This window comes from Mesobacillus zeae, assembly GCF_003570705.1.
Classification (GTDB): domain Bacteria; phylum Bacillota; class Bacilli; order Bacillales; family Cytobacillaceae; genus Mesobacillus_C; species Mesobacillus_C zeae.
Genome location: NZ_QWVT01000021.1, coordinates 57672 through 111881, shown reverse-complemented (window position 1 = coordinate 111881; position 54210 = coordinate 57672). Strand labels below are relative to the sequence as shown.

The following is a 54210-nucleotide window of genomic DNA, read 5'->3' as shown; positions in this document are numbered from 1 at the left end:
GCGCTTTAAAGCGCTGGGGGTCAGGCACCCTTCATATGTTTACTGCGTTAAAGAACATATAGGTAGACGCTAAGGAAGTGAGACAGGCTGCCGAGGAGAATGAAAATATGGAAGATTTCATGGTAGCCCATATACTTTGATTTCATAAACCGCGGTTTAATTCCATAAATGATCCCACCGATTGTATAGAGTATTCCTCCAGTAACAAGCAGCGCCATCCCGGTTGTAGACAGGCTTCCCGCTAGCGGTGAGGCGGCAAAAACGATCATCCAGCCCATTCCTATATAAAGAGCGGTCGATAGCCATCTTGGCGATTTGAACCAGACCATTTTGAAAATAACACCAGCAGCAGCAACCCCAAGAATGATGGAGAACATAATCCAGCCTGCTTTACCCTCAAGACTGACAAGGCAATATGGAGCGTATGTGCCTGCTATCAGAATAAAAATCATCGAATGGTCAAGCCTCCGCAAAAATCCGATGACCCTATCCCTTGCTACAGCCATATGGTAGGTAGCCGAAGCGCTGTAAAGCAGCATCAGACTCAAGCCGAAAATCACAACAGCTGCCATTGTCATTGGTGAAGCAGAAGACGAAGCTGCTTTGGCGACCATCATCAGAAGGCCGGCAAATGATAATACCGCTCCAGCCAAATGTGTGAAGCCATTGATGGGTTCCCGGATAAATTGATTCATATAAAACACTCCCTCAACGTCATGTGGTTTTGATAACTACTTAATAGTATATACGTAACTTATCATGTGGTCAATGTTTACCTTGGATAAAATTCAAGGTATAATAATGACTACCAAGTATGAAATGAGGCCAGAAATGATTGAGATTGAAAAATTGATTGATGCGCTTGATCCTAAAAGCCAAATCAAGCTCGGCGACATTCCAGAAATCGACCTTTATATGGATCAGGTCATCCAGCTGTTTGAAAATAATTTTAAAGACACAAGGCGAAATGAAAAGGACAAGCTTCTGACTAAAACAATGATCAATAACTATGCAAAAGGAAAGCTGTTTTTCCCAATTAAAAACAAAAAGTATTCCAAAGAGCATGTTATTTTGATTAGTTTAATCTACCAGCTAAAAGGTGCCCTATCAATCAATGATATAAAGGCTGCGCTGGAGACTTTAAATGAGAAACTGATCCAGGGAAACTTTGATCTTGGCAGTTATTACGAAGATGTCCTTAGCCTCCAGGAAGCCGGATCTCAAGCATTTAAAAAAGGCTTACAAGAACGCGCCGAGGAAGCCAGCAGCAAAGCTGCCTCCGAAGAAGATCCTTACCTGGAAAAGTTGCTGCTTATTCTAAGCCTGGCCAATATGAGCAGTCTGTACAGACGGGCAGCTGAAAAACTAGTTGATGAAATATCAGGAAGCACGAACGAATAAACAGACTGTAAGTACCTGCTGAACAAAGCGTAAAGAGCATCCCGAAAGTCCATCCTTGAAAAAATATGCATTCGGGAGGGGGCTGAAGCTAACATTCTGCAGCAGAAAGGCCAAGCCCTCCAGCCTGGCCTTTTTTCGTTCAGGTAAATAGGCAGGGAGTCTTCTTTTTCATATTTAAAGATAACAATTTGTGAAAATTTTCTTATTTTGAAATACCGATAAAAGTGGTACAATGTTATTTGTGTTCATTTTTCAGCATGAAAAATATGGCTAGGAATCTACTGTTCAGCAGAATATTACATTCGACTGAGCGCGCAGCAAGAAGCTGTTCGCATAATTTCAAGAAAATTTAATTAATATTTTGTTCTAAAATGGTTCGACAGGAGGAGATATACCATGAAAACAGACAACGGTGAAAACCAGCTTCAGCGCGGGCTGGAAGAAAGGCATATTACCTTAATGTCCCTTGGGGCAGCAATCGGTGTCGGCCTTTTCCTTGGGGCAGGGGAAGCAATCAAGATGGCAGGACCGGGCATTATGCTTGCGTATGCATTCAGCGGCCTCATTATCTTCTTTATCATGAGAGCGCTTGGAGAAATGGCGATTCATAAGCCGGTAGCAGGCTCGTTCAGTAAATACGCCCGTGATTACCTTGGACCTCTTGCTGGATATATTACCGGATGGAACTACTGGTTTTTATGGGTTGTTACCTGCATGGCTGAAATTACCGCTGTCGGTATATACATGGAATTCTGGTTTCCGGATATTCCGCGGTGGATATGGGCCCTGGCTGCGCTTATCATCATGACGACTGTCAATTTCCTTGCTGTCAAAGCATATGGAGAGCTCGAATTTTGGTTTGCAATGATTAAAATTGTCGTAATTGTCGCAATGATTATCTGCGGATTTGGCATGATCCTGTTTGGTATAGGCAACGGCGGAGTTGCTACAGGAATTGAAAATCTTTGGAACAATGGCGGTTTTTTCCCGAATGGCATAAAGGGTGTCCTGTTATCCTTGCAAATGGTTATGTTTGCCTACCTTGGTGTAGAAATGATTGGTGTAACAGCGGGAGAAGTAAAGAATCCTGAAAAAAACCTCGCAAAAGCGATAGATACTGTTTTCTGGAGAATTATGATCTTTTACATCGGCTCTTTGTTTGTCATCATGGCGATCTATCCATGGGAGGAGATTGGGACAAAAGGAAGCCCGTTTGTTCTTACCTTCAAGCAGCTTGGTGTGCCAGCTGCAGCTGGAATCATCAACTTTGTTGTCTTAACAGCTGCACTGTCAGCCTGCAACAGTGGGATTTTCAGCACAGGAAGAATGCTGTTCAACCTGGCTCAGCATGGTGAAGCTCCTAAGCCTTTTGGAAAAGTTACAAAAGGAGGCGTCCCAGGCATGGCAGTACTTGCTTCGGCAGGAGCCTTGCTTGCAGGGGTTGTCCTTAATTATGTTGTTCCGGCTAAGGCGTTTGCATGGGTAACAAGCATCGCGACTTTTGGCGCCATCTGGACATGGGGTATCATTCTGCTCTCCCAGCTCCGGTTCCGTAAAAGCCTTGATAAGGAAAAAGTGAGGCAGTTAAAATACAAAATGCCCCTTTATCCTCTTTCTTCATACGTATCGCTTGCGTTTTTAGCGCTGGTTATCGTACTAATGGCAATTAGCGAGAATACAAGAATTGCAGTCATCGTAGGTCCACTCTGGATTGGCATCCTGACAGCTGTCTATTATGCCAAAGGATTCCACAAGCGTTATCCAGACCAGGCTGACGATGAAAAAGCAGTATAGTTTTAAAGGCTCCCTTTTACAAAAAGGGGGCCTTATTTTATTTCCAGTTTCGATGGCCAGCGCCTAGTGGACGTCTCCCATTTCCCTACGACGAAGCACAGGATGTGCGAGTAAGGCGTTGCGCACAGGACGTGCGCGCTTTTAGCGTTATAAGTCAACATCGAATCGCTACGTTTTTCGTGTTTCCTTTATCGCGCATCAACGGGCAGTAGGTTCCCAACTGCCCGTAAAAGCCCGATCGGCTCATCTAACAATCAGCGGCAAAACCCATCCGCTGATTGAAGATTCGCCTTATCTCAGTCGGATGACTCCAGTCCATACGGCGCTTAACGGGCGATTTCGCATTTCTTCATTAGAGCATCAAAATTGAAATTTCCGGAAATTGACTTTAAGCTGTTAATAGGAGACCGGGTGAACGAGTGTTCAGTTTGTTTATGCGGACTTTAAAGAGGAGGAAGGCCATAATGGTAATCATTCATGCACACATTGATGTGAAAGAGGAATTCCGAAGCGACTTTCTGCAGCTGGCACGTATGGTGATGCAGGGATCTAAAGCTGAGGAGGGAAACATCAGCTATCAGCTGTATGAGGATACTGACAATCCTGCACAATTTGTCATTCTTGAAGAGTGGAAGGATTTGCGTTCGATCAAACACCATGAGGAAGCTCCACATTTCAAAGCATTTATCGAGGAATCGTGTGAAATGCTCTCCAGGAAACCTGTTATTAAAAGATATGAAGTGAGCCAAAAGCTATAGAGTAATAGAAAAAAGCAGGGAGGTCAACAGCAATGAATCCAAAATACAGCGACCTATTTCAGCCATTTCAATTTTCAAATGGGATAGAATTAAAAAACCGGATTGTTATGGCGCCAATGACCAACTTTTTGTCACATGACGACGGGACTGTTTCAGATAAAGAAATCAGCTATTATATCCGCCGATTGAGCGGCGTTAAAATCCCGGAATTACGATGGCTGATACGTTAAAGTTTGTCGATGTACTTGCGGATAAGAATCTGGATTACCTGCACGTGTCCCTTATGGACTTTTGGTCGAAGCCAAAAAAGGGGTATCGAGGATAGGCATGCGCGGATACAGATTATCCAGGAGCTTACAAGAGACCGTGTTCCTCTTATTTGGAGTGGGTTCGATTTACAGTGCAGACGATGCCGCTAAGGCTATTTCGACAGGCATCCCGCTTATTGCATTGGCGCGTGATTGATCATCGACCCTGACTTTGTCGAGAAAATTGAGACTGGGCGGGAGAATGAGATTGAAACGACTCTTGATAAAAATGGGCAGCATCGCCTCGTTATTCCTGATCCGCTCTGGCAGACCATACTAAATATCAAAGGCTGGTTCCCGGGAGTATAAGTCCTCTGTCCAAAGTTGGTTCAATCGGGTAAAATAAAGAAAAACCCAGTTATGAGGATGATCAATAGTGTATTTAACAATAAAAGAAACAGCTGAATTTCTGTCCGCAACCGAGACTTATATTGAGAACCTGATTCTGCAGGGCCGCATCCGCGCCATTCATGACGGGGAACAGTATCTCATCTATAAGGAACAATTCAACACCCATCTAAAGCAAATGGAAAAATACAGGACAATGGTAGAGGAAATTCTGAGTGAACCGATTCCGGAAGACATTGATATAAAAGATGAAGATTGACAGAATAGCAAGCATGCTCCCGTTTTTAGGAGCATGCTTTTTGATTTTAAAACCTTTGCAAACAGTTGCTAATAAGAGAATGTTATGCCCATTGAATAATGAAGCGTAGGGGCGTAAACTATAATTAGAAGGAAAATCAGCAAGATTTTCAGCCGGCTCCGGATAGAAAAAAGGGGAGGGAATGAAAATGGCAACGCTGATTGCTTATGCCAGCAAGTATGGATGCACAAAAAAATGTGCAGGGATTTTATGGGGAAAGATGGAAGACAGGACGGATCTCCTCAATGTCAAAAAGGAAAAGAAGGTTGATTTGTCTCAATATGACAAGGTCATTATCAGCGGCTCGATCTATGCGGGGAAAATCCAGAAAGAAGTTACGAGATTTTGCGAGAAGCACCTTGATGAACTTCTGCAGAAAAAAGTTGGCCTGTTTATTTGCTGTATGGAAAATGGGGATGAAGCCGAAAATGAATTGAAGCACTCTTTTCCTGAACTATTGCTCGAGCATGCCATCATCAGCGAGTTTTTTGGCGGAGAATTAACTGTTAGCGAGATGAACCTATTTGACAAATTCGTTATTAAGATGATTGCAAGAGATGGAGATAAGATTCCAGCAGAGGATACGAGCACGGTATCCAATGAAAAGATCAGCACGTTCGCAAACAGGATGAATACCGCTTGAACCCCCAGAAGGGTTATAAATATAAAGACTGAACTAAGCCGCATGGACATCTTTGTCTGGCGGTTTTTCCTATTATATAAAGTATTTTGCGACTATTGAACCATGTGTTTCGTTTGTGCTTTATGGTAGTATTTTCATATATTAGGATTCGCTAACAGTATAAATCCTAAAGAATATATAATGAAGCTGACAAATTATTTTAGGGGTGGAATTGTTGGACATGGTTAAATTAAGCATTGAAGAGCTGATGTTTTGTTTTTATAGCGAGGGGTTATTTGAGCAGGGGCTTGGACTGAAACAGAATTATTTCCCTGAAATGACTGATGAACAGCAGGACTTTGCATTTCAGGTTTCATGCCGCTCTCTATTGGCAAAAGAGATGTTGGAATATAGCGAGCATAGCTACAAATTGAAGAAGGACTATGCCCCATTTATTAAGGCTTTGGCAAATTCACGCTATTCACTGAATGCATCCAAATTTGAAAGTGACGAAAATTTGCAGCGTACCCATTCTTTTCTTGTTACTGAACATGATATTTACAGTTACTGCACAATCCATGATGAGCAAGTACACCAAATTACAAAATTAAATTCAGTTGAGCAGATTTCGGAAGAGCTAAGTGCTTTTTTCGGTCTGGAAAGCATTCCTTCTGCGTGCGAGGAGCTATTTGTTTTGGAAAACGAGGATTTTGAAGAGCTGTTAAAAGGAGTTAGCGAGAATTCAGCCTTGCTTGAAGGAGCAATGGCAAAATTGGATTTGGAGAATGGGCTGGTTAACGAGTTTATGAAAGATTTGTTATCACGAAGGGGAATGATGGACAGCATCGTCCAATTTCAATATGATAAATCCAATCAGCCGAATGTAAGTGATTTAATTTTTGTCATCCCAGGAAAGCTCCGCCACTGGTTTATCACCGGCAGTGTAAAAAATAAGTTTACGCTTCGGGCCGCAAACAAGGAAGTGCTACAGAGAATTGTTTCTGGCAGTGGAATACTTACCTCTATATAAAACCAGGTACATTATACCGTAAATAAAATAGATGCGCTCCCTCGAAAAAGAGGGGGCGCATTATTATGCTTCCTGCAGTATGTTTCCTTGTTTGGCCATAGCCTCGCTGTGCTTAGGAAGTTCCACTACTACCTCGGTGCCGTCACCGGCATTGCTTGAGAAACGAATGGTTCCGTTGTGGGATTGAACAATTTTGAAGCTGACGGTGAGCCCCAGACCCGTTCCCTTTTCCTTTGAAGAATAGAAAGGCTCTCCAATTCGTTCAAGCATTTCCTTTGAGATGCCGCAGCCATTATCTTTAACGGTGATCATAATTTTCCCGCTTCCTGAATCACAAATGTAAACCTTGACGGTACCGCCCTTTGGCGAGGCTTCAATAGCATTTTTAATTAGATTGATAAAAAGCTGTTTCAATTGGTTTGGCTCGCACTGGATAAGCAGTTTTTTCTGGAGAAAAGTAAAGTTGAGCTGTACGTCATGCAGGGTTGCCTCCGTGTTCAGCAGGGAAGTGACATCCGAGAGAATGGTCTGGATATCAGCTTCTTTATGCTGGATTTTCTGTGGCTTTGCCAGCATGAGCAGTTCGCCGACAATATGATTGATCCGGTCAAGTTCGTCAAGCATGATGCTGTAGTATTTTTGGTGCCTTTTATCCTCCATTCTGAGCAGCTGGACAAAGCCTTTCAGAGAGGTGAGTGGATTTCTGATTTCATGGGCAACGCTTGCTGATAATTCTCCAACGACCGATAGCTTTTCAGTACGGCGGAGCCTTTCTTCAGTCTGTCTTATGTCGGTTATGTTCTTCCCGTAGCCGATAATTCCCTCAATCTCACCGTTGACGATGATTGGAACTGAAGTGCAGTATAGCAACAGGGGATTTCTATTTTTACCGAAGACATGAATTTCAGAAATATTGGGCTTGCATTCATTCACAACAGAAGATAGGGCTTTTAGTATGTCTTTCTGGCTCTGTCCATTGACAAGCTGGGTTACATGCTTTCCGATTGTTTTTTCGGCTGTAAAACCGGTCACTGACTCAAATTGGGGGTTCAGTTTGGTAATATAGCCTTTAAGGTCAATCATGTATACAAGCTCAGGATTGTAGTCAAATAAGGACTTGTACCGTTGCTGGTTTGCCTTGAGCAGCTTGTCCATTTCTTTGCGTTCTGTTATATCTCTTTCAATAATGACGAGTCCTTCCCGGCTGCCGTCGTCGTTAAAGAGTGGGACTTTGACAGTATCAAATGTTCTCGATGATCCATCCGGCATAGGGATGATCTCCTCTACCTGTGTGACAGTGCCTTTTCTCCAGGCTTCTTCATCGGTTCTTTCGCACGACCTCAAAGCATCTCCGTAAAAATCAGTGTACTCGGCAAGCTCAGAATCTTTTTTTCCGCGATAGTCGACATTTTCAAGCTGAAACAGTCTCAGTCCGGATTGGTTTGCTTCGATCCAGCGGCCATCCCCGTCCTTGAAATTAACAAAGTCGACCATAGAGTTAATGAGTGTTGCGAGCCGCTTCTCGTCTTCCCTGGAAGCGTGCAGCTGTTCTTTTTTCATGAGTGAAAAGTAAAAGAACCAGCCTGCAATGAAAACGTAAAAAGCTTCCTTCATATGACTAGTTAAATGGACATATCGGGGAGGGACAAAATTCTCAAGAAGATAGTTGCTTCCGATAATCCAGAGGAGGCTTACGCCAATAAAAATAAAGATAGGCTTTTTCTTCATGAACCCCGTAAACTCCCGTTCTTTTGGCAGGGGAATTTGCCCCTGCTTTATTTAAATGAATAAACCTTTGTGGGTAACTAAGTTAAGGATGTTAAAAATGAAGACATCATATAATATACTAGCATAAATCAAGCGGTTAATTATGGTATCTTTATGTAAAAATTGAAAAAATAATTTAATATCTTCCAGTTCCCTAGCTCGAAATTGGTTAGGCTGAGGTTTCCAAACAAGTTAAGCATGATAAATTTTTATTTAATAGAGAGAATATTTTAAAGATTGTCCTTTTATAATATTAGTAAGAAAGTAGACAAGGGGGCAACGAAGTGAAAAAGGTTCCAATTTTCATGCTCGGGCTGTTATTAGCTTTAAGCATGATTCTTGCAGGGTGCGGCGGGGAAGAAGTGAAGAGCAATGAGGCTGGAGGGAAAAAAGCTTTAAGGGTAGTGACGGATGCGGCCTATGCACCATTTGAATATATGGACAAGGATAAAATTGTTGGCTTTGACATTGACGTGCTGACAGCCGCAGCAAAGGAAGCGGGCTATACGGTTGAATTCAATCATGTGGGCTGGGACCCAATCTTCGTAGAAATTGAAAAGAAACGGGCGGATATTGCTATTTCTTCCATTACTATCAATGATGACCGCAAAAAATCATATGATTTTTCCATTCCATACTTTCTTTCCACTAATAAAATATTAATCCCGGAAACTAGTGAAATCAAAGGTGCCAATGACTTGAAGGATAAGATTGTCGCCGTCCAAAATGGAACAACCGGCCAGGCTGCCATGGATGCGCTGATTGGTAAAAACAGCAGCAACATCAAAAAGTTTGAAAATAATAATCTTGCCATCATGGAATTGATTAAAGGCGGTGCAGATGCAGTCGTTGCAGACAATGCAGTGATTGAAGAGTATGCCAAAAATAACCCTGATAAAAAACTGAAGGTGATTAGGGACGATACGTTTGCTTCAGAGTTTTACGGCATGATGTTCCCGAAAGGAAGTGCGATCAAGGCGGATTTTGACAAAGCTCTCAACAAAATCATTGAAAACGGCACTTACAGCAAAATCTATAAAGAGAGGTTCGGAACGGAGCCCGACCTGGAAAAGTTAAAATCGCAGCAAAACAAAAAGTAGCTCTCTTAGAAAAGCGCGTAACTTGCTTTTCTGGATTGCGCGCCTTTTTTCCAGGATTACAACCATTTGTCTTATTACAGGGGGTCGAACGGATGGGCTTTAACTTCAATATTATTGTAGAATACGCTCCTTTTCTGCTGAAGGGTACACTTGTGACAATCGGCCTTTCTCTTTCGGGAATATTGATTGGCACGTTGCTTGGATTAGCGATTGGACTTGGAAAGATGGTGAAAAATAAATGGCTGGCGTCACCTTTTCACCTGTATGTCACTTTTTTTCGGGGAACACCATTGTTCGTACAAATTCTCTTGATCCACTTCGGTGTTGTCCCGCTTTTTAATGGAGAAACGAATGGATTTGCCGCTGCCATTATTGCATTGTCTCTGAATGCAGCTGCCTATATAGCTGAAATTTTTCGGGCTGGTATACAGTCGCTCGAAAATGGGCAGATGGAAGCAGCCCGATCCCTTGGAATGAGCAATGCGCAGGCGATGAGGCATGTCATTCTGCCACAGGCATTCACGAGGATGATTCCTCCTCTCGGGAATGAATTCATTGTCCTGTTGAAGGAGTCATCGTTAGCCTCTATTGTAACTGCCCCGGAAATCATGTACTGGGCAAGGGCAATGAATGGCCAATACTACAAGGTGTGGGAGCCATATTTGTCTGCAGCATTGATCTATCTGTTGCTGACTATGTCTTTAAGCTACTTGCTTACGCGGCTTGAGAGGAGGCTGGAAACAGCATGATTAAAATCCAGGGGTTGAAAAAATCTTTTGGCGCCAATGAGGTTTTGAAGGACATCAATCTGGAAATTAAGCCGCAGGAGGTTGTGGTGGTGATCGGCCCATCCGGCTCCGGCAAGTCAACGCTGCTCCGGTGCATCAATCTTCTTGAAACAATCTGCGGCGGACATGTCTATATCGAGGGCAAGGATATTACGGATAAGAAAAATGATATTAATAAAATGAGGGCAGAGGTAGGGATGGTATTCCAGCAGTTCAACCTTTTCCCTCATAAGACGGTCATTGAAAATATCATGATGGCACCAAGAAAGGTAAGGAAGGTTTCGGAAAAGGCAGCCCGCGAAAAAGGAATGTATCTACTTGGGAAGGTAGGTCTTCAGGAAAAAGCGGATGCGTATCCGAACTCGCTGTCAGGCGGACAGAAGCAAAGGGTAGCGATTGCTCGGGCGCTGGCAATGGAACCGAAAATCATGCTTTTTGATGAACCAACTTCAGCGCTTGACCCTGAAGTTGTCGGGGAAGTATTAGAAGTAATGAAGCAACTGGCGCTCGAAGGTATGACAATGGTAGTGGTCACGCATGAAATGGGATTTGCCCGGGAAGTGGGAGATCGGGTCATTTTCATGGATGGCGGCTATATCGTCGAGGAAAACGCGCCTATCGAATTATTCTCAAACCCAAGACAAGACAGGACGCAAGCGTTCCTCAGCAAAGTCCTTTAACATACTAAAGGGTGCCTGACCCCCAGCGCTTTAAAGCGCTGGGGGTCAGGCACCCTTTCTTTGAATCGCTACGCTCTTCGTGTTTCCTTTATCGCGCATTAACGGGCAGTAGGTTCCCAACTGCCCATAAAAGCCCGATCGGCTCATCTAACAATCAGCGGCAAAAACCATCCGTTGATTGAAGATTCGCCTTATCTCAGTCGGATGGCTCCAGTCCATACGTCTAACCGGGCGCTTCCGCTTTTATTATTATCCAGCTGCATCGCCCAGCGCCTAGTGGACTTCGCCCACCTCTCTACGATAAGTCAACATCGAATCGCTACGCTCTTCGTGTTTCCTTTATCTCGTGCCGGTGAGCTCCAGTCCATACGTCACTAACCGGGCGCTTCCGCTTTTATAGTTTAAACGAGCTTTTAAGGGAAACAATTCTGTTGAATACAGGTTTTCCTTCTGTTGAATGTTTTGGATCTACATTGAAGTAGCCGTGGCGGAAGAACTGGAATTTATCCTGCGGCTTTGCCTCTTCCATATTCGGCTCGATAAAGCCATTTTGAATTTCAAGTGAGTTCTTGTTCACAAAATCCAGGAAGGTTCTGTCTTCACTTTCGTTTTCTTTAAGATCTTCATCGCGGATCAGAGGCTCATATAGACGGAACTCAGCAGGAATGGCGTTAGAGGCCTCCACCCAATGGAGTGTCCCTTTTACTTTGCGGCCGGTAAAGCCTGAGCCGCTCTTCGTTTCCGGATCGTATGTGCAGTGAAGCTCGACAACATTTCCAGCTTCATCCTTGATGACCTCATTGCATTTAATGAAGTACGCATGCTTCAGCCTTACCTCATTTCCAGGGAAGAGACGGAAATACTTTTTGGGAGGGTTTTCCATGAAATCGTCCTGCTCCACATAAATTTCATGGGAGAACGGAATTTTCCGCATGCCCATTTCCGGATTCTCAGGATTGATCTCCGCATCTAGGTATTCCACTTCACCTTCTGGATAGTTGGTAATGACTACTTTAAGCGGACGAAGGACACCCATTGTCCGAGGAGATTTCAGCTTCAGGTCTTCGCGTACATAATGCTCAAGCATCTGCTCGTCGACAGTCGAAAATCCTTTTGAAACCCCAGCAGCCATGACGAATTCGCGGATGGATTCGGGTGTATAGCCTTTTCTTCGCAGGCCTGAAACAGTCGGCAGGCGCGGATCGTCCCATCCATCAACAAAGCCTTCCTCAACAAGCTGTTTGAGCTTCCGCTTACTCATAACCGTATTGGTCAGGTTCAGGCGGCCAAACTCAATTTGCTGCGGCGTAGATTCCATTTCACACTTTTCAATAACCCAGTCATAAAGCGGACGCTGGTCTTCAAACTCAGTGGTGCACAAGGAATGGGTAACACCCTCGATTGCATCCTCAAGCGGGTGGGCAAAAGCGTACATTGGATAGATGCACCATTTGTCGCCAGTGTTATGGTGTGTCGCATGGGAAATCCGGTAAATCACCGGGTCGCGGAGATTGATATTGGGAGAAGCCATATCGATTTTCGCACGAAGGACTTTCTCTCCATTTTTGAATTCACCAGCGTGCATACGCTCAAACAAATCAAGGTTTTCCTCAGCAGAACGGCCGCGGTATGGGCTTTCTTTTCCTGGCTCGCTCAGTGTTCCGCGGTATTCGCGTATTTCGTCTGCAGACAAATCATCGACATAAGCCAGGTTCTTTTTGATCAGCAGGATTGCTTTTTTGTACATTTCATCAAAATAATTTGAGGCAAATAGCAGATTGTCCCACTCATACCCGAGCCATTGTACATCCTCTTTAATGCTGTCGACGTATTCCTGATCCTCTTTCAATGGATTGGTGTCATCGAAACGCAGATTGGTTTTTCCGCCGAATTCATCAGCCAGCCCAAAATTGATGACAATGGACTTAGCATGGCCGATATGGAGATAGCCGTTTGGTTCAGGAGGGAACCTTGTCACGATGTCCTTATGCTTACCTGATTCAAGATCCTCTTTCATGATCGTTTTTATGAAATTTGAATTCTCTTCCACATGTATCAGCCTTTCATCACGTTTTTATGTATTAAGTCTAATTAATTATATCTATTATACATTTCCAATGCTCTATATACTAATAAGAAATGAAGAGAAAAACAAGAAAACACTTTGTGATTTCAGAGGCTTTTGACGCCCGTCCGTGAATTGTTGATATAATAGTTAGCAGATAAGAAAAAAGGGTATTGCTTGATGAATGTTTTTTTTCATTCGCTTTGAGTAAATAAGAACATGCCGGAGTTGCCTGCATGCCGTGACAAGGAGTGTAATTACATGAAGTTCCAGGATTTGAAAACACTTGAGGAAAAATTAAATCTGATGTCAGAGCTTGCCGTTAACTTCAGAAGCCGTGCTGCATATCATCCCGAGGCAGCGGGCCAGTTTCCGTTTGATAATATATCGGACCTGAAGGAATCAGGCTATACATCATTGACTGTTCCGGTAAGGTTTGGAGGCGAGGATATTTCCCTCTATGAAATGGTAAGGCTTCAGGAGCGGCTTGCTGAAGGAGACGGATCGACGGCATTGTCAATCGGCTGGCATCTCGGGATACTCAAGAACCTTGGCGAAAAAAAGCTGTGGGACGAAGAGTTGTTTGAAAAAATATGTTATGAAGCAAAAAATGGCGCACTGATAAATGGTGCGGCGACTGAACCAGGTACAGGCAGCCCGACAAGGGGAGGGTTGCCGCAAACAACCGCTGTCAAGACAGGGAATCACTGGGTGGTCAATGGAAGGAAGACTTTTACTACGATGGCACCCGTTCTTGATTATTTCATTGTCAGCGCAGCCGCAGAACCATGTGGGGAAACGGGTAACTTCCTGATTCCGCGAAAATCCGAAGGGCTGAGGATCGAAGAAACATGGGATAGTATCGCCATGAGCGAGACAGGGAGCCATGATTTGGTACTGGAAAACGTCATGGTAGCGGATGACTGCTTTGTCGAGGTCTTCACTCCTGGTAAAAAAGGAGCGAACGGCTGGCTCCTTCATATCCCTGCGTGTTATCTGGGGATAGCCGCCGCAGCATGCGATTATGCTGTAAGGTTTGCCAAAGAATACAGCCCGAACAGCATCAAGGGATCTATTATCGAACTTCCCGCTGTGCGCCAGAAAATAGGCGAGATGGAGTTTGAGCTAATGAGGGCGCGGCATTTCCTATATTCGGTAGCGAAAAAATGGGACACATCGGCAGAAAAGGAAAGAGCGCAGATGGCTCCTGAGCTGGGTGCAGCCAAAATGGCTGTGACCAATGGAGCGATCAAGGTGGTAGATTCGGCGATGAGAGTCGTTGGAGCAAGAAGCCTGTCGGGCAAAAACCCGCTACAGAAATATTATCGGGATGTAAGAGCGGGGCTGCATAACCCGCCAATGGATGATAGTACAATTGAACTGTTGGCAAAGCAGGCAGATTCAAGAACATGACAATAGCGAAAAGCATAGGCCGGGACAGCATGTATGCTATTCCGGCCTTAATTATGGGTCATCCCTGCTTTTCCAAAACGTACTTCAATACCAAATTTGCTAGATTAGGGACCATTTCCAACGAATAACGCATTTCCATCCGCTCGTATCTTTTATGGGCGTCAAGGCCATATGGCCCGATGTTGACTACCGGTACATTGAGGTCGCGTTTATCTTGGTAATCCACGAATAATTTCGATCCCCACGCCGGGTTGTTCTTCGCTGCAGCTTCAAGAGACTCTTCATCATCGCTTATTGCAATGAAGCTCATATCAGAGATATAGGGGAAGAAATCCCTGACCTTTATTGGTTTACTGTATGAAGGCTGGATATCAGCAACCGCCTGGTCAAGTGCTGATATCAGTTTCTTTTCCTTGGCGTTTTTACCCTCAATCTCCACTCTTGGCGAATATAAAGAAGAATAAAATAGAATAATCGCCGGGCTTTTGTCCGGCATCCACTTCCAGGCTTCCTCCACAACTTTTGCGCAAAACATCCTGACGTCAAGGCTTTCGTCATGGAGAAGCTGTTCTTTGAAACTCTCTATACTATCTTTATATTCATCTCCGTTTGCTGCCAAAAGCACTCTTTCCATTTCAGCAAATGTCATGACCCTGCTCTGCCACGGGATGTTGCGTGCTGCTTCACCGCTCAGAATGCAAAAGCGGCGGTAGCGGTCCGTATAGAGATTAATTGCATTCTGGAAAGCGAGTTCCGCCTGGCCCCTAAGCTTTTCCAGCACATCGGAAGGAGTCCAGGAATGGATGAAAAAATTATAATAAACATACGCGGCTAAAGCCGTCTGTACCGTATATAACGGCTTCATGTCTGTCTGCTTTAATGATACCGGAGGGAGCGTTACCTCGCCGAGTGCCTCGTTGCACAGATCGGGATTATAATCGATTTGCCTTGTCAGTTCCGCTGCAACAAGGTTAGGGTCAAAGCCTTCAAAGCAGGATCCAACATGGGTTTCAGCCCCGGTGATAAAAAAGGAAGGGAGCAGTTTCCCGACTGTCCCTTTGTATATATAGCGGTTTTCATCCCCTTCATGGCGGGGAGCTGCAAAATCGGAATTGATGGCAGCAATGTAATCGAAACCGTGCTGTTCTCTCCAAAGCTTCAAATCTTTCAATGCTGACAATATCCCGTTTGAGCTGTCCTCTTTATCACATTCCGCCAGAAAAACTAGATTGCCTTCCAATTCTTCAGGATGGTCGGAATAATACCTTAATAGAAAAAGATTGCTTGCAACTCCGCTTTTCATATCAAGCGTTCCCCGGCCGAACATCCACTCGCCGGAATCCGCATGGGCACGGACCGCATCAGGTAGAGCTTCACTTTTTAGTGCGAGAAGAAGTTCATCTGGATTGCAGGCCAAGTCTGATAACTGGGTGAAATCGTCTATCCCGACGGTATCGATATGGCCGATGAGGATCACTGTATCGCGGCTGGTGCTTTTTTTTGTTCCTTTCACAAATGCTAAAACATTATATCTGTCAAGCTTATCATCAATCGTTGGCGACTTGATCAGGTGCAAAGGATTTTGTTTATAATACGGAAAGGACGAAATCATTGAATATAGGACATGTGCAATTTCCTTTTCACCAAGGGTGTTGACAATGCTTTCAATCTGTACAAGCTGCTTTGTGTAAAAAAGGACTTCATCCCGGCAGTCGAGCATATTTCTATCCCCCTTTGTTTATAGTTATTAGGAGGTACCCTCTTTCGCTATATTATATTCGAAAGAATCTGTTTTTTACATGATTGGCTTTAATTGCCTGTCGAAGTTTCACTTGGAAGCATGTCGGGAAAAAACATAATTGTCCGAATAATTCCGGCTGTTCGAATGTTGTTGATACATTTTTTTTTATGTTTTACACTGTTGCAGAGAAGATGAAAATTCCCTTTTAGAGAGGACATGAATGGACAATCAAACTTCAGTATATGACATAATGGATGTCTGCCTTCTTGCCGGAAAAATCATGCTCCAAAGCGGGGCTGAAACGTACCGGGTTGAAGATACAATGATGCGCATGGCGACCGCCTTGGGCATTGGCCAGACGCATAGCTATGTGACCCCTACAGTAATCCTTTTTTCCATTGAAGAGACGGGTGCAGCAAAGACAAAGCTGATCCGGATTTCGGAGCGGACAACCGATTTAAAAAAAGTCGCGATGGTCAACAGTGTTTCTAGAAAAATCAGCAGCGGAGATACCGGGCTTTTGGAAGCCTGGACAGAGCTGAAGGAAATCGAAGCTGCGAAACTGACATACTCTTTCATGTACCAGCTGGCAGCAGCTGCTGTTGCCAGCGGCTGCTTTACAATCATGTTCAAGGGCAGCTGGGTAGATTTCCTTCCGTCAGTTGCAGCGGGGGGAGGAGGCTTTTTATGCGCCGTCTACTTTCACCGGCTTGTTCCGGTGAAATTTTTCTCTGAGTTCCTGGCCTCCACCATCATTGGATTGCTGTCATTTGCTTTTATAACACTGGGGCTTGGGCAGGAGCTTGATAAAATCATTATTGGTTCAGTCATGCCGCTTGTACCAGGGCTCCTGATTACTAACGCAGTACGGGACCTTATGGCAGGGCACCTTGTTTCAGGAATTTCAAAAGGAGCCGAAGCCTTCCTGACGGCTTTTGCAATTGGATCAGGCATAGCAGTTGTTTTATCACTATTGTAATAGGGGTGGCCTGAGTGGTCTATATATCACAGCTTGTAACAAGCTTTGTTGCTTCAGCTGCGTTTGGAATCATGTTTAACGCACCAAAGGAATCACTTGTTAAATGCGGGATTTCCGGAATGCTTGGCTGGATGGTTTATTTTATTCTTGAATATAACGGATATGGGACAATTCTGGCTACACTTGCTGCATCCTTCCTGATTGCAGTCATCAGCCAGGTGATGGCAAAGCATTATAAAACTCCTATTATCATTTTTAGTGTGGCAGGCATTATTCCGCTTGTGCCTGGAGGGCTTTCTTACGATGCCATGAGGCATTTCGTGGAAAAAGATTATATTGGAACGGTTACGTTGGCCGCAAAAGCTTCCATGATTTCCGGTGCCCTTGCAGTCGGACTTGTATTCTCCGAGGTGCTTAACCTTGTAATCAGAAGGTCGGGAAAGGCACCAAAGTAATGAAACTGAGATTAGAAATAATGTTAGTTTGATTAAACAGTAAAAACAAAAAGGAATTATTTGTTTATTTATAGTTGTTTTTGTCTGGAAATACTCTTGGCAAAGTTTATTTCTCGGGAAATAATGACAAATAAATCATCTCAGATTTTTTCCTGCACTCGTAGAACACGCTGATACGCTTCAGCGTGTTTTTTGTTATTGGTGCAAATATAAGTGCAATTCAGCAATGAATTTTCAAGATGTGACGTACTTCACATACGTCTTATTTTCCGTCCCTTAAAATTTAATTATGAAAGAGAATCGCTATGGTAATGAGGGATGATGATAGTTACAGCGAGAGTATAGGTTAGTTTCCACTATTCACAAAGTGTTTACAATTATTGTGAAGTTAACCAGTTTTACCATGATATGATTACTTTCAAATCAATTCATCTCACTAGGGGGCAGACGGTATGCACAGGCTGGAGAAATCCTTTTACTCGAAAACCAGCATGTATTCATTTTTAGTTCTATTAGTCTTGTTTTTGTCGATGTGGGTTGCCACAGACCAATTTTTGCATATAGATATGGCACTTCTGGGGTATGCCATTTCGTCCGCAATATTTGCGGTTGGACTGACAATCCGGATGAGCTTCTGGCTTTATCGGACCGCGACAAACCGTGTCGCTTCCCGAAGCATGAAAAACCTGTTCACAAAAGAGCGATTAAAATGGAGTGCAAAAGCGGTACTCATAACGCTTGTTGATAACATCATCCTCCAGAAATTCATTTTTAAACGGGGGCTGTACCGCGGCATCCAGCATTTGATGATTTCCTGGGGATGCCTCATTTCTTTTGCCATTACGTTTGGACTGACGTTCGGCTGGATGAGATTCGACCTAATTGATCCTGAAACATACCAAATTGTTGTTTTTAATATCCCTACAATGAAAATGGCCGCACACGGGCTGTTTGCCGAAATCGTCTACAACGGACTCAATATCGGGGCGATCATGGTCCTGATTGGCGCGTCAATGGCACTGTGGCGCCGAATCAGCAGCTATGATGTCAAAGTCACACAGCGTTTTGAATTTGATATCCTGCCGCTTCTCATCCTTCTTTCTGTAACGGTAACCGGATTGATCCTGACAGTGCTTTACACATTTTTTGACGGCTGGATGCACCATTACATGTCACTTGTACATCAGGTTACGGTGGTCATCATGCTCGTATATTTCCCATTCGGGAAGCTGTTCCACGTACCAGTAAGGCCCTTGGCCGCTGCAGTTCCAATGAGCTATCAGGAGGTTGTGAAAGTGGATACGAAAACCTGCAAATGCTGTAGACAGCCGTACAGCAATGATGACCAGATTGCAGACGTGCAAGCGATCCTGCAAGCCCAGAACTTTGATTTAAGGCTAGCGGATGGGACGCAGCTGTCCGATTACTGTACAGGTTGCCGCAGGCGCATGCGCGCGCTGAAGCAAATGAATATGGAAGCCCCAAAAGGAAATCCATACGGACCTGTCGATACGAATAATGGAATCCATCTATCAGGCTTCAGCAAGAAACGTTCAGAAGAGTTTTATGGAATCGATATTGAGCAGGATTACAAGGGGGAGAAGGATAGTGAGCCAGTTTCTCGTTAAAGAAGGCGTCAAAAACCAAATCCGCAAAGGCGAAAAATTAGTCGCAACACACTGTTGTTACTGCGGCATGCAGTGCGGCATGCATATACGCGTCAATGAAAAAACAAATAAGGTAGTAGGTGTCGAGCCCCGCTATGACTGGGTGCTGACAAAAGGAAAAATGTGCCCGAAAGGTGTAACGGCCTACCAGACAATCGATCATCCTGATAGGATCAAACGGCCGCTGATTAAGAAGAATGGCCAGTTTGTCGAATCTTCATGGGAAGAAGCGCTTGATTTGATTGAGCGGAAGTATAAAGAAATCCAAGGTGAATACGGCAGGGATGCAATCGGAGTGTACGGCGGTGTTTCGATGACAAACGAGAAATGCTATCTTGTTGGGAAATATGCCCGCGTCGCACTTGGTACCCGCTATATCGACTATAATGGGCGCTATTGCATGAGCTCAGCCGCTGGGGGCTTCAACAAAACCCTTGGTATGGACCGGGGCTCCACACTTCCATGGACAGAACTTGAGCACAGCGATTGTTTCTTCATGGCAGGTTCCAACACGGCTGAATGCCACCCTACAAGTATTCAATGGTTTTGGAAGGCGAAGGATAAAGGCGCAAAAATTATTGTTGCTGACCCGCGCGAAACGCCAACAGCACGCGTAGCCGACGTCCATCTCGACCTGCTGCCGGGTACCGATTCGGCTCTTGCGAACGGAATTATGCATCTTTTAATCAAGCATGACTATGTAGATACCGAATATGTAAACGAACGCTGCAACAACTTTGAAGAGCTGAAGGAAATGACTGCGAGATTCACACCGGAGTATACAGCAAAACTAACGGGCATCGCAGTTGAAAAAATCGTGAAGGCGGCCCATATATTCGGGAAATCCCCTCGCTCCGTTGTCATGTTTGCCCGTGGAGCAGAACAGCAAACAAAAGGGGTAGACAATGTCAGCCTTTATACATCAATGGCTCTTCTTAGAGGCCAGATCGGGAAATTTGCATCCGGTGTTGCCACTTTAACAGGTCAGGGTAATGGGCAGGGCGGCCGCGAGCACGGACAGAAGGCGGATGCGCTTCCAGGCTACCGAAAAATCACCAACCCGAAGGACAGGGAATATATCGCTGGAGTATGGGGAATAGAGCCAGAGGAAATGCCTCAGGAAGGTGTCTCCGCTTATGAAATGTTCAACCTGATGGAAGCAAAAACAATCCGGGGGCTTCATGTTATTTGCTCAAATCCGGTTGTTTCATCACCAAATATCAATTATGTCCAAAAAGCACTCGAGGGCCTGGATTTCCTTGTCGTCAACGACTTTTTCCTTTCAGAAACAGCGGAGCTTGCGGATGTCGTTCTTCCTACTGCAACATGGGCGGAAGATGAAGGCACCACTACCAATACTGAAGGCCGGGTCATCCGGATCCGAAAGGTTGTCGATCCGATTGGGGAATCAAAGCCTGACTGGGAAATCATGCAGCTGATCGCAGAGCGGATGGGAAAAGGGAAGTTCTTCCCGTATAAGGAGCCAAGGGAAATTTTTGACGAGCTTAGAATTGCGTCAAAAGGCGGAAAAGCCGACTACTATGGAGTCACATATGAAAAAATCGATGCCCAGGATGGCGTGTTCTGGCCGGCACCTGCCGAAGACCATATGGGTACGCCATCTGTATTCAAAGATAAATTCGCGACCGAAGATGGCAAGGCTAATCTTGCTGTCTGTGACTGGAGGGAACCAGGAGAAATTCCAAATACCGGTTACCCACTGTGGCTGACGACAGGACGTGTGGTATTCCATTACCTAACAGGGAATCAGACACGGAGAGTAGGATTCCTGATGGATCAATGCCCTGAGCCATTTGTTGAAATCCATCCAGAACTGGCGAGCCAGTACCAGATCCAAAACGGGGAAAGAGTCAAGATTTCAACACCCCGCGGCGAGATGACAGCCCCAGCCCGAATTACTAAAGCTATACGTAAGGACACGCTGTTTGTCCCTTATCATTGGGGCAAAGAGCAATCCATCAACCAGCTTACAAGTCCAGCGCTAGACCCATTCTCACGGATGCCGGAATTTAAAGTTTGTGCAGTCAAGCTTGAGAAACTAACTAAATAGGAGGTAGGCGAAAGATGAATAAAATTATGTACCTTGAATTCGAACGCTGCATAGGCTGCCGTGCCTGCCAGGCGGCATGCCGTGAGTGTGGAGACCATGATGCGAAGGAACGAAACTATGTCGAGTATGTCGATTTCACCGAATCCCGGCAGACATTTCCAATGCTGTGTATGCAGTGCAAAGACCCGGCCTGTGCCCGCGTTTGTCCGGCGAACGCTATCCAGATTACAGAAGAAGGCGTTGTCCTCTCAGCGATGGAAGAAAAGTGCATAGGCTGTCGGAACTGTACATTTGGCTGCCCGTTTGGAATCCCGAAATTCGACTTTGAAAAGAATAAAATGTATAAATGCGATATGTGTTATGACAGGACGAGGGAAGGCATTTCACCGATGTGTGCGTCTGTCTGCCCTAGTGATGCCATCAGATTCATTGATTTTGACGAGATGCAGGAATTAAGAAGGCGTCGGACACAGATGAACCTAATTGAAGGCAAAAAGCCGCAGGAAGGGAATAAGTGGGATTACGTCCCTGAGTTCTTTGGGGTTTATACTGATTCAAATCAGTAAATAGGATGGTAAAGTGGTTAAAAATAAAAATAAAAGTAAAAGTGAAATGATGCCGTATTCAAGAGGCAGGAGGGCAAGTCATGGCAGATGAAAAAAATAATCATAAACAAACTGAAGACCAGGATATGATCAAGCTGATCGACAACCTTAACCGTAAAGAGGATGTGGGCTTGAACCGGAGGGCGTTCCTGAAGGCCTCTTTCGGTGCTACTGTCGCGATTGGCCTGGCAACCACCCCGTTTGGCATTTTCTCTTATATGCGAAGTGAAGATGGTTCCGTCAAAAGGGTGGAAATTGCTGATGTGAAAGATCTAGATATCGGGGAATCGAGAAATTTTGGATATCCGACTAAGGAAGATCCCGCCATTCTTGTCAGAACACCGGATGACAAATTCGTTGCCTATAACAACAAGTGTACGCACCTGCAATGTCCAGTTTTTTATGAACACAAGGAGAATATCTTGTTGTGTCCTTGCCATAAAGGCTATTTCAATGTAGATAATGGGCACCCGATGGCGGGACCGCCCCAGCGTGAATTGCCGAAGATTCTCCTTGAAGTGAAGGACGGAAAAGTGTTCGCAGTCGGGAGGGAAGTAAGGCATGGGTAAAAAAAGAGTTGCTTTCTTTTCGATATTTCTTTTTCTCGCGATTAATGTTGTTTCTCTCTCAAATGTAATCGAAGGTTATTATGGGGAAGAGTCCGGTCGTGTCTATACGTTTATGTCTGCAGCGATTGTATCAACGCTCTTTGCGGCCATTGCCTTTTTCATCTGGAGAAAAGAAGAGTATAAAAAATAGGACATGGGAGAACATACGGAAAAAAAAGGAGGCTTCACATGGACTCCCGATTTTCTGGTGAAGATGAACAGCCTGTCGAGAATATTCTTAGAAACACTTTAGAGATTGAAGAAGATCTCATGAGGACCTATTTAATCACTGCCGAGAGAATTCACAATAATGATGAACTTAAAAATCGATTGCTAAATTTTGCTGAAGGTAATGCAAAGCGGACGAAACAATTGATTGACGAAATAAATAAGGCATAAAAAGCAAAAGCAGCGGCCAATTCCCGCTGCTTTTACATTTTTTATCGATGGAATCAGAACCTGCTGATAGGTTCAAATTCAAGGCTGTTTCCCGTGAATGTTTTTTCTCCTGACGCCGTTATTAACGTGCATCCGGTAATGCGAAAGGGGATTTTCTCGGACGTATAGCCTGCAAGAAGGCCGGAACCCAAATCTTTTCCGTCTTCATTTTTAACAAGGACGTTTTGCCCTTCAAGCGTCCGGAGCTTTGCACCCATCAGGAAAGTCTTCCATTCTTCCCAATTTTCCAAGAGGAACGCTTTATCTCCATTTTCAAGATAGCCGAGCTGGCATTCACTATCATCTATTTGTGAAGTAGTTCCCTCTGTCATATTGACAATGATGTCTCTTAACAGCTGGTATTCATTCAGTTCAAGGCGGGAATCTATCAGGAAGACTGTGCTGTCGTGGCCAGGAATGATGCTGGCTAATGACTTCCCTCTATAGATGATGTGTTCGCCGGAAATAAATTTGGACGTTATTTTTTCTGGCGGCAGTCCTTTTATCTTCACTTTAAGCATGGTAGCTCCCCCTTTTGAACAATTCTTGCCGTATATGCCGGGAAGATGTCCTCTTATTTATAATATATGCCTTTTTTGCTGGACGGACAAACATTTGCAGGGATAGAGCTGTTCCCAAAACCGCCAGTCTCGAATCGAATGGTTTATCAATAAGCTTTATACCCTCGCAAAAAAATTACAGAAACAATATTTTTGTAGTGTAAATGAAAATGAATTGACATAATTGATTCAATTAAGTCTGATAGAATACAAGAATAAGGTTTCATAACCGGGGTTTTGAGGAATATTTAATACTTGGGACCATTAAAATATAAGAAAAATAGAATGTCGGAGGACATCAAATGTCATTAGAAGAGAAATTAATCAATAAAAATTATTATGAAACATATTTGGAAGGAAACACGCATGCCAATCCAGTGTCGGTTCTTGGTGAGCTTTATTTAAGAGACCATAACGACAGCCCGGAAAAACTTCCGAACATCCGGTTTGCCCAGGGAGAAGTTTATTTTCAACATAAAGACTTCGAAGCTGCTATTTTTAAATGGGAAAACATCGCGAATGATTTCGAACCATGGGCGAAAAAGAATATGGGTGATGCTTTTCTCGAACTCGGGCTCTTGGAGTCAGCAGAGGAGCTTTACCTGTCAATTGATACGGAAAACGAAGTGCTCAAAATAGAAACAGGGCTGCAGCTGCTGGCACTATACATAGAACTGCAAAAAACAGTGCGGGCTGTCGAAGTAATAAAGCAGACAGTCGCGCTGAATCCGGATTATCCAGGTGTAACAGACATCGCCAGGGCCTTTTTCGAATCACAGGATGATTGGGAGAATGCAGTCCAGCTTGCATCTAATGAAGCGATTCGGACTCATTCTGCAGAATGGTTCGATATCCTGAAAAAGTATATTGATAATGGGTATACCGAGGGGATGCAACCTGAGTATTTCAACAAGGTACTATTTGAGCTATATCCTGCAGATCCAGCAAAGTTTGAGCAGCTTATCGTGGCATTATGGAAAAGCTATCGTGATGGATCCGCTTATTTGTCATGGATTGATAACTTCAATAGCATCTTCATTGGCATGGAAAGTGGCACGAATGAAGTCTGGAAGGAATTGCCTGCATTATACCAGGAGTCCTATTTCGAGCTCCTCGATGGCGGTCTGCTGATCAAACAGCTATCGCCAATTATCCCAAGCCACCTTAGTAACTGGCTGAAGGTTACGGATGAATCTTATTCACTGTTTGCCTCGTCAGCTGTGATGGCGTGGAGTGAAATGTTTCCTTCAAGCCTTTCCCCGGATACAGTGCGCAAAGCAGAAGATATGATCCTTAAAGCCAGAAGGTATCCTTCGGCAATGGAGGACAGCCAGCAATTGTTCTCTAGCATCACTGCATGGGCGGAAAGGAATGGAGTCGAAACGGACAACCGGCTTAAGTGGATCGTCGGGGAAATCACTGAATATAAAAACCGTCAGCTTCTGGTGGCGGGAGTTTCGGGAAGCGGAAAGTCTGCTTTCGTCAATTATATTCTTGGTGAGGAGCTGCTTTCCGGCCCAACCTCTTCCGTTGTCGCTTTTAAATATGGAGAAGAGCCTGAGATAAAAGATGTATCCGAAACAGGGGATGAACCGATTTCCAATTATGAAGAGTTCCAGGATGCTGTCGGAGTGCGAAGGCAAAACCACAAAACAGAGACCATTATTGATTTCCGGGTACCGGTTGAATTTCTAGGGAAGAGCCAGCTAGAGATCATTGATACACCGGAGATCAACCGAAGCAATGTGGAACAACATCCGCTTTACAACTATGTGCCGTTTGCAGACTGTCTGCTGTTTGTCCTTAATGCAGAAGAACCGCTGACAAGGAAGGAAGAAGAAATTCTCCAACAGATCATCGGACAAAGTCCGGAGATTCCGATTCATTTTGTACTGAACGGGATGGACTCGATGTATAGTGAGCAGGAAGCCAGACAGGTTTTTGAAGATACATTATCAAGGCTCAAGGTTATCAGTCCCGAGGCTGAGCTGTTTGCTTTTTCCGGCGGGCAAAAGCTTGAGGGATTGGCAGAGTTCCTTCATTCTGTCATGATGGGAGACAGTGAAACGGCGAGGGTGTCGAAACTGCATTATTATATTCGAAGAACAATCACATATCTTCTGGACAAACGAATCGAAATGGAAAATAATCTTGTCGAATCAGTCCGGTGGAATGAAGAAATGACGGTTAAGCTGAATGGAGCCATTAACCAAATCAATGACATGGAAGAAGAAAAAGCAAGAGAAATCAGGAGAGCCTTCACAAAGGCGAAGCAGGATACAAGGGAAGAAATCTTGGGTAAAGTTCCTGCCATCCTGCGCGGCTGCGCTGATATACTTACAGAGAAAAGCGATTTCAGGAAGATCCATGTCGAGCTAAATGATGAAATGAACAAGAGAGTGCGGGAATTTCTTGAAACAACTGTCCTGCGAAAGTTTTATGGGTCACTCAAGGAATGGATTTCATTTTCAAAGTCCGAATTTGACCAGGGGCAGGTGCACCTTCAAGAAATGGCAGAAGGCTTCAATGCGATGTATGGGGAAGAAAAACTTGCCCTCTCCTGCGATTTTAAGGTGTTGGACGATTGGAACCGTGATGCTGATAGGCTGACGAGCGGGGTGCACGTGGAGAAACTGAATATCCTGCTGCGGTCGACACCTTCCCAAATTTTCTTGAAAGGTGCAGGGAAGCTTCTCGGGGTTCTTCCTCAGAACAATGCCATGCTGTATAACAAATATAAAGCTTATCTTGAAAATGAAGATTTCAGCGAAACAGCTTCCACAGTTGCGGATAAATTCCTGCAGCAGTTTGAACTGTTTGAAAAATCGCTGACAAGAGATGTGAACCTGTTCTTCCGCGAACCGCTGAAGGAGCTTGAAGGAGCGGTTGAAGAGTGCAACCGGGACATTGTTGACAGCAAAGAAGGCTTAGAGAAGCTAAGGATCAAGCCGGAGGTCTACAGGGACCCGCTGGCGCTTTTCGAGACAAAGCTTCGCCAATACGAATGGATGTCTGCGGCAGGAAGGCCTGCCTCACGTTGATAAAGAAAGAAGCCGCTCTTTATGGAGCGGCTCCAGCTTGTTAGAAACGGGAAATATGTTTTTCCCCCCGCGAAACACTTTTGCAAATAAGTTATTAAGTTTGAGCCGCCCCTTTATGGAACGGCCTTTTTTTTGCGCTTTTGCCCAGCCGCCTCTAGTATAGGGTTTGGAATTGTTTATAACATAGCTTATTGTGTATCTGAATAATAGGGTAAATTTGCGTAATGGTACATCCATCCCATCATAAGGCCTCCGCCCAATAAATTGCCAATTGTGACAGGGATGAGATTATGAATGACTCCGGTCATTGATATGGCCTCAGGGTGTTCATGGACAAGCGCAATGGCGAATGTGCACATATTGGCGATACTGTGTTCATATCCTGAAATGAAAAAACAGAAGACGAAGAGAATCATGGCAAACATTCTTGCCCCGTCTCCCTTTAATGATAAAGGGATAAAAAACGCCAGACAAACAAGCCAGTTACATAATATACCTCGGAAGAACAGTTCTATTGTTGTAGCATGCAATTTCTTTTCGACTACACTGAGAAGAAAGGAATTGACTGATGGATGCTCAAATAATCCGGTTGTATAAATTAAAAAAGCAAACAAGGCAGCACCAAGAATATTTCCGACATAGCTGTATATCCACAGTTTTCCAACGTCATTCCAACCCATTTTTTTTCGAAGGGCCGCAAAAGTAAAATAGAAGGTATTGCCTGTAAATAAATCTCCACCTCCATATGCAATCAGTATGATAGCAGCTCCGAATGTCAGTGCGGCCATCGGATAGGCAAACGGAGAGTGTTCCATGTAAAAGAAGTTGCCTGTTTTAAAAGCTACAATTACCCCAAACCCAATAAACATTGAAGCGAGGACAGCCCTTGACAAATACCTCAGCCTGCTTTGCTTAAAGATCCTCAATTTTTTTAATGCAAGCTTCTCAACCTCACTCAGCGGTTCGATTTCCATTATCATCACCTGCCTTATTCCAACATCCCGTCTATTTTTAGCTAAAGAGGCTAGGGATATGTATCGCTGCAGGACAGGAGATGAAAAAGGATGAAATAGACACAATTGAGCAGCCTTGAACTATGGTACACTAGGATTTGAAATATTTAACACAGGGCACAAGAGTACTTGTTCCCTCATACATAATTAATTTCCTGGTGCTGTGGACAAAGCATGGCAGCGAAAAGGAGGAGAAGGAATGGCGATTTTAGTAACAGGCGGAGCTGGGTACATTGGGAGCCATACTTCAGCAGAATTGATTCGGCGCGGTGAAGATGTCATCGTCGTTGATAATTTGCGGACAGGTCACCGCAGCGCAGTGAAAGGTGTGCGGTTTTATGAGGGAGATCTCATGGACAGGGATTTTCTCGATGATGTGTTTCGTACAAATACAATTGAAGCGGTTATCCACTTTGCCGCAAGTTCCCTTGTCGGCGAAAGTGTAAATAAGCCATTGGACTATTACCAAAATAATTTGGTGGCATCACATAGTCTTGTATCAGCAATGCTTGAACACGGGGTGAAGAAGATTGTATTTTCTTCCACTGCGGCAACATACGGCGAACCGGAAAATATCCCTATCCGCGAGGAAGACAGCAATTTTCCGACAAACCCATATGGAGAAACGAAACTTGCTATGGAAAAAATGTTTCGCTGGTGCGATGGAGCCCATGGCCTGAAGTCTGTTTCCCTGCGTTATTTTAATGCGGCCGGTGCTCATCCAGATGGTACAATCGGGGAGGATCACAATCCTGAGACTCATCTCATTCCGATTATCCTTCAGGTAGCGCTCGGGCAGAGGGAGTCGATAGGCATTTTTGGCAGCGATTATCCAACAGAGGATGGGACTTGTATCCGTGACTACATCCATGTCATGGATCTTGCGAATGCGCATTGGCTGGCATTGGAGCACTTAAGGAAGCATGAACAGAGTGAAGTGTTCAATCTTGGGAACGGAAAGGGATTCTCCGTCAAGGAAGTTATCGAGACTGCGCGGAAAGTAACCGGGCATAGTATCCCTGAAACCTTGACTCCGCGTCGAGCGGGAGATCCAGCCATTTTAATCGCATCTTCGGAGAAAGCCCGTGAAGTGCTCGGGTGGAAACCTCAACATAATGAGCTTGAGACAATTATTGAGACAGCGTGGAAATGGCACCAGGCAAACCCGCAAGGATATAAAGATTAAACCTTGGACGGGGAGATTGAACAGTGAATGTAAATTTCTCCATGCCAACGAGTGAATAAAGATAAAATAAAGGCAAAAAGGCTGGAGCAGCTGAATTAGGCGCTCCAGCCTTTATTTTTTAGCGCATAGGGACGGACAATCCAGCGCTTATGTTGCGAAAGGATGCAGCGTTTTAGTTGGTTTAATGACCAGTGGACTTCATTGTCCGGGTGCTTTCGCTTTTTTTTATTTACGGATTGATGACATCTGCCTAAAACAACTGCACCCCGCAGGTTTTACAAGAATGGGGACGAATCTTTTTAAGTGGTATATAAAAAAGTTGGAAGCAGGAGGGAATGTAATGTCAGAAGAGTATCGTGTGTTGGAGGGAGCAGAGCCATTTTATTTTGAAGGCGGAAATGTGGGGATTCTTGTATCACATGGATTCACTGGGTCTACGCAAAGCATGCGTCCGCTGGGAGAGGCTTATGCCAAAGCGGGATATACTGTGTGCGGTCCACGGTTGAAGGGACATGGCACCCACTATGAAGAAATGGAGGCTGCGACTTACCAGGATTGGGTCGATTCCGTTGAAGAAGGCTTCCGCTGGCTTAAGGAAAGATGCGACTCTGTTTATGTGACGGGATTGTCTATGGGAGGGACTTTGACACTGTACATGGCCGAAAAACATCCTGAAATTAAAGGAATTATCCCAATCAATGCAGCGGTCGATATCCCGGATATGGCAGCAGTCCAAAACCTTGACGGCATTCGCTTCCTTGATGCCATCGGGTCGGATATAAAAAAAGAAGGTGTAAGCGAACTCGCTTATGAGAAAACACCGGTCAAATCCATCCGGGAACTCGTCAAGCTGATGGAGAAAGTGAAAAGTAATCTGGCCAGCATAGAATGTCCCGCCCTTATTTTTGTTTCGGAAGAGGACCATGTCGTTCCGACGCATAATTCCCAAACAATTTTGGAGTCCATCACTTCAGCAGACAAACAGCTTGTAACAATGAAAGAAAGCTACCATGTAGCAACACTTGATAATGACCAGCAGAACATCATTGACGGCACACTGAAGTTCATTGCCAAAGTTGAAAAGAAAGCCGAACTTTAACGCACCACCGCACCGGGGGTCAGGCGCGCTTTAGTGGGGTGAAGTGGGGTTTTTGTAATTTTTTTCTTTTGTTTCATACTTCTCTCACAAGTTGATTTTACAATATACCTATTGTGAAAACACTTTTAACTAGGAGAGACAATTTATGAAGAAAATGAACCTATTGGTTTTAGTATTTCTTCTGGCATTGGCTGGAGGTTGTTCGAATAATAAAGGGCAGGCAGCAAAAAAGGACGATAAAGAAAAAATTCCTGAAGCGATTGAAGTGAAAATCCTGCTTCCAGACCATGCAATCCCGCAAAAAGAAGTGGTTCTTGGCACCCGTGTAACACAGTCTGGGGAAAATGTAGAGGATGCTGACTCGGTAAAATTCGAAATTAAGGAAGAGGGAAGCAAGGAAAGTGAGATGCTTCCCGCGAAGCACACAAAGAAAGGTATCTATGAAGTGAGGAACACTTTCATGGCAGATGGGGTTTATTCTATTACTGCGCATGTAACGGCCCGAGACATGCACAATATGCCGACCGAAAAGCTTGCTGTTGGTAATGCGGAAGAACCTCATGACAGCAATAAGGAAGATTCCCATCATGACAGTGAGGACGGCAGCAAGGGCCATGATCATAAAAGCGAGTCCGAACACGGTGAAGCTGGCCATCATGACAGCAGCCTAGACATCCATCTGATGACACCCCAGAAAATCAACACAAATGAGGAAGCTGCCTTGACAGTCATACTAAAAGATGGCGGACATCCGCTCACCGAAGCGAAAGTCAGGCTCGAGATCTGGAAGAAGGGTGCCGAAAAGCACGAATTCCTGGATACAGCAGAAGCAGAGGATGGCACGTACAAACTAAATAGGAAGTTCAGCGACCCCGGAAACTATGAGATCAATGTTCATGTGAACAAAGGTAAACTGCATGAACATAAACAGCAAGCGATTGCTGTCCATTAACAAACAGCCCCGTACCGAATGCGTACGGGGCTGTCTTTTATAGAGTGCTAATGTGAAAAATAAACTGCTTTATGTGCCGGCAATGTAATTTCCAGTGTCACGCGGGAAGTGCCGGGTGCCGAACAGATATGGTTTTCAAGTGTGATGACAAGGCTTCTTTCATCCGGGAAGGCAGCGGCACGGTCATAGCATTCCCAGCCATCCCAGCTTCCTAACTTCAATTCAAAGTTTTTCAAGTGAAGGGAATAAAACGGGCTATCATCTGAATATACAAACTCCTCAGGCGGGACATCCACCCATTCGGTTATAAAGCCGAAGGATAATCCTGCTTTACACCGGTCGAATCCGTGCTCAGCGATAAAGCTAAGCAGCTGGCAAAGCTCGGCTTTATGCAAATACATGGTACTTCCGGCTTTAAACCCTGATAATTCAGCGAACAGCTCTTGTTTTTTTGTGATACCCAACATATTTCTGCCCCCCTTAAAACAAAAAATGAAAACCTTTCCAATTCTATTATATCAATCCTGAAACCAATATGGGTCGCTGTGTAATAATTTTGCATTTTTGTAAAAACTCGGCCTTCATAGGGAAAAAGCCTGCTTCAACAAAGAAGCAGGCTTTCTAAAATTTAGTCATTCAACTATCCTAACAGCAACGCGATACTTTCCCACCCTTTCCGCAGTAACGCGCTTCCTGGGCTTGTGAAAAAAAGTCTTTCCGCGACACGACCGCTTCGCCAGGATGATGCTCCTTCATGTGCTCAACATACCGTTCGTAGCTAGGAACACCTACAAGCAAGGAAATGAATTGCTTCCGGTATGAAAGAATATCTTTGATTTTGTTAAACATAAGTCTTCACATCCCCGCCATTTCGAGGCACATATGGAGACTCGTGCAGATCCGCCTTCTGGTTTGAAAGCACTTTAATCCAGATTCGGACAGCAGCAATTAGAACTGTTATGACAACGAGCATAAAGATTCCACACAAGGCGGCATCAATATAATCATTGAGGAGCACTCGCTTCATCTGCTCCTTGTTCGCGGCAGGTGCAAGAATCTTTCCATCATTGAGCGCGTCCCTGAAAACTTTTGCATGCGAGAGGAAACCGATTTTAGGATTTTCATGAAACAGCTTTTGCCATCCGGCCGTCATTGTCACTATAAGAATCCATGTTGTCGGGACTAACGTTACCCATACGTACGCTTTCTTTCCCATTTTGAAAAGGACCGTGGTGCCAAGCAGCAGGGCAATCCCCGCAAGCATTTGGTTCGCAATCCCGAACAGCGGCCAAAGCGTGTTGATTCCTCCAAGAGGATCAATGACACCTTGGTAAAGGAAATAGCCCCAGCCCAGCACACATATAGCGGTGGCAATGATATTCGGAATAAGAGAATCCGTTTTAGCAAACGGTTTATAAGCAGTTCCAAGAATATCCTGTATCATAAAACGCCCGACTCGTGTACCAGCATCAATGGTTGTGAGGATGAACAAGGCCTCAAACAGGATGGCGAAATGGTACCAGAAGGCCATGAGTGCTTTCCCGCCAATCACTTTTGAAAAAATGACAGCCATTCCAATTGCAAGTGTCGGCGCCCCGCCCGTCCTTGAAAGAATTGTACTTTCGCCAACATCGTCAGCAAGTCCTGTCAAAGCATCTGGCGTGATTTGAAATCCCCAGCTTGAAACGGTCTGGGCCGCCTGGACTGCATCCGTACCAATGACAGCAGGAGGGCTGTTGATGGCAAAATAGATGCCCGGGGTAAGGACACAAGCAGCAATCATCGCCATAACAGCGACAAAGGATTCTGTCAGCATCGCCCCGTAGCCAATTGGCTGTGCATGGGACTCTCGCTCGATCATTTTTGGGGTTGTTCCAGAGGATACAAGAGCATGGAATCCGGATACAGCCCCGCAGGCAATCGTGATGAAAAGGAAAGGAAACAAGTTACCCGCAAACACTGGCCCTGTTCCATCAATAAACTGTGTAACACCAGGCATTTGGAGGTCTGGAGCAACAATAAGGATACCAATGGCAAGTCCGAGAATGGTGCCGACTTTCAAAAAGGTGCTCAAATAGTCACGGGGAGCGAGAAGCATCCAAACTGGAAGGACAGAGGCGATAAAACCATACACTATCAGCATGATGGCGATGGTTTCGCCCTTGAATGTGAACATGTTTGCCAGTTGCTCATGCTGTGCCACATACTGGCCAGCATAGATGGAGAACAGCAATAGCACGACTCCAATCAGCGATCCCTCGCCGATTCGGCCGGGCCGGATATAACGCATGTAAAAGCCCATGAAAACCGCGATTGGTATTGTTGCTGCAATCGTAAACATTCCCCAAGGGCTGCCTGTCAGGGCCTTTACCACGACAAGTGCCAATACTGCCAATAAAATAATCATAATTCCAAGAATCCCTATCATGGCAATAAGGCCTGTAACAGGTCCAATTTCTTCCTTGATCATTTCCCCAAGCGATTTTCCGTTACGGCGCATCGATCCAAAAAGGATGATGAAATCCTGTACGGCGCCGGCAAGGACAACCCCCACAACAATCCAGATGGTACCCGGGAGATAGCCCATTTGTGCAGCCAGTATCGGACCGACAAGCGGACCTGCGCCGGCAATAGCGGCAAAATGGTGGCCAAACAGAACCCATTTGTTCGTTGGAACATAATCCTTTCCATCATTATTGATTTCTGCTGGTGTCTTCCGGTTGTCATCCAGTTCAAACACTTTCTGGGCTATAAACCGACTGTAAAAACGGTATGAAATGGCGTAAACACTGACTGCTGCCGTCAACAGCCAGATCGCGTTGACACTTTCTCCTTTGTTTAAAGCCATTACTGCAAAACCTGCTGCTCCCAATGCTGAAATGATTCCCCAGATGATGATTGATTTTAATGCCTTCACATTTTCCCTCCACCTTTTCTAGTAATTGTATTTCATTATATTTTATAATTCTAAATTTTTAAATAATTATTCTTATTTTTCTTTTCTTCTATCTTGAAGGAAGTCTTTTTTGAGCCGATATAAGATTAACGAATGTCTAAAAGATTTCTTAATCCCGCTAGACCGCTTCTGTATTTCACCCCAATTGGAGGATTTGCATCATGGAAAAAAGTCGATTTACATCCCCAAAGCTAATCTTTGTCATTCTTTTCACCGCTGCATACTATGCGTGGCTGTTGGCTTCAAACGAAAATTTCTTCCAGCGCCAGCTCGGGGGCAATCTTTTTTCAATCGCCGCGCCCTGTATTGGATCATATTGGCTTGTAAAGGCAGGGAAAAGGGCAGGACGAAAGGAATATCTTTTTTGGATCTTTCTGGCGCTCGGCACTTTTTCCAATGCAGCAGCCGAAAGCGTCTGGCTCTATTACGATAATTTCGCCAGGAAGGATGTACCGCAGCCGGGTCTGAGCGATTTGTTCTATTTTCTGCAATATGTATTCTATCTATTGTCATTTTTTTACCGGATTGTTTTTGATAAAAAGTATTACAAAGGAATACGATTTCTTGTTGATGTCCTGATTGTCATGGCCGCGGCTGTTGCCTTCAGCTGGCTGTTTCTTATTCATCCAATCCTGTCCGACCCAGAGGTGTCTGGCTTCCTTATGTATGTGAACATTGCGTATCCCGCCGGCGATCTGGCTATCCTGTTTGGCAGCATGGTCCTTTATCTTGGCTGTGCCAGCAGGGGCTTCAGGCAAGGGATGATTTTCCTGTTCACGGGGATGATCACCCAGACGTTTGCAGATTCTGCTTATTTATATCTTTCGGCAATAGGGACGTACACTTCAGGCAGCTATATCGACCCATTGTTCAGCCTTGCGCTTTTGATGATTGGTTATGGAGGAGAGTTAAATAGTAGACCCGAAGGTTCTGGCATTGGAGAGTCAGACGGAGTGGATGAACCGAGAGGGATATTATCACAGTACTTGCCATTCGTAACTATGCTGATGTTGATCTTTTTTATCATCCTTAAATCAGGCGTGAACAATCCTATTTTGATTGGAGTAGGGGCGTCTATTTTCCTGCTGGTTGTCAGACAGGTTGTGATACTTATAGAAAACGGCCAGCTCGTTCAGAAGTACCTTGAGCGGACAAAAGAGCTTGCTATCAACAAGCAGCGGTATAAATCTTTGTTTGATTACCATTCAGATGCGATCTTTTCAATCGATCTTAACGGGAAATTCACATCGGTGAACCATGCTTACAGTATGATAGCCGGATACCGAAGGGAAGAGTTGGTTGAAAAGTCAATTTTGGAAATAGTAGATACTCAGCTTGCTGAAAAAATAAAAAGCTATCTTGGAACTGACTTGAAGAAGAGTTCCCAAACCATTGAAGTTACCACAACAAAAAATGGATACGCATTTCATACGATTTGGACAACCGTTCCAATAAAAGTTGATGGTGAGGTTGTTGGCATATACGGAATCGGAAAGGATGTTACAGAGAAAAAAGACAATGAACAAAAGATTACTTTTATGGCATACCATGATTTGCTGACAGGACTCCCCAATCGGAGTTTGTTTAAAAAAGGGCTTGATGAAGCAATGGAAGTAACGAAAACATCGGGAGAAAAAATGGCTGTCATGTTCCTGGATCTTGATCGCTTTAAAATTGTGAATGATACACTTGGTCACAATACGGGCGATGAGCTGCTGATTGCAGTATCCGAAAGGCTGCAGGGCTGCCTTGACAGCAGGAGTCTCATTGCACGGCAGGGAGGGGATGAATTTACAATCCTCGCCCGGGAACTCGCTTCATGGGAGGATGCAGGCAGGATTGCAAAAAGAATAAACGAAGCCCTGAACCAGCCCTTCAAGGTTTTTGGACATGAACTTCGAGTTAGTCCCAGCATCGGGATCGCGCTTTACCCGGAAGATGACAAAAGTGCCGAAGGATTGATGAAGAAGGCTGATATGGCCATGTATAAAGCAAAGGACCAGGGCAAAAACCGATACTGCTTCTATACAGATGATTTACAGGAACTGCCTGCAAGGAAGCTTGTTCTTGTACGGGATTTGCACAGGGCCATCGAGAAGGAAGAGTTTGAGATCCACTATCAGCTTCAAATTGACAGGCGGTCAGGGGGATACTATGGTGCCGAAGCGCTTATTCGCTGGAATCATCCGTCCATGGGAATGATACCGCCTGGTGAATTTATATCAATTGCTGAGGAGACAGGCATGATTGTCCCAATTGGCGATTATGTTCTCAGGGAAGCATGCAGCGAGGCTGTAAAATGGCATAAAGCCGGCAGCAAAATAAAAATCGGCGTCAATCTTTCGCCTAAACAGTTTTATCAACATGCTCTTGTGGAAAATATTGAAAAAGTCCTAGATCAAACGGGGTTGGATCCGCGATTCCTGGACCTTGAAATAACGGAAGGCATTGCAATGAATGATTATCTCGGAACGGTTCCCCACTTATCCCGGCTGAGGCAAATAGGTGCCAAAATATCGATTGATGACTTTGGGACAGGCTATTCCTCATTGTCATATTTAACAAATCTTCCTATCGATACACTTAAAATTGCCCGTGAATTCATCAGCAGAATTGGAAAGGATCCAGCCAATGAAGCAATCATTGCTTCTATCATCAACATGGCAGGAAACCTGGGGCTTGAAGTAGTTGCAGAAGGGGTGGAAACCGAGAATCAAGCTGTATTTTTGGAGAATCTTGGCTGCAGTAAAATGCAAGGTTTCTTGTTCAGCAGGCCGGCCCGGGCAAGTATAACAAGTCTTCAGCTAAATGGGGAAGTTCGTATCTAAGCTGTCTCTCTATTTTTTTCATCAGTAAGGGATTATCGACAAACAATGGTCCAGCTTAATATTCCTCCTTGCTTCGGCATATCTTTTAAAAAGGTGACTTAAACAGCACAGGAGGGTAATATGGATATCATTGCAAGGCGGGGAGATTCTTTTTGGTATTACAGCCAGTTGTTTAACACCAGACTGCAGCTGATTATTGATTCAAACAGGGGTATCAATCCACTAAGCCTCCAGGTAGGGCAGCGTGTGCGGGTTCCGGGCTTTGTGGCTGTGGATTATCAGGTAAAACCCGGGGATACACTGTGGGAAATTGCCAAAAAGCGCAGCCTTCCTATTGACGCCCTTCAGCTTGCCAATCAGGGACTGCACTCTGCTACCCTTCTAGCCGGCCAGAATCTTAAAATTCCTCAGCGAATTACATGGCGGCTTGTTGAAGGGAAAAAGCGATATGACCACAGTACAATGATGTATGATTTAGGACGGTTGGAACGGGTGTATCCATTCTTAGGTGTGTTAACTGCAGGCACTTCGGTCTTGGGGAAACCCATTCCTGAGGTGCTTGTCGGCAATGGCCCCAAACGCGTCCATATGAACGCTTCTTTCCATGGAAATGAGTGGATTACAACATCTGTGGGAATGACGTTCCTGAATGACTATTTATTATCTTTGACCAACAAAACTCCGCTTCGTGGAATGCAAATGGATCGAATCTATGGGGAAACCTCACTATCATTCGTCCCGATGGTGAACCCGGATGGGGTAAACCTTGTCTTGAACGGTCTGCCTCCGGATGAGCCATATAGAGGAAATGTACTTAAAATGAACAGGGGGAGCAGTGATTTCTCTGGCTGGAAGGCCAACATCAGGGGTGTTGATTTGAATGATCAGTTCCCTGCGCTATGGGAACGGGAAAAAGAACGGATTAAGGTTGATCCCGGGCCGAGAGATTACGGAGGAGAAAAGCCACTGTCCGAGCCGGAAGCGATTGCAATGGCTAACCTGACAAGACAGCGTAATTTTTCGAGGGTCCTTGCTTTTCATACACAGGGGAAAGTCATTTATTGGGGTTTTGAAAATTTGGAGCCGCCAGAATCAGAAACAATTGTCCGGGAATTTGGCAGGGTAAGCGGCTATCAGCCAGTAAAAACGGTAGATAGCTATGCGGGTTATAAGGATTGGTTTATTCAGGACTGGAGGCGGCCTGGATTTACAGTGGAAATGGGCCGTGGGGTCAACCCGCTTCCTTTGTCGCAGTTCGACGAGATATACCGCGATTCTTTGGGGATTTTTCTTGCAGCCTTATATATGTAAAAAAACAAGCCAGTCCGGGATTTCCCAGGCTGGCTTGTTCTGTTGTATCCTATATGACGCTTAACGGGCGCTTCCGCTTTTCTACTTCCACTTTAGCCATTCGTTTACTTCTAGGATTTCGAGGAATTTCTTAAGCCGGGGCAAGGCTGGTTCGGCTTCTTCTCCGAAATGTTCCTGAAGACTGGCAATGATTTCTTCCACGTTTTTTTGTTCTGCGATTCTTTCCACTACAAAAGCTCCGAATTTATCAAGCTTAATTGTACGAATGGACGGCTGTTTTAAGAAACGGATTGAAAATTTTTCAGCCCAGTTTTTTCTTTCAACCAAAAGACAGTTTTCGCCTAAACGGACATGGTCTGGCAAAAGAGGAACCAGCGTTAGCAGGTTCCTCTCCTTACCTTTGCGTTTACTTAGCATGCAGCTTTTTTCCTCTTACGGAAATATACCAAAGTGTTCCGGCCAGAGCCAGGAAGATTAGGAATGGTATAAGGTTGCTTGGTGAAATGGCAGTGTCACGGATATTCACGCCAAAGTAAATCATGATGGCAATGATTACACCGACGAGCGATTCCCCAGCAATCAAACCAGACGCATACAATGTTCCGCGGTCAGCGCGCTCTTTTCGTTCTTCTGCAGATTTAGCGCTTCGGTCAACAAAGTAGCGGACAAAACCGCCGATCATAATCGGTGAACTAACATGGACAGGAAGATAAATTCCCACTGCTACAACAAGTGTATTTAATCCGAAAAATTCAAGAGTAGCCGCAATAGCTGCGCCAATGAAAATCAAGTTCCATGGAAGGTCGCCGCCAAGGACTCCTTCGGCAAGGATTTTCATAAGGGCAGCTTTTGGTGCAGGAAGATCAGCTGAACCCATAGTGTACGCGTTATCCATTAATATGAGGATGAAGCCGATCACAAGGCCGGAAGCGACAACGCCAATCATCATCGCAACCTGCTGTTTCCATGGTGTTCCGCCGACAATATAACCTGTTTTCAAATCTTGGGAAACGTCTCCAGCAACCGCAAGAGCTGTACAGATGATGGCAGCAACTGTCAAAGCGGCTACCATACCTTCCATTCCAGTAAACCCGGTTGCTTTATATACGAGTGTTACAATCAGCAATGTGGCAATGGTCATACCGGAAACAGGGGAAGACGAACTTCCAACAATTCCGACAATTCGTGATGCGACGGAAACGAACAGGAATCCGAATATTGCAATGGCAATGGCTCCGATAAGACCTACATCAGTAATCGGTGCAAAAGCGATAATTAGAATAGTAACAAGCGTTCCAATAACAACATATTTTGTTGGCATATCCATTTCTGTACGGATTGGAGCAGGTTTCATTTGGCCTTTGTTTGCTCTTACACCGCGCAGCGTGGCAGCTGCCGAATTGAACAATGTAGGAAGTGTTTTAACAAGGGTAATCAAACCGCCAACCGCAACTGCTCCGGCACCAATGTAACGGATATAGTTGTCCCAAATGCCCCAGGCATCAAGTTCCCCGATTGGAACATCTGCCGGGAATATCGGTGTGCCGTTAGCCGCTCCGAAGAAGGAGATTGTAGGAACGAGCACAATCCATGCCAACAAGCCACCGCCCAGCATTTCACCAGCAACGCGTGGTCCGATGATATACCCGACACCGAGCAAGGCAGGCAATGTATCAAGTCCGACAACAGCATTCTTAAAGTTGGCAATGCCTGTTTCTACTTCAGTTTTAAAGAGTTTGAAACCATCGCCGAGTGTTTTGACAAGCGCTCCAACGAGGAGGCCGATTCCGATCAGCTTCGCGTTTGATCCGCCTTCTTCACCGGATTTCAATACCTCTGCGCAAGCGGTTCCTTCCGGATAAGGAAGAGTTTCATGCTCGCGGACAATCAGTAAATGGCGCAGTGGTACCATCATGAATACTCCGAGGAATCCCCCAGTTAATACGATAAAAATTATAAGTCCTTGTGAAACTGGTACATCCCATAGAAAAAGGGCTGGGATGGTAAATACTGCTCCGGCTCCAACTGCTTCACCGGCAGTAGTCATTGTTTGGACGATATTGTTTTCCAGGATTGAGTTTCTCCTGAAAAGCCCGCGAAGAATAGCCATCGAAATAACTGCTGCGGGAATGGATGCGGATACGGTCAAGCCGATGCGCAAACCGAGATAGGCATTTGCTGCTCCGAAAACGATCGCCAATATGATCCCTAGAATAATGGCGGTAATCGTCATTTCAGGAAGGGATTTGGATGATGGCACGTACGGAACAAATTTGGTTTGTTTGGAATTGTCTGACACTTTTTCGCCGCCTGCTTTCATTCATTTTTAAAATCACAAATAGCATTATAGCATTTTTTGTCGAACTGTCGATAGAGTAATTCACCGATTGTTTGTAAAAGAAAGTAATTTTTAAATTGGTAAAAAAGAAGCCCGGAAATTCTGCGGAATTTCCGGGCTTCCTGTTCATCTTATTTTTCAAATATAGCGTTGGACATCAGGCGGAAAAGATAATCGGTATGGTCCCGGAAGCCTGCTTCAATGCCAATCATGGTGACGTTCTTGTCCTTTTCTTTCACGATGACTGCTTTGCCGCGGGCGCTGTCCCTTGTATTTTCAGAGTAAAGGTCGTTCCAGTGCCCGGCAACAAAGAAATCTGGCTTAGTGGAGAAAGTTGCTTCCACTTTGTCATTTTCAGTATTTGTATACCACACGGGCTGGAAAACAAAACCCAGGTCGTTTTTACCGTAGCCCGCAGTCACCGTATCGCCGTCATAGTCAACATTGACGATGCCGTTGCTGTTTGGATCTGCAGTGATGACCGTATCATCTGTAAGACCAAGGCTTGCTGTTGCAATAGAAGCACCCGCACCAACCGCAACATACTTCCCGCCTTTATCCAGGAAGGCGCCAAGATTGGCTTTAAAATCCTGCAGCTGTCCGGCATTCTTAAAGCCAAACTGTTTGTTCGGACCGTACATATCTTCGGCCAACGCAATGATTTCCTCAGTGCCGCTGTAGACAAACACATCGTAGCCGGCAAGGCCTTTTGCTGCAACGTCCATCGCGGTGACTTCAGCCACATCAAAGCCTAGCCGCTTCAAAGAAAGCTTGGTACCTGCATGAGACTGTGTCTTCCAGATTCCCTGATCCTTCAGGATGGCAACCTTAAGGCTCTTGAGCGGGGCAGCATCAGCAGGGACTGCCGCAGTTTTGATTTGTAGGCCTGATTTCTTCACTGCTTCAGAAACCTGGTTCGCTTGGGCGAGGGCATAGAAATTTCCTTTGCTGTCGCGTTTTACAGCTGTACCTTGCTTCAAGAGAGTATTCACAAGACTAACAGCTTTAACAGAACTATTCGGAATGAGGAATGGTCCTTTCCCTGAAAGGGTTCCTTGTCCGGTAAGGTTATTAACTTTTGCGGCAGTGACATTGACGGATTCATGAACAGCATCTGCTGTAAAGCCCCACAATTCTGGAAGGCTCCATGCGGAAATGTCATACATGACCGGCGTGTCATCTGAAATATCCTCGCCATCCCACAGCATCGTATTGGCAAGCCCGGCTTTAGCCTGATCCATCTTAACGATATAGGTGCCTTTCGCGTAAGTTTTGCCTCCGGCAGTGAATGCTTTGGCAGCCTGGACGACATCAATATCATTATTAAGCAAATGGCTGACGGCTTTCCGGGTCACGGTCGGATCTTTTTCATCAACCGGAAGGATATAGGCTTTAGGGAAGTGGCCTTCACGGTGGAACGGATGGTCAAAGTTGATTCCGCGCTTGAATATTTCAATTTGGTCCGTAATCATAGCCTGTTTATTTTCTGTGGCATGCTTGAGTGCGCCCATGACAGAGTTATACATCCAGCGGACACCATCAAGGTCATTTGTAGGTGCCTCAAGAGTATGGCCGTATGCTCCGTGGTACAGGGCATACATCGGCGTGAAAATCGGCGGATAATCATCCCATCCGGCTGAGTCATCACGCTGCGGGATATAGACGCCATCCATCTTGTCACGGTAAAGGCTTCCACTGTAGTTGGCTTTATCAGCCATAATTTCTTTTTCCATCGCTTCAGCGCCGCTCATCGACCACTTTTCAAAAAGGTCATATTCATAGTTTGGATTGTGCGGCGGGGTGCAAGGTTCGATGAGTCCCTGTTTATTAGGTGCATAATTGCTTACATAGCCGTGAGTGTCGAGGAATACCATCGGGTTCCACTCTTTAATCAAAGCCACTGTTTCCTTTGTTTCAGGCTGTGATTGGGTTATGAAATCACGGTTAAGGTCGATGCCTTCACCATTAAAACGGTAAGCGCCGATTCTGCCGTCCGGATTTTGGACAACATTGAAGATAAGGATATTGTTAGCCAGGATTTTTTTAGTGGTTGAATCCGATTTGGTTGCGAATCTCTCAATCAATTGAAGAACTGCATCGGTTCCCACAAACTCTGTTCCATGGATCGAGCCGTTAATCATGACCGGCACTTTAAAATCAGGGTTTTGAGCAATCCAGTCCTGTGCTTTTTGCGGATTTTTGAACATTTGTTTCCTTAATGCCTGAATCTTCCCGAACTTCCCATGAGAGGCAGGATCAGCAATTGTGACGACATAAAGAGGGTTACCGTTGGCGGACGTCCCTTTTACTTCAATTTTCATACGGTTCGACTGCTTGTTGATGGATTCCAGCTTCTTATAGACTTGCGAGAATTTCACAAAGTCGTAGTTTTCTTTGTTGAAAGGGCTTTCATTTTGTTCTTCGTAAGCATTCACATTTGTCCATTTTACCGGGCCTGCAAGTGCCGGTACAGAGGGGATTGCAGCCAATAGGCTAATTGCAAGTAGGCCTGACATCGTTTTTTTGCCTTTCATCCTTTTTCCTCCATTCATTTTTACTAAATGTGTAAAGAATCACAATCATCCGCCAATTCTCATCGTAATCCTAAATTCAAGAAAATTCCACTTACAATTGTCCTATTTTTTTAAAAAATCTATGAAACTATGTTAGTAACAAATAATAAAGGGTAGTTAACTGTTACCTTTGCAAAGGATGCAAAAAAGAATCGTAGCCATAATCCTTGTATTCATAGAGATCAGCCGATAATTCATACAACACCATATGCACGATAAGGGAGAGGGAAAGAATAAGAGAAGCTCAAATCAGCCAGCCACAAACAAAAGTAATTGGTGGTTTGAATAAGAAGAGAAGCACTGCCGTAACACACGGACTAAAACGTAGGCTAGGGGCAAGGCATTTATCGATGATCGCGATTGGGGGAAGTATCGGTACAGGCTTGTTCGTTGCAAGCGGAGCGTCCATTTACCAGGCAGGGCCGGGCGGTGCGCTTCTGGCTTACGGTATCGTCGGCTTCATGGTCTACCTTGTTAATGACAAGTCTTGGTGAAATGGGGACATACATGCCGGTGACAGGATCCTTCAGTACTTATGCGACAAAGTTTGTCGATCCCGCATTTGGCTTTGAGATTGGCTGGATCTACTGGTTTAGCTGGGCTGTGACGCTCGCACTTGAAATCTCTGCCGGTGCGATTTTAATGAAGTACTGGCTTCCAGATTCTCCATCCTTCCTCTGGAGCGGCCTATTCTTGGCTATTATTTTCAGTCTTAACTTTTTATCCGTAAAACAATATTGGGAAGCGGAATACTGGTTTTCAATGGTCAAGGTTATTACCATTATTGCATTCATCATTATGGGACTATTAATGATTTTCGGGATTATGTCCGGAGGTGCCACTGAATTTGAAAATTTCACTAAAGGCAGTGCGCCATTTAACGGAGGGATCTTCGCAGTCATAGGAATATTCATGGTTGCCGGATTTTCATTCCAGGGGACTGAAATTGTCGGGATTGTTGTAAAATGACAATAAAGTTATTTAATTTTAAAAGCTCAAACAAGCATAACCCCGTTCAAAATTTAGGCCGGGGTTAAAAATATAGTTGTTAAATTTTTGATGTAAGATACTTCACTACACTAAAAAATATAACAATAAAGTCGTTTAAAAATCTAAGTTTTATTCAACAATAGCGCCCGATTGTGAAATTGGCAAAGGCAGTCTAATTATCGAATAGCCCTCTTCCTCTCAGATTTGCGGAAACAGGCTCCTTTCCTATTTCACGTGCCCATATAGATAACTGGCCGATATGGTGGATTTCATGGACAATGACATGACGTATGATCTCTCCGTGTGTACATTCAATGACCCGGCGCCTGATTGGTGCGTCTCTAGAGCTAATCGGTTCTTCATTGAAATCAGTTTCTGAAAGTTTCCGAGAATCCATTTCATTTGTCCAAGATGTCACAAATGGCTTCACTTTCTCGTGGTATTGAGCTGAAAGCTTTTTCACTTTTTGTAAGCTAGCATAATCCTCAAACAATGGCTCCTCAGGCACTGGTTCACCTCGCAAACCTAAGATCCACATATATTCCACATCTACAATGTGAAATAGGGTATGTAGGATACTGCCGAACCCACCGACCCGTTTCTTTAATAGTTCTTCATCCGATATGTCTTCGCACAATGTAAACCAATCATCACGAACTTGCCAGTTATATTGAAACAGTTTCAACATCACAACAACCTCCATCTTTTATAGATTAACATTTAATATTAACCAAAAGACTTCAAAATCCCTATTTAAATAATAACTCTAAAAAAACCTATTAAAATCCTCCACAAACTGGCCCTAAAATGAAAAATGAGCGCCAATCCTTGTTCCAGGATAGCGCCCAATTGTTGAAAATTGTCCCGGAACACCAACACTGAAAGGATATTCAAGATAAGCACTCGAAGTAAATTATTGCCTAAAATCCCTTTTTGGGGGGGACTGTTTGTTTTTAATCCGATGCTGAAACGACAGAGTCGCTATAAATACAGTTACTCCCCACAAGAACAATCCTCCGTACGTTACCACATACACCCAAATGGCTAATCCTTCGTTGTATCCTTTTGGAAGCACTCCTAAAAATTGAAGAGCTGTCAAGAAGCTAATTAGAACTGTCAACACCCCAACTGACCATCCTGATATGATTAATAACCATTTTGGTAGTTTCTCCCCCCAGGAAGTCACGAGAGCTAAAGCAAATAAAGATGCCAGTATCGCCAAGATAGCTGTGATGTCTATTCCGATGGTATATAACGTATATAGAAAAGCAGGTCCTTCCTTTAATGTATCACCAAACCCTGATACATCTTGTACAGCTTGTTTTGTTGTAAGTCCTACCGTTGATCCCCATGCCCAAAGCGATTTTAAAATCGCATACGGCAACAGTGCAAGAGCTGCAACATAGCCCCATCCTTTAGTCAAATAAGTTTTATCAGCTATTTCTGACCTCATATGTTTCTCATGTTTTAAGCTCAAAAGACATTCTCCCTTCTCGTTTAAGAAATGAAGCATATTAGTTTTAAAAATTACCTAAAAGTACAAAGTTTCAAAAATCTTCAAATAAGTTCTGCCCTTTATATTCTTATTCAATATTAGAGCCTTTTTATTCTTTATATCCTTTAAGTGAATTACATAATAGGCACGTACTGGTTGGGCTATATATTTGTACCTTATTCGACAACGATGACTTTTTCTGGAATAAATTACAATTTCAAGATTGTTCATATAAATTCCTTCCTTATTCAAGAATATGGCACGATTGTTGAATAGAATGACTCGCACTTTTTTAAACAACTTTATTTTTTAAACGACTTTATTGTAAAATAAACAACTTTTTTGTCACTTAACAATTGTAGCTGGAGAAAGTAAAAATCCGAAAGAGAATGTACCGAAGGCCATAAAGCAAGTATTTTGGAGAATCCTCTTATTCTACATGTTCTCGCTATTTATCATTTCCATGAACATTCCATTTACAGATTCAAGACTTTTGAGTAGTGATATCGAAAAAGTGGCGATGAGTCCATTTACATTGGTGTTCGAGCGTGCCGGAATTGCCTTTGCTGCTTGTGTAATGAACGCTGTCATTCTTACATCCGTACTTTCTGCAGGGAACTCTGGATTATATGCTTCAACAAGGATGCTGTGGGTAATGGCGAAGGAAGGGCAGGCACCGGGCTTTTTATTATGGCATTCGGAATATTTCCAGAAAGGTCATCATTGCTTAGCTAAATTCAGCTGAGTAATGATGGCTTTTTTGTATCATGGCGGTTTGCGGGAGACCTATGGTGGCATTTTGATGTGTCGCTTTATTGGTGGTGAAAGTAGACTTCAAGTACACTAACGCGTGCTCTCTGTCAGGGTTCAAACAAAAAACGGGAAAGAAGAAAATAGAATAGGAATTCAGGAAAGTGAATCCTTTGAACAGGAAAGTAAATTTGCCGATCATAAAAATATAGTTGAGACAGCAAAACAGATGAATTTACAAAGGTCACTTTAGCAAAAAAAGGCAGGGTTGGAGAAACACCTCCAACCTTGCCTTTTTTATTTTACAACACGAATATAAATGTATATGTCCGGTCCGATCTTTTGCGGCTCAGTAACCAGCTCGTAGCCATTTTTCTCGGCTTCTTCCGGAATACTTCGGCATGATTGGGGCCCCGCGATGACTTGCAGAACTTCCCCAGCTTTCATGTTTTTTAGCGCATCCAGCGCATAAATGACAGGGTACGGTCAAGGCTCGCCCCGTGTATCCAAAGTGTAGTTAATATTTCCAATCACTTGTGACAATCGTTATGCCTCCTTTGTACTTTCAGTGAGATGTGTTGTTTCTTTTACTGTGCCCTCATTGCCGTAGCGGAAGCGCTTTTCCCACCAGCCAGAGAGTAGGAACAATCCAACTAGCATGGCCATCGTTCCCAGCAGTGCGCCTGCCGGTCCCCATTGTTCAATTAAATTCACTTTCGGCCAGCCTTTAGTGAGGGCGTTAAAGATGCCTAAGTGGTCCCAGCCATATGCAAGCATGGTGGCACCAACGATATTTCCTGCACCAACGATCCAAAATAAAACCTGACCTTCCATTGCACGGTACATCATTCCGGTTTCGCAGCCGCCGGCAAGGACGATTCCAAATCCGAACAATAGACCTCCAATGACAGTACTTGGCGCAGCCATTTTGATAATCGTGACAGCACCGTTCTGAATAAATACAAATGTAACGAGAACACTGATCATCATTCCTGTTGCGATTGCTTTAGCCATGACCGCCCGTCCGCTAACCCATAAATCACGGAACGCAGAAGTGAAACAAATTTGTCCTCTTTCAATCAGGATTCCAAATAAAGCTCCGGCAATACATGCAACGGCTAAAAGCGGTTTTCCAACCGTGAAGAAGTAAATGACAATCCCTGTATAGATACATGCGATAATGGCACCTAAAACAGGCTGCATATTTGATTTTTGGCCTTGCGCAGTAACGGCTGGATGGAGAGCTCCTTTGCGCAAGTTTGGCTTTCCGCGCCACCATTTGGTATTTATAACTTTAACACCCAAATAGGTTCCAATCGCTGTTGTAAGCATAAAAATCCAAGCATGGAAGGAAAACTGAGGTACACCAGTGAAAAATGCAGCTAAGTTACAGCCAAGGGCAAGCCGTGCTCCGAATCCGGCAATCACTCCGCCGATAAATCCTTGAACCAGGCGGCGTTTTTGTTTCGGTAAACGGAATTTGAAGCTGTTGCTGAGCAATACCGTAGTCAATGCTCCAAGCAGCATGCCAATAACAATCCAGCCGTCTGTCCGTTCGATTGTCGTGCCTTGCATGCCAACCAGTTGAAAATAGGCCCATTGTGAAACATCTACGCCGAACCATTGCAAAATATGTCCGCCGATCCTTGTAAATTCTCCAGTAACAGCCCACAAAGTTCCTGTAATGCCAAAATATAAGGCACTAACTAAACCTGCAATGCTGACCGCGATGTAGGGATTCCAATATTCCTTGAATAATTTTTGGTACAGATTCACGTTTCTTTCGCAACTCCCTATAAAATAGTATGTTATCAAGCCAACAATACATTATTGCATAGGGTTCTTCACACCATCAATAGCTTTTCTCGATGGCACTGATTGATATTATGACTAGTTGAAACTTAAAGGGGCTTCAAGTGAGAAATAAAACGGGGACAGTATAACCTTAGGAAAAATTAATTGCAGTCGAAAAAATGAAAAACTGAGGCAGGCAAATGAATTTTCAGGCTCACGATTATAAAAAGCAAACCGCATTGGCACTATTCCAATGCGGTTTGCTTCTATATTATGTTAGCCGATTCTGTCTGGCCATATTCCACATTCTTGCTTTACGTTTATGCTCAAGCTTTGTGACAGGCTTTGCTTTTACAAGCTGCTTGAACATGACAGGTGTTTGTTTAGCAGCAGTTACAGTTGTGTTGATGGCTCTTTTCTTTTGACTGATGTCGGTGATCAGCTGTTGCTGGTTTTGAGTCAACTTGTCTGTTTCTGTTTTAATCGTATCAGCTTTTACCTGCATTCTTGTAGATAGTTCATTCAAAACCTTTAAGGAAGGCTTTGACTTTTTAAAAATTTTAAAGGCAGTGTATCCCAAGTACCCGAGAGAACCAATTATCAGGGCGATGCTTAAATAAACAATAATCATTGTAATGTTCTCCTCCTTTTTCCTGGTTGTATCTTTCTTTTACCCATCAACGGAGAAAATATTACGGAAAAAATCGAGGAGGTTGCTGCCAACTGTCCAGTTTTTCGCCACTATCCTTGAAATCTGTCCAGCGTAACGACAAGGAATAGGGATACGTCTAACGAAAGTGCCCACATAAGAGCTGGCATGGAACTTGCTTACATGAAAAACAGAAAGAACATTGGGGAGGTTTATCATGGATATGCAAAATTGTGTGGCACTGGTGACGGGAGGAGCTTCCGGCCTAGGAGAAGCAACTGTTAGAAAAATTATCGGCAATGGGGGAAGAGTGGCCATCCTTGATCTGGGGACTGAAAGGGGACACAAGCTTGCAGAGGAGCTTGGCGAAAACGCACTTTTCATTCAAACGGATGTAACGAACGAGGAAATGACCGCGGCCGCCATCGCACAAGCAGCAGCTTCATTTGGAAGTGTGAACAGTGTTATTAACTGCGCGGGCATCGCAATTGCCTCGAAGGTGACAGGAAGAAAAGGCCCTCATAATCTGGCTGATTTCTCAAAAGTGATTTCCGTTAATTTAATTGGCACATTTAATGTCATCAGGCTCGCAACCTGTGTGATGCAGAACAATGAGCCAAATGAAAAAGGTGAAAGAGGCGTCATCATCAATACAGCATCGGTCGCGGCATTTGACGGGCAAATAGGTCAGGCTGCCTACAGTGCGTCAAAAGGGGGGATTGTCGGCATGACCCTTCCAATTGCCCGCGAACTCGCAGCTTTTGGAATCAGGGTGATGACAATTGCGCCAGGACTGTTCCACACACCACTTTTCGATTCGCTGCCGGAAGAAGCAAGGGATAGCCTTGGGAAAATGGTACCATTCCCGCAGCGCCTCGGATATCCTGAAGAATACGCACAGCTTGTGGAAGGCATCATTGAAAACTCGATGCTCAATGGTGAAACCATCCGCTTAGATGGCGCAATCAGAATGCAGCCAAAGTAATAGCAGAGAGTATTAATATTTCAAAATAAAAGAGGAGGGCCTTCTCTTTTATTTTGGCTGAAACATCAATTCATGAGGTGAAAGCTTTTTCTTTGAAAAAATCAAGCATGTATCCAAGCAATCGAAAGTTTTGTCCATATAGTATTGAGACAAACCAACGATCTGGTTTATGTTCCTAATTTAACTGTAAATACTGTGACTGACATTGACCCTAATACGAATACTGTCGTAGCAACCGTACCTGGGTTTACTACTCCGGTTGGGCTGGGGCAAATTGGTGTAGGAAATAAAAGATGCGCAGGGAAACATTATGTTTCCCTGCGCATTTTTCGGCAACTTCAAACTCATCAGCTTGTGATTCCGTAGATTGCCCCTGAGATAAAAGGAACAAGCCAGATGGCCCAGACGATGATGCTGAATTTATGGAAGCTTGCTTTCATCCGGTCGTCGTTTTTCAAAAGGACAACGGTTGCCCAAATGGCGTGGCCTAGCATCAGAAGAATGGCAAGCATTCCTGTAATCGCATGGAAGTTTAGTCCGAAGCCTTGTCCTGCAACTTTCCCCATTGCTGTTGTGCCTAGGGTATCAAACAATAGCCCAATCCAGAAAATGGAGACATGCCATTTTTTTAATGTTTGCTGCCTTTTTTCACCGAATACCCCGATTGTATAAAAAATTAATGCAAGATTAATGGATACTATGGCTAGTAATAACATTTTATTTTCCTCTTTTCGTGATCTTTTTTTTATTCCTCTACATAATAACCCGGGAATATGAATGGAAAATGAACAGTCAGTTACATCCCGTAAGAATAAATTTCAGAAAATACTAAAAACTTCTCTCTTTATCCAGTACAATAAAAAGTAATGTTGTCTTGATTCAAAGGGGGCGTGTATATGATCGAGTTTAAGGATATAGTGACACCGGTTGATTGCACGATTACCAAAGATACGACACTTGGGGAAGCGATCTCAGTCATCAAAAGGAAGAAGTGGAGCCTCCTGCCTGTCACAGATGGCGAAGGGAGGCTTGCTGGGGTTTTTACAAGGAGCAGGCTTTTTCAGATGGTGCTGGATCAGAATCCGCTTGAAACAGCAATTCGCATGTATATCAAAGCGGAGACAGAGACAATCAGGATTGATACTCCATATGAGGAAATTGCCCGGATTGTACAGACTAGCCGTGTTGGAACAGGGGTCGTCCTTGATGAAAGTGACAGAGTCATAGGCCTTTTGACGAAAACAGATATGGTTATGGCGCTTCTTGCGGAAGCAAGTTCACTCAAGGACCAGCTGGAAGCCATCCTGAAGGAGTCCAATATTGGGGTACTCATGGCAGATGAACATGGAACTGTCACTTTTGTCAATGACCGCTTGTGCAGGATGGCCGGAATGAAGCGGGAAGGTTTGATGAATAGGCAGTGTGGCTCTCTCTTTCCTGGGCTGTCAAAGCAGGAGGCTGATGTAGCGCAGATAGATTTTGGAATAACAAAAGCCATCGTCCGTACGGGCACTTTCAAAACAACACAAGACCGGGATGCTCGCATTGTCATTTTTCACGATAATTCCCAGGTTGAAAAAATGGCGGAAGAGCTTGAGTCTGTCAATACCTTGAAAAAATCGATTGAAACTGCGCTTGAGCATGCCTATGACGGACTGCTCATGACTAATAGGGACGGGACCATATTGATGGTGAGCCCTCCACTTCTTGAACTGTTCGGTTTGAGTAGGACTGATGTTCTTGGTGAAAATGCTGACCGAGTATTTCCTCAGCTGAAACTCTCATCTGTTTTCAAAACTGAAACTGCAGAAATTAGTGATTTTAAAGAAGTGAATGGAATCAAATATATTGTCCAGCGCATTCCTGTCCTGAAGGATGGGGAAATCATCGGTGCAATTGGCAAAGTGATGTTCCGCCAGCTCAATGAAGTGAATGAACTCTTTAAAAAGTGGAAGCAGGCTGAAAGGAAAGCAAGCTTCTATCACCAGGAGCTCCAAAAAACCGAATCGGCTAGATTTACATGGGGCGATATTTTCACTAGGGATACGGCCATGGAAAAGCTGAAAAAAAGTGCAGCCAAGGCAGCCAAAGGCCGGTCGACCATTCTTGTCCGCGGCGAAAGCGGTACGGGTAAGGAACTGTTTGCACAGGCAATCCATAACAGCAGCGCCCGGAGCAGCGGCAAGTTTGTCGTCGTCAATTGTGCGGCCATCCCTGAAGATCTTCTTGAGTCCGAGTTTTTCGGATATGAAGAAGGAGCTTTTACGGGGGCAAAGCAGCGTGGGAAAATTGGAAAATTTGACCTCGCCAACGGCGGAACGCTTTTTCTGGACGAGATTGGCGATATGTCCCTTCCGCTTCAGGCGAAGCTTCTGCGCGTCCTCCAGGAGCGGGAGTTTTACCGTGTTGGCGGAATGAAAAAAGTCCAGGTAGATGTCAGGATCATAGCGGCGACAAACCGCGACCTTGAAGCAATGGTAAAGGCCGGGCTTTTTCGGGAGGATCTATACTATAGATTGAACGTCATTTCCCTGAATATCCCGCCGTTGCGGGAGAGAATCCAGGACACAGATTATTTGATTGGGAAGCTGATGGAAGAATTAAACCGCGTCCTCGGAACGAGCATCACTTCTGTTGATCCGTTTGCCCGGAAAATGCTTCTTTCCTATAGTTGGCCAGGCAATGTAAGAGAGCTCCGGAATGTGATGGAGCGGGCGATGACGTTTGCTGAGCATGGAAACATACAGACGGAGGATCTGCCTGACTATTTGCTTGACGAGACATTAGCAGACAGGCCGGGAGAGATAGAGAATGTCAGCATGGCTGAGGAAGCGGAACTGGCTGCAATCAGGAAGGCACTCTCACAGGCAGAAGGGAATAAAGTGAAAGCGGCAAAGCTTCTTGGCATCAGCCGGTCGGGGCTTTACGAAAAAATCAAGAAATATAAGCTGCCGGTATAATAACCTCCTGAATGACAAAACTGTCCGACCATATAGAAGTAAGCTGATTCGTGAGTGTCCGGAATATGGACACTTTTTTTATTTTATGAAGAAGAATATAGCAGATAGTAGTTGTTTGAATATTGGCATAATATTTGCATCTTAGCAGTTTGGATTGATTTTTATATAAGGAGGATTGTGATGGATATCGGATCGTATGTTGCTCAGAATGCAAGAAAGTATCCTGGGAAGCTTGCTATAGAGTGTGAAGGAAGGCGGTATACGTACAGGGAGCTGAATGCGGAAGTGAACAGGCTTGCGCATGGTTTTTTGGCGATGGGAGTGGAAAAAGGGGAAAAAGTAGCCTTGATGATGAAAAACTCCAATTTCTTCGTGTTTTCTTTTTTTGCCGTCGCCAAAATAGGTGCTGTCGCAGTCCCAGTCAATTTCCGCCTGACATCCCCGGAGGTTCAATATATTTTACAACAGTCTGATTCTGCTTTGGTTATATGTGATGTGGAATTTGAAGAAACTGTTTGGCACGCGCAGCATGGCAGCGGAGTAAGGCAGGTCATTGTTGTAGGGAAGCCAAATGTGGAGGAATCACTTTCATATAGCTGTGTCTTATCTAAAAATTCGTCAGAGCCGGAAGTGATGGTAAACGAGCACGATGATCTTGAGATTCTCTATACGTCCGGCACGACTGGAAAGCCGAAAGGAGCTCTTTTTGACCATGCCAGGATCCTTAAGGTGGGGATTGCGATGGCAATTGAAATGGGGATGGGGCATGGAGAGCGTTTTCTGCATATTGCGCCGCTGTTTCATTCTGCACAGCTTAACCTCTTTTTGGTTCCAGGGATGGTCTTTGGGTCATCCCATGTAATTCATCGTGACTTTCATCCATCCAAGACGCTTGAAGCAATCCAGGAACATAGCGTTACTCACTTTTTCGGCGTTCCGGCAATGTACAACTTCATTCTTGAGGCGTCTGACAAAGGTGAACATGACCTTTCTTCTATAAAAAGGTGCTGCTATGGCGCTGCTCCAATGGCTCCAGAACTCGTCAGGAAGAGCATGGAAATGTTCGGTACGGAAAACTTTTTTAACCTTTGCGGCTTGACGGAAGGCGGTCCGGGTGGTGTCATTCTTGATCCCGAAGGACACAGACAGCATCCGGGTAAAGGCGGACGGGCAGTGTTCATGACTGAAGCCAGAGTCGTGAATCCGGAAGGGAAAAACGTACTTCCTGGGGAGGTTGGCGAGTTTATCATTCGCGGGGAAACCGTCATGAAAGGATACTATAAAAAGCCTGAAGAGACTGCAAGGACAATGAGAGGCGGCTGGCTTCATACAGGAGATTTAGCGACAGTCAGTGATGAGGGCATGATTACCCTTGTCGACAGATTGAAAGACATGATTATTTCAGGCGGGGAAAATGTTTATTCAATTGAAGTCGAAGAAGTTCTCTACGAACATCCGGCTGTACTCGAAGCGGCAATTATCGGGCTTCCTGACGAAGTTTGGGGAGAGGCTGTATGTGCAGTAGTTGTACCGAGGGCAGGAGCCTTTGCGGACGAAAATGAATTACGGGCATTTTGCCGGGAAAAGCTTGCAGGCTATAAGGTTCCGAGGAAAGTTTTTATCGAAAAGGAACTGCCGCGAAATGCTTCAGGGAAGATTTTGAAATATCAGCTCCGCCAAAAGCTTCACGTAGCAGAGAGATGATTTTGCTACAAAAGAGGGGGAATCGAAAATGAAGCATTTGTATTTAGGGAAAGAGCACGAAATATTTCGCAAGTCGCTCAGGAAATTTCT

Annotated in this window: 47 protein-coding genes and 3 pseudogenes (1 of these 50 cut by a window edge); 32 read left to right on the top strand and 18 right to left on the bottom strand. The window is 44.5% G+C overall.

Annotation, left to right across the window (positions count from 1 at the left end; translation table 11 throughout):
• Positions 1 to 47: 47 nt before the first annotated feature.
• Entirely contained in the window at positions 48 to 695 is a 648-nt protein-coding gene (gene trhA / locus D1970_RS13070; RefSeq protein WP_119113317.1) for a PAQR family membrane homeostasis protein TrhA, read from the bottom strand.
• A 136-nt stretch (positions 696 to 831) separates the two neighbouring features.
• Between trhA and D1970_RS13065 the strand changes: the two genes are divergently transcribed.
• The 8 genes and pseudogenes from D1970_RS13065 (at position 832) to D1970_RS13035 (ending at position 6559) form a co-directional block, all read left to right on the top strand.
• Complete coding sequence (locus D1970_RS13065) at positions 832 to 1401, top strand: DUF1836 domain-containing protein (protein WP_119113316.1); 570 nt, start codon at positions 832 to 834, stop codon at positions 1399 to 1401.
• Positions 1402 to 1797: 396 nt separating this feature from the next.
• Entirely contained in the window at positions 1798 to 3195 is a 1398-nt protein-coding gene (locus tag D1970_RS13060; protein ID WP_119113315.1) for an amino acid permease, read from the top strand.
• Positions 3196 to 3659: 464 nt separating this feature from the next.
• Positions 3660 to 3953, top strand: coding sequence for a putative quinol monooxygenase (locus D1970_RS13055; protein WP_181213341.1), 294 nt, complete (start codon positions 3660 to 3662; stop codon positions 3951 to 3953).
• A gap of 32 nt (positions 3954 to 3985) precedes the next feature.
• Positions 3986 to 4183 carry an oxidoreductase gene (locus D1970_RS23425; RefSeq protein ID WP_374978554.1) on the top strand — a complete coding sequence of 66 codons (198 nt, stop codon included), beginning with the start codon at positions 3986 to 3988 and terminating at the stop codon, positions 4181 to 4183.
• Positions 4156 to 4570 (top strand): annotated as a pseudogene (locus D1970_RS13050) (oxidoreductase); the annotation flags it as partial. The gene D1970_RS23425 and the pseudogene D1970_RS13050, both read left to right, overlap by 28 nt.
• Before the next feature lie 67 nt (positions 4571 to 4637).
• Positions 4638 to 4868: an excisionase family DNA-binding protein gene (locus tag D1970_RS13045; protein ID WP_119113313.1), complete on the top strand. Its 231-nt coding sequence runs from the start codon at positions 4638 to 4640 to the stop codon at positions 4866 to 4868.
• Between the two features lie 187 nt (positions 4869 to 5055).
• Complete coding sequence (locus D1970_RS13040; protein ID WP_181213340.1) at positions 5056 to 5550, top strand: flavodoxin domain-containing protein; 495 nt, start codon at positions 5056 to 5058, stop codon at positions 5548 to 5550.
• 220 nt (positions 5551 to 5770) lie between these two features.
• A complete protein-coding gene (locus D1970_RS13035; RefSeq protein ID WP_498071994.1) occupies positions 5771 to 6559 on the top strand; it encodes a YfjC family protein in 789 nt (262 codons plus the stop codon).
• A gap of 63 nt (positions 6560 to 6622) precedes the next feature.
• Here D1970_RS13035 and D1970_RS13030 read toward each other — a convergent pair whose 3' ends face one another.
• Positions 6623 to 8287: a PAS domain-containing sensor histidine kinase gene (locus D1970_RS13030; RefSeq protein WP_119113310.1), complete on the bottom strand. Its 1665-nt coding sequence runs from the start codon at positions 8285 to 8287 to the stop codon at positions 6623 to 6625.
• Between the two features lie 323 nt (positions 8288 to 8610).
• On the opposite strand from D1970_RS13030, the gene D1970_RS13025 reads away from it, so the two are divergent.
• From D1970_RS13025 to D1970_RS13015, 3 genes are all read left to right on the top strand, one after another.
• Positions 8611 to 9426: a basic amino acid ABC transporter substrate-binding protein gene (locus D1970_RS13025; protein WP_259339669.1), complete on the top strand. Its 816-nt coding sequence runs from the start codon at positions 8611 to 8613 to the stop codon at positions 9424 to 9426.
• Between the two features lie 92 nt (positions 9427 to 9518).
• A complete protein-coding gene (locus tag D1970_RS13020) occupies positions 9519 to 10175 on the top strand; it encodes an amino acid ABC transporter permease (protein WP_119113309.1) in 657 nt (218 codons plus the stop codon).
• On the top strand, positions 10172 to 10894 hold the full coding sequence (locus tag D1970_RS13015) for an amino acid ABC transporter ATP-binding protein (RefSeq protein ID WP_119113308.1): 723 nt from the start codon (positions 10172 to 10174) through the stop codon (positions 10892 to 10894). Before D1970_RS13020 ends, D1970_RS13015 begins: the two co-directional genes overlap by 4 nt.
• A 394-nt stretch (positions 10895 to 11288) precedes the next feature.
• Here D1970_RS13015 and D1970_RS13010 read toward each other — a convergent pair whose 3' ends face one another.
• Positions 11289 to 12944, bottom strand: a complete 1656-nt coding sequence (locus D1970_RS13010) for a glutamine--tRNA ligase/YqeY domain fusion protein (RefSeq protein WP_119113307.1) — start codon at positions 12942 to 12944, stop codon at positions 11289 to 11291.
• Between the two features lie 276 nt (positions 12945 to 13220).
• Here D1970_RS13010 and D1970_RS13005 point away from each other — a divergent pair, with 276 nt between their 5' ends.
• The gene (locus D1970_RS13005) at positions 13221 to 14372 is read left to right on the top strand and encodes an acyl-CoA dehydrogenase family protein (protein ID WP_119113306.1); all 1152 of its coding nucleotides are present in this window, start codon (positions 13221 to 13223) and stop codon (positions 14370 to 14372) included.
• 58 nt (positions 14373 to 14430) lie between these two features.
• Here the strand turns inward: D1970_RS13005 and D1970_RS13000 are convergent, their stop codons facing one another.
• Entirely contained in the window at positions 14431 to 16092 is a 1662-nt protein-coding gene (locus D1970_RS13000; RefSeq protein WP_119113305.1) for a M20/M25/M40 family metallo-hydrolase, read from the bottom strand.
• 241 nt (positions 16093 to 16333) lie between these two features.
• Between D1970_RS13000 and D1970_RS12995 the strand changes: the two genes are divergently transcribed.
• The 8 genes from D1970_RS12995 (at position 16334) to D1970_RS12960 (ending at position 22897) form a co-directional block, all read left to right on the top strand.
• Positions 16334 to 17092 (top strand): threonine/serine exporter family protein, encoded by a 759-nt coding sequence (locus tag D1970_RS12995; protein WP_119113304.1) that lies wholly within the window; start codon positions 16334 to 16336, stop codon positions 17090 to 17092.
• A gap of 14 nt (positions 17093 to 17106) precedes the next feature.
• Positions 17107 to 17547: a threonine/serine exporter family protein gene (locus D1970_RS12990; RefSeq protein WP_119113303.1), complete on the top strand. Its 441-nt coding sequence runs from the start codon at positions 17107 to 17109 to the stop codon at positions 17545 to 17547.
• 452 nt (positions 17548 to 17999) lie between these two features.
• Positions 18000 to 19175 carry an MFS transporter gene (locus D1970_RS12985; RefSeq protein ID WP_119113302.1) on the top strand — a complete coding sequence of 392 codons (1176 nt, stop codon included), beginning with the start codon at positions 18000 to 18002 and terminating at the stop codon, positions 19173 to 19175.
• A complete protein-coding gene (gene fdhF, locus D1970_RS12980; RefSeq protein ID WP_259339668.1) occupies positions 19156 to 21285 on the top strand; it encodes a formate dehydrogenase subunit alpha in 2130 nt (709 codons plus the stop codon). The genes D1970_RS12985 and fdhF overlap by 20 nt, the downstream gene beginning before the upstream one ends.
• Positions 21286 to 21299: 14 nt before the next feature.
• Positions 21300 to 21851, top strand: a complete 552-nt coding sequence (locus D1970_RS12975; protein WP_119113300.1) for a 4Fe-4S dicluster domain-containing protein — start codon at positions 21300 to 21302, stop codon at positions 21849 to 21851.
• Positions 21852 to 21931: 80 nt separating this feature from the next.
• Positions 21932 to 22459 (top strand): Rieske 2Fe-2S domain-containing protein, encoded by a 528-nt coding sequence (locus tag D1970_RS12970; protein WP_119113299.1) that lies wholly within the window; start codon positions 21932 to 21934, stop codon positions 22457 to 22459.
• Positions 22452 to 22649 carry a hypothetical protein gene (locus D1970_RS12965; protein ID WP_119113298.1) on the top strand — a complete coding sequence of 66 codons (198 nt, stop codon included), beginning with the start codon at positions 22452 to 22454 and terminating at the stop codon, positions 22647 to 22649. Before D1970_RS12970 ends, D1970_RS12965 begins: the two co-directional genes overlap by 8 nt.
• A 38-nt stretch (positions 22650 to 22687) precedes the next feature.
• Positions 22688 to 22897: a hypothetical protein gene (locus D1970_RS12960; RefSeq protein WP_119113297.1), complete on the top strand. Its 210-nt coding sequence runs from the start codon at positions 22688 to 22690 to the stop codon at positions 22895 to 22897.
• 53 nt (positions 22898 to 22950) lie between these two features.
• Here the strand turns inward: D1970_RS12960 and D1970_RS12955 are convergent, their stop codons facing one another.
• Positions 22951 to 23457, bottom strand: a complete 507-nt coding sequence (locus D1970_RS12955; protein ID WP_119113296.1) for a hypothetical protein — start codon at positions 23455 to 23457, stop codon at positions 22951 to 22953.
• 341 nt (positions 23458 to 23798) lie between these two features.
• Between D1970_RS12955 and D1970_RS12950 the strand changes: the two genes are divergently transcribed.
• On the top strand, positions 23799 to 26537 hold the full coding sequence (locus tag D1970_RS12950; protein WP_119113295.1) for a dynamin family protein: 2739 nt from the start codon (positions 23799 to 23801) through the stop codon (positions 26535 to 26537).
• Between the two features lie 188 nt (positions 26538 to 26725).
• On the opposite strand, the gene D1970_RS12945 is transcribed toward D1970_RS12950, so the two are convergent.
• Positions 26726 to 27511: a formate/nitrite transporter family protein gene (locus D1970_RS12945; RefSeq protein ID WP_119113294.1), complete on the bottom strand. Its 786-nt coding sequence runs from the start codon at positions 27509 to 27511 to the stop codon at positions 26726 to 26728.
• Positions 27512 to 27749: 238 nt separating this feature from the next.
• On the opposite strand from D1970_RS12945, the gene galE reads away from it, so the two are divergent.
• From galE to D1970_RS12930, 3 genes are all read left to right on the top strand, one after another.
• Entirely contained in the window at positions 27750 to 28736 is a 987-nt protein-coding gene (gene galE / locus D1970_RS12940; RefSeq protein WP_119113293.1) for a UDP-glucose 4-epimerase GalE, read from the top strand.
• Between the two features lie 340 nt (positions 28737 to 29076).
• Positions 29077 to 29835: an alpha/beta hydrolase gene (locus D1970_RS12935; RefSeq protein WP_119113292.1), complete on the top strand. Its 759-nt coding sequence runs from the start codon at positions 29077 to 29079 to the stop codon at positions 29833 to 29835.
• 145 nt (positions 29836 to 29980) lie between these two features.
• Positions 29981 to 30787, top strand: a complete 807-nt coding sequence (locus tag D1970_RS12930) for a FixH family protein (RefSeq protein ID WP_119113291.1) — start codon at positions 29981 to 29983, stop codon at positions 30785 to 30787.
• A gap of 47 nt (positions 30788 to 30834) precedes the next feature.
• Here the strand turns inward: D1970_RS12930 and D1970_RS12925 are convergent, their stop codons facing one another.
• From D1970_RS12925 to D1970_RS12915, 3 genes are all read right to left on the bottom strand, one after another.
• Positions 30835 to 31254: a hypothetical protein gene (locus D1970_RS12925; RefSeq protein WP_119113290.1), complete on the bottom strand. Its 420-nt coding sequence runs from the start codon at positions 31252 to 31254 to the stop codon at positions 30835 to 30837.
• A 178-nt stretch (positions 31255 to 31432) separates the two neighbouring features.
• Complete coding sequence (locus D1970_RS12920) at positions 31433 to 31636, bottom strand: YbdD/YjiX family protein (protein WP_119113289.1); 204 nt, start codon at positions 31634 to 31636, stop codon at positions 31433 to 31435.
• On the bottom strand, positions 31629 to 33704 hold the full coding sequence (locus tag D1970_RS12915; RefSeq protein WP_119113288.1) for a carbon starvation CstA family protein: 2076 nt from the start codon (positions 33702 to 33704) through the stop codon (positions 31629 to 31631). Before D1970_RS12915 ends, D1970_RS12920 begins: the two co-directional genes overlap by 8 nt.
• Before the next feature lie 200 nt (positions 33705 to 33904).
• Here D1970_RS12915 and D1970_RS12910 point away from each other — a divergent pair, with 200 nt between their 5' ends.
• Both D1970_RS12910 and D1970_RS12905 read left to right on the top strand, forming a co-directional pair.
• Complete coding sequence (locus D1970_RS12910; RefSeq protein ID WP_119113287.1) at positions 33905 to 36571, top strand: EAL domain-containing protein; 2667 nt, start codon at positions 33905 to 33907, stop codon at positions 36569 to 36571.
• A 120-nt stretch (positions 36572 to 36691) separates the two neighbouring features.
• Positions 36692 to 37882 carry a M14 family metallopeptidase gene (locus D1970_RS12905; protein WP_119113286.1) on the top strand — a complete coding sequence of 397 codons (1191 nt, stop codon included), beginning with the start codon at positions 36692 to 36694 and terminating at the stop codon, positions 37880 to 37882.
• Positions 37883 to 37963: 81 nt separating this feature from the next.
• On the opposite strand, the gene D1970_RS12900 is transcribed toward D1970_RS12905, so the two are convergent.
• The 3 genes from D1970_RS12900 to D1970_RS12890 form a co-directional block, all read right to left on the bottom strand.
• Positions 37964 to 38299, bottom strand: coding sequence for a PqqD family protein (locus tag D1970_RS12900; protein ID WP_119113285.1), 336 nt, complete (start codon positions 38297 to 38299; stop codon positions 37964 to 37966).
• Positions 38289 to 40181 (bottom strand): OPT family oligopeptide transporter, encoded by a 1893-nt coding sequence (locus D1970_RS12895; RefSeq protein ID WP_259339667.1) that lies wholly within the window; start codon positions 40179 to 40181, stop codon positions 38289 to 38291. Before D1970_RS12895 ends, D1970_RS12900 begins: the two co-directional genes overlap by 11 nt.
• A gap of 170 nt (positions 40182 to 40351) precedes the next feature.
• Positions 40352 to 42754 carry a M14 family zinc carboxypeptidase gene (locus D1970_RS12890; protein ID WP_119113283.1) on the bottom strand — a complete coding sequence of 801 codons (2403 nt, stop codon included), beginning with the start codon at positions 42752 to 42754 and terminating at the stop codon, positions 40352 to 40354.
• Positions 42755 to 43143: 389 nt separating this feature from the next.
• Between D1970_RS12890 and D1970_RS12885 the strand changes: the two are divergent.
• Positions 43144 to 43750, top strand: a pseudogene (locus D1970_RS12885) (amino acid permease); the annotation flags it as partial.
• A 205-nt stretch (positions 43751 to 43955) separates the two neighbouring features.
• Here the strand turns inward: D1970_RS12885 and D1970_RS12880 are convergent.
• Positions 43956 to 44471: a DinB family protein gene (locus tag D1970_RS12880; protein ID WP_119113282.1), complete on the bottom strand. Its 516-nt coding sequence runs from the start codon at positions 44469 to 44471 to the stop codon at positions 43956 to 43958.
• Positions 44472 to 44696: 225 nt separating this feature from the next.
• Positions 44697 to 45260: a hypothetical protein gene (locus D1970_RS12875; RefSeq protein ID WP_119113281.1), complete on the bottom strand. Its 564-nt coding sequence runs from the start codon at positions 45258 to 45260 to the stop codon at positions 44697 to 44699.
• Between the two features lie 373 nt (positions 45261 to 45633).
• Between D1970_RS12875 and D1970_RS12865 the strand changes: the two are divergent.
• Positions 45634 to 45966 (top strand): annotated as a pseudogene (locus D1970_RS12865) (amino acid permease); the annotation flags it as partial.
• Positions 45967 to 46325: 359 nt separating this feature from the next.
• Here D1970_RS12865 and D1970_RS22420 read toward each other — a convergent pair.
• From D1970_RS22420 to D1970_RS12850, 3 genes are all read right to left on the bottom strand, one after another.
• The gene (locus D1970_RS22420) at positions 46326 to 46502 is read right to left on the bottom strand and encodes a sulfurtransferase TusA family protein (protein WP_209796900.1); all 177 of its coding nucleotides are present in this window, start codon (positions 46500 to 46502) and stop codon (positions 46326 to 46328) included.
• Between the two features lie 72 nt (positions 46503 to 46574).
• Complete coding sequence (gene yedE / locus D1970_RS12855; protein ID WP_119113278.1) at positions 46575 to 47804, bottom strand: selenium metabolism membrane protein YedE/FdhT; 1230 nt, start codon at positions 47802 to 47804, stop codon at positions 46575 to 46577.
• Between the two features lie 289 nt (positions 47805 to 48093).
• On the bottom strand, positions 48094 to 48453 hold the full coding sequence (locus D1970_RS12850; RefSeq protein WP_119113277.1) for a DUF948 domain-containing protein: 360 nt from the start codon (positions 48451 to 48453) through the stop codon (positions 48094 to 48096).
• Positions 48454 to 48688: 235 nt separating this feature from the next.
• Here D1970_RS12850 and D1970_RS12845 point away from each other — a divergent pair, with 235 nt between their 5' ends.
• Positions 48689 to 49456: a 3-hydroxyacyl-CoA dehydrogenase gene (locus D1970_RS12845; protein WP_119113276.1), complete on the top strand. Its 768-nt coding sequence runs from the start codon at positions 48689 to 48691 to the stop codon at positions 49454 to 49456.
• Between the two features lie 347 nt (positions 49457 to 49803).
• Here D1970_RS12845 and D1970_RS12840 read toward each other — a convergent pair whose 3' ends face one another.
• A complete protein-coding gene (locus D1970_RS12840) occupies positions 49804 to 50172 on the bottom strand; it encodes an HsmA family protein (protein WP_119113275.1) in 369 nt (122 codons plus the stop codon).
• 180 nt (positions 50173 to 50352) lie between these two features.
• On the opposite strand from D1970_RS12840, the gene D1970_RS12835 reads away from it, so the two are divergent.
• From D1970_RS12835 to D1970_RS12825, 3 genes are all read left to right on the top strand, one after another.
• Positions 50353 to 52416, top strand: a complete 2064-nt coding sequence (locus D1970_RS12835; protein WP_119113274.1) for a sigma-54-dependent Fis family transcriptional regulator — start codon at positions 50353 to 50355, stop codon at positions 52414 to 52416.
• A 180-nt stretch (positions 52417 to 52596) separates the two neighbouring features.
• A complete protein-coding gene (locus D1970_RS12830) occupies positions 52597 to 54120 on the top strand; it encodes an acyl-CoA synthetase (RefSeq protein ID WP_119113273.1) in 1524 nt (507 codons plus the stop codon).
• 28 nt (positions 54121 to 54148) lie between these two features.
• Positions 54149 to 54210 carry the beginning of an acyl-CoA dehydrogenase family protein gene (locus D1970_RS12825; RefSeq protein ID WP_119113272.1) on the top strand. 1084 nt of this gene lie beyond the right edge of the window, so the window shows 62 of its 1146 coding nt (coding positions 1-62); the start codon lies at positions 54149 to 54151; its stop codon lies off the right edge, out of view.

What these genes read in the sequence shown, in the direction of transcription:
- trhA (WP_119113317.1), bottom strand. Translation starts at nt 695, where the DNA reads ATGAATCAATTTATCCGGGAACCCATCAATGGCTTCACACATTTGGCT.
- D1970_RS13065 (WP_119113316.1), top strand. Translation starts at nt 832, where the DNA reads ATGATTGAGATTGAAAAATTGATTGATGCGCTTGATCCTAAAAGCCAA.
- D1970_RS13060 (WP_119113315.1), top strand. Translation starts at nt 1,798, where the DNA reads ATGAAAACAGACAACGGTGAAAACCAGCTTCAGCGCGGGCTGGAAGAA.
- D1970_RS13055 (WP_181213341.1), top strand. Translation starts at nt 3,660, where the DNA reads ATGGTAATCATTCATGCACACATTGATGTGAAAGAGGAATTCCGAAGC.
- D1970_RS23425 (WP_374978554.1), top strand. Translation starts at nt 3,986, where the DNA reads ATGAATCCAAAATACAGCGACCTATTTCAGCCATTTCAATTTTCAAAT.
- D1970_RS13040 (WP_181213340.1), top strand. Translation starts at nt 5,056, where the DNA reads ATGGCAACGCTGATTGCTTATGCCAGCAAGTATGGATGCACAAAAAAA.
- D1970_RS13035 (WP_498071994.1), top strand. Translation starts at nt 5,771, where the DNA reads ATGGTTAAATTAAGCATTGAAGAGCTGATGTTTTGTTTTTATAGCGAG.
- D1970_RS13030 (WP_119113310.1), bottom strand. Translation starts at nt 8,287, where the DNA reads ATGAAGAAAAAGCCTATCTTTATTTTTATTGGCGTAAGCCTCCTCTGG.
- D1970_RS13020 (WP_119113309.1), top strand. Translation starts at nt 9,519, where the DNA reads ATGGGCTTTAACTTCAATATTATTGTAGAATACGCTCCTTTTCTGCTG.
- D1970_RS13015 (WP_119113308.1), top strand. Translation starts at nt 10,172, where the DNA reads ATGATTAAAATCCAGGGGTTGAAAAAATCTTTTGGCGCCAATGAGGTT.
- D1970_RS13005 (WP_119113306.1), top strand. Translation starts at nt 13,221, where the DNA reads ATGAAGTTCCAGGATTTGAAAACACTTGAGGAAAAATTAAATCTGATG.
- D1970_RS13000 (WP_119113305.1), bottom strand. Translation starts at nt 16,092, where the DNA reads ATGCTCGACTGCCGGGATGAAGTCCTTTTTTACACAAAGCAGCTTGTA.
- D1970_RS12995 (WP_119113304.1), top strand. Translation starts at nt 16,334, where the DNA reads ATGGACAATCAAACTTCAGTATATGACATAATGGATGTCTGCCTTCTT.
- D1970_RS12985 (WP_119113302.1), top strand. Translation starts at nt 18,000, where the DNA reads ATGCACAGGCTGGAGAAATCCTTTTACTCGAAAACCAGCATGTATTCA.
- D1970_RS12975 (WP_119113300.1), top strand. Translation starts at nt 21,300, where the DNA reads ATGAATAAAATTATGTACCTTGAATTCGAACGCTGCATAGGCTGCCGT.
- D1970_RS12970 (WP_119113299.1), top strand. Translation starts at nt 21,932, where the DNA reads ATGGCAGATGAAAAAAATAATCATAAACAAACTGAAGACCAGGATATG.
- D1970_RS12965 (WP_119113298.1), top strand. Translation starts at nt 22,452, where the DNA reads ATGGGTAAAAAAAGAGTTGCTTTCTTTTCGATATTTCTTTTTCTCGCG.
- D1970_RS12960 (WP_119113297.1), top strand. Translation starts at nt 22,688, where the DNA reads ATGGACTCCCGATTTTCTGGTGAAGATGAACAGCCTGTCGAGAATATT.
- D1970_RS12955 (WP_119113296.1), bottom strand. Translation starts at nt 23,457, where the DNA reads ATGCTTAAAGTGAAGATAAAAGGACTGCCGCCAGAAAAAATAACGTCC.
- D1970_RS12950 (WP_119113295.1), top strand. Translation starts at nt 23,799, where the DNA reads ATGTCATTAGAAGAGAAATTAATCAATAAAAATTATTATGAAACATAT.
- D1970_RS12945 (WP_119113294.1), bottom strand. Translation starts at nt 27,511, where the DNA reads ATGGAAATCGAACCGCTGAGTGAGGTTGAGAAGCTTGCATTAAAAAAA.
- galE (WP_119113293.1), top strand. Translation starts at nt 27,750, where the DNA reads ATGGCGATTTTAGTAACAGGCGGAGCTGGGTACATTGGGAGCCATACT.
- D1970_RS12935 (WP_119113292.1), top strand. Translation starts at nt 29,077, where the DNA reads ATGTCAGAAGAGTATCGTGTGTTGGAGGGAGCAGAGCCATTTTATTTT.
- D1970_RS12930 (WP_119113291.1), top strand. Translation starts at nt 29,981, where the DNA reads ATGAAGAAAATGAACCTATTGGTTTTAGTATTTCTTCTGGCATTGGCT.
- D1970_RS12925 (WP_119113290.1), bottom strand. Translation starts at nt 31,254, where the DNA reads ATGTTGGGTATCACAAAAAAACAAGAGCTGTTCGCTGAATTATCAGGG.
- D1970_RS12920 (WP_119113289.1), bottom strand. Translation starts at nt 31,636, where the DNA reads ATGTTTAACAAAATCAAAGATATTCTTTCATACCGGAAGCAATTCATT.
- D1970_RS12910 (WP_119113287.1), top strand. Translation starts at nt 33,905, where the DNA reads ATGGAAAAAAGTCGATTTACATCCCCAAAGCTAATCTTTGTCATTCTT.
- D1970_RS12905 (WP_119113286.1), top strand. Translation starts at nt 36,692, where the DNA reads ATGGATATCATTGCAAGGCGGGGAGATTCTTTTTGGTATTACAGCCAG.
- D1970_RS12900 (WP_119113285.1), bottom strand. Translation starts at nt 38,299, where the DNA reads ATGCTAAGTAAACGCAAAGGTAAGGAGAGGAACCTGCTAACGCTGGTT.
- D1970_RS12890 (WP_119113283.1), bottom strand. Translation starts at nt 42,754, where the DNA reads ATGAAAGGCAAAAAAACGATGTCAGGCCTACTTGCAATTAGCCTATTG.
- D1970_RS12880 (WP_119113282.1), bottom strand. Translation starts at nt 44,471, where the DNA reads ATGTTGAAACTGTTTCAATATAACTGGCAAGTTCGTGATGATTGGTTT.
- D1970_RS12850 (WP_119113277.1), bottom strand. Translation starts at nt 48,453, where the DNA reads ATGATTATTGTTTATTTAAGCATCGCCCTGATAATTGGTTCTCTCGGG.
- D1970_RS12845 (WP_119113276.1), top strand. Translation starts at nt 48,689, where the DNA reads ATGGATATGCAAAATTGTGTGGCACTGGTGACGGGAGGAGCTTCCGGC.
- D1970_RS12840 (WP_119113275.1), bottom strand. Translation starts at nt 50,172, where the DNA reads ATGTTATTACTAGCCATAGTATCCATTAATCTTGCATTAATTTTTTAT.
- D1970_RS12835 (WP_119113274.1), top strand. Translation starts at nt 50,353, where the DNA reads ATGATCGAGTTTAAGGATATAGTGACACCGGTTGATTGCACGATTACC.
- D1970_RS12830 (WP_119113273.1), top strand. Translation starts at nt 52,597, where the DNA reads ATGGATATCGGATCGTATGTTGCTCAGAATGCAAGAAAGTATCCTGGG.